This window comes from Actinomadura sp. NBRC 104425 (genome assembly GCF_030269545.1).
GTDB lineage: Bacteria > Actinomycetota > Actinomycetes > Streptosporangiales > Streptosporangiaceae > Spirillospora > Spirillospora keratinilytica.
Genome location: NZ_BSTN01000015.1, coordinates 1 through 56,316 on the forward strand (window position 1 = coordinate 1; position 56,316 = coordinate 56,316).

Genomic DNA, 56,316 nt, shown 5'->3' on the forward strand with positions numbered 1-56,316 from the left:
GCCAGACTGCGCGTCATCGACGGCACCGCACAAGACCCCGAGGACGACAACCGAGAACTCACCGCTTAACCTGCAGCAACAGGATCACGCGGAGGCCGACTCATACACCACTCCGCTGGACGTGACCCGGCGATGTGGACGGCGGCGTGCCGGCGGACGGTGAACTCGTCGAATCAGGCAGCCAGTGCCCGCTGACGTTTCAGCCGGTTGATCCTACATTTCACCGCATTGCGCCCGCGGCAGTCCACCGGATCGACCCCTGGCGGCCTCACTGCGTCCAGCGCGCGACACGCCGCCGCTCATCACAGTTCGAAACCGATCCCTGCCGTTTCACCGGTGACGCATGCAGGCCGATTCGAGCCCGGTAGGGACGTCCCCTCAGAGGCCCGTCGAGCCGGGCCCCTCCTACCATGCCGACGTGCCGGCGCATGAGTTCAGGCGGCAGTGTCCTTGACTGCCCCGGCCGACTCGTGCGAAGCCCAGAGGGGCACACATGTCACGCATAAGGGGACGTCGCTGTGAGCAAAGAGTCCGAATGCACCGTGCGGAAGGCCCGCCCCGAAGACGCGGCGCAGGTGGCGTCGTTGCTGGCCGAGCTGGGATATCCCGACAACGACGTCGACGACGTACGGCGGCGCCTGGCGGCGTGGGCCCGGGAAACGGCCGGTGTCGTCTTCGTCGCCGAGGCCGATGCCCAGGTGGTGGGAGCCGTCGCGGTGGCGGCGTTCCCCTACCTGGAGCGGCGGGGCCGCTGCGGACGCATCGTCGCACTCGTCGTGGCGGCCGATCGGCGTGGGCAGGGAATCGGCCGACGGCTTGTCGAAGCGGCCGAGGAGGCGGCCGGCTCCCTCGGCTGCGTCACCATGGAAGTGACCAGCGCACGAACCCGCACCGAGTCGCACGCCTTCTACCGGAATATCGGTTACCAGGAGTGGAGCGACCGCAGCGCGCGCTACCTCAAGGATCTGCGCTTCGGAGCATGACCGGGCATCCGTGGCTCACCCAAATCCGACGCCACGGCGCCCCCGGTCACGCGCAACCGGCGGACCGGCCCCCGTCGGCGCACCCTCCACGGTCGTGACGGGCCAGGAGCCCGCGGCAGAAACCCCGGCAGCGCACGCACCTGGTGAGCACACGCCTTCGACGGCGCCTTGTCCCGCTGCACCGAGGGGCGACACCCGATGTCACCGGCGGCTTCTGCCACCGAAGGGCAGCCGATCAGGCGGAAAACCACGCAATTCCTCGACGGAAAAGACCTCACCGTGGTCATTGTCGACGATCAAACGCCACCGGCGGGCCGCCGCCTCGATGAGTTCCATGGCAAGGGCGTCACTGCCCTTGGTGCTCGAAATATCCAGCTGCGCCCAGGTCAGCATGGGAGCACCCATCTTCTTCTCGTACACCTCGAGGTCCTCGGGCTCGAAATAGGGGTTGCAGTCCGGAGGCACCGTCACCCAAACGTGCTGCCACCCGCGCGACAGGCGGCCGTTCGCCCAGTGGTCGGGAGTCCGCTCACCCCCGACCTCCTCCACGAGATCGAGAAACTCATCAGGGTGCACGGGATCAGCAAAGATCACAAGTACTCCGCCTGTCACTTGCACTCCTTCACTCAGACGGGCTCACCCAGTCTCCGAAGAGCCTGTTTGAGCTCGTATTCGTTGCGCACCACGGTAGCACCCAGCCGCTCGATCATGGCGCGCTGCTTGCCGGACCACTGCGTGGCGAGCACGATCACCGGTTTTGCCTGCGGATTCTTCTGCCTGTCGCTGAGCAGGCCTTTCACCTGTCCTTCCTTGTCCATGTTCTTACCGGTCGCCACCTCGACGATCGCCCTGTTGGTCTCGATGTCTATTTCACCGTCCCTACCGTTCGGACCGAACTTGCGATTGAAGTCGCGTACGATGTTGCGAATGGATTTCGCGGTGGTCGCCTCAGTCCGCTTGCGCCAATTGCCAGACTGCATCGCCTCGTCGATCTTGGCGTCGACGACCTTCTTTTTGAGCAGGTCCACCTCGCGTTGAGCCTGGGTGGCGGCGTCTCTGTTGGCCTTGGTCGGGTTCCGGCGCGCCACCTCCCATACCTCGTTGACGTTGGCCTGCGCCTGATCGATGAGGAGGTCGGCATCCTCGAACCGTCCATTTTCGAGGGCATCATCGATGTCGTTGGCGATCTTTGCGCGCTCCTTGGCGAGCAGGTCGCAGGCGCGCTTGCCCGGATCGTTGTGGACGAGGAGATCGAGCCCGCCGACCGTCACATAGAAGGTGTGGAACCCCTCCACCGTGAGGTTGTGGACGCGCCGCTCGGCGCTGTACCGGCGCGTCTCGACCACCAGCGCCCGGCGGCCGTCGGGTGCGGCCAGCATGTCGCCGAACACCAGGCGGCCGCCGTCGATCCAGTCGCGTGTGCCCGCCACCCAGAACGGGTGGTTGGCGGTGGCGGTGACCACCGCGGTCGGACCGCCCGGCGACCCGTCGAGGTCGACCACGACGTCCACCAGGTCCTTGGAACCGGCGCCGGCGATGGTCCGGGTGACCCGCCGCGGGCCGTCGCGGCCCGTCTCCGGGTCGGTGGCCCAGACCAGGTCGCCGACGGCGACGCGCTCGATGGGTCTTCGGCTCCCATCGGCCATCAGCACCAAGGTCCCGGGCGGGAAGCTGTTGGGAGCCGCGCCCTGGCAGGCCGCCAGGGCCTTCCTCAGCCGCTCCTGGGCGGCCTTGCGGGCGCCGCGGGCCTTCTCCAGCCGCCGCTTGAGGTCCAGGAAGCGGTCGATCAGCTTGACCACTTTGGGGATCGCCTTCAGCGCCTTGCCGAGCTTGCCCCACGGGATGATCCCGAGCAGACCCCAGATGCAGTCGCTGAGATTCGGCTTCCGGATGCAGTTGATGATGTCGCCGGCCAGCCAGTCGAGCCCGAGTTCGGCGATCTCCTTGAGCAGATTGAAGTTGTTCCACTCGTTCTCGATGGCCCGCGCTTCCTGGTCGGCCCTGGCGGCGGCGTCCTGCGCGGCCCGGTACTCCTGCTCTTCCGGCGACTCCCCGCCGACCGGAGCCGTGACGGGCGCACTGGAGCTCGGCGACGTGCTCGAATTCGGCTTTCCGCCGCGATGGCCGGAGCCGCAGTCCTTGCTGCCGACCACCCGGCAGACCGCGGCACGGACGTCCCGGGTGACCGTGTCCGGAACGGCGACCACCGTGACCGCCGCAGCGACCGCGGCCACGAGCAGAGTGATGGCGATGTAGGAGAGCGCGCCCTCACCCTGGTCCCCCAGCCGTCTGAGCATCTGGCGCCCCCAGGCTTGTGAACCCGTCAAAAACGACGAGTCAATCAACTCCTCCACCGCGCGACAGGGCCCCCAGACCCAACATCAGACCCAAACTCAACGATCTTGAAACTTCCCCTCACCACCGTCCAAGATCGATTCACAAACACCGACGTTCGCCGACAGGACATGGGAGCGACGGCTTACAGCGAGAAGGGGCATTCGCGATCTTGAACTGCACCAGGTGGCGACGCCACCTGAGGTTCTCCGGGGTGCAGCCGCACAACAATGTGCTTCAGGGTTCGTGCCGCCACCCGGCGTACTCGGCCGCCCGTGCGACAGCCTGTCTCGGTCCATATCAAGCAGATCGCAATGGCCACGATCTCGAAATAGCCACAATGCCAGCCGCTAGTACGCAAACCCCATCAATCAGGCGCATTCATTCAGGCACATCGATCGCATGCAGCCCAGTCCCGGCAAAGGGTCTTCGAACACTGAGGCGCAACCGCTCACGTCCCCAGGACCGCGCGCGCCTCCAAGGCCGGCGACAACCGGCTGACGGAGCGGTGGGCGTACGGCGACCGCAAGCTCCCGTCAGGGCGGTTTCAGATCAGGTATCCGGGCCCCGACGGCACCATTCACACGGGAAGCCGCACCTTCGCCACCGAACGCGAGGCCGACCAGCAACTTGCGCTCATCGAAGCAAAGCTGATCTCGGGCGAGTGGACCGACCCCAAGCGCGCCAAGGTCAACCTCAAGGACTACGCAGCGAAGTGGATCGCAGAGCGGCCGAACCTGCGGCCCCGGACGGTCGACATCTACTCGGGGCTGCTGCGGCACCACATCACGCCGTATCTCGGCGATGTGGAGCTGGGGAAGATCGACACGGCGAGCGTCCGGGAGTGGCGCGCGGCGCTGATCGAAGCAGGGGTAGGGGCCTCCGATGCGGCGAAGGCGTACCGGTTCCTGCGTGCGGTCCTCATGACGGCGGCCGACGACCTGATCATCCCGCGCAACCCGTGCCGGATCCGCGGTGCCGGTGAAGAGAAGCCGGACGAACGGCCGGTGCTCACGGTGGCACAGGTCTTCAAGCTGGCCGACCTGATGCCCGAACACTTGCGCGCCGTGGTGCTGCTGGCAACCTTCGCAAGCCTGCGATGGGGCGAGGTTGCGGCCCTTCGCCGGATGGATCTGGACGTTGAGGCCGGTACGGTCTCGGTGCGGCAAGCTCAGGTCGAACTCGACACCGGCGAACTACTCATCGGGCAGCCCAAGTCACGCGCAGGCGTGCGAACCGTGGCACTCCCCCCGGTCCATCCTCCCGGAACTGCGCGAACACCTGGACAAGCACACGGGCCGGAGCAAACCGCGCTGGTCTTCACACGGGCAAGCGGGGCGGCAACCTGCGACGGGCCAACCTCCGGCGAGCGACCAGGTGGGGCGACGCGGTGGCCAAGATCGGCGCGCCCGGCCTGCACTTTCATGACCTTCGGCACACCGGCAACATGCTCGCTGCCGAGACGGGCGCGAGCCTGCGGGACCTCATGGAGCGCATAGGGCATGACAGCGTGCGGGCGGCCATGATCTACCAGCACCAGTCGGCGGGCGGCAACCGCGCCATCGCGAACGCCCTCGACGCCAAGATCAACAACGCCGACCAGGACGGCGACGGGTCGGCCGGAGCACTCGCCCGCACGGGCTAATGGCACACAAATGGCAGCGGGCCCCGTTCCCATGATCGGGAACGGGGCCTTTTCGCTGGTGGGCGCAGCAAGGATCGAACTTGCGACTCCTCGCTTGTAAGTCAAGATCAACCCAAGCTGATCACACCGCTCGTTCTGCACAGACATGCCCTGAGGGCATATGGCGTCCAGTTGTGTCCGCTGCGGTTGTCACCCAGTTAGACACCCATCCCCTACCCTTGCCCTCTGTCCCAGCCGCTTGACGACAACGTCGGCCGAAGCCAACCTCCTGCCTACCCCCGCGCGGTTGCCGACATTTTCGCCTCACGAACTTGAATCAGGGGATGAGGTGAACGCCGTCGTGTTGGCGGATGGGCACTGTGGTATTGTCGGACAAGGCGTCGAGAACGCGGATGGCGAATGCTTCCACAGCAAGGGCCTTTACCTCATCTTCATTGACCCACCGAAAGTCTTTGCTCTCGTCTGAGGGCGTGAGGGTGCCACCTTCAGCAGTGCAGCGGAAGACCAAGGCCACGATGCCGCGTGCCATGTTCTTGTAGACGCCGGTCAGGGCCGTGGGAGTCACATGGAGGCCGGTTTCCTCAAAGACCTCCCTCCTAAGGCCGCTCACGATGTCTTCGTCGCGTTCCAGCACGCCCCCCGGCGCCTCCCAGTGGCCGTTGTCGCGTCGCTGGATGAGCAGGGCCCGGCGGCGGTCGTCGACGACGACGCCGGCGACACTGACCGAGTGGCGGCTGTCTGGCATCACGCAGCTCCTTGACCAGGTGGGTACTAGACTCACGGTAGTACACGTACGTACAAGTTGAGGAGTTGGGTGCCGTGGGTGACCTCAAGCTTCCGAGCCTGGACCCGACCAGTGACCGCCCTGTGTTCAAACAGATTGCGGATCACCTGCGCGCCGCGATTGAGAGCAAGGCTCTGACGCCCGGGGAGAAACTTCCTTCGGAAAGCCAGCTGATCGGGCATTATGAAGTGGCTCGGATGACGGTCCGCCACGCGCTCCAGATACTCCAGAGCGAGGGACTGACGGTCGCGCAGCATGGAAAAGGCGTTTTCGTGCGCCCGCGTCCGCCGGTTCGCCGTCTGGCATCGGACAGGTTTGCACGTCAACATCGTGAGCAGGGCAAGGCGGCATTCATCGCCGAGACCGAAGGCGTGGGAGCCAAGCCCTCTGTAGATTCCATCACCATCAAAGAAGAGAAGCCTTCGCAAGACATCGCGTTGAGGCTCGGCCTGTCCGACGCTGACCGCGTCGTCGTACGCGCCCGACGTTATTTGATCGACGGGCACCCCGTCGAAACGGCGACGTCCTACATACCGGCCTCTATCGCGCGCAACACCCGCATCGCTGAACCAAATAGCGGGCCCGGTGGCATCTATGCGCGGCTGGAAGAGCTCGGACATCGTCTTGATCACTTCACTGAGGAGATCCGCGCTCGCATGCCGCTGCGCGATGAAGCGAGGGCCTTGCGACTTGCGCCGGGGGTCCCCGTGTTCCACCTCGTGCGTACCGCGTATGACCAGGCAGGTAGGGCTGTAGAGGTCTGCGACACGGTCATGTCCAGCGACGCCTACGTGCTGTCGTACGAGCTGCCCGCCCAGTAGGACTTGACTCCTCTAGACGAGTCGTGGCACTGTGCCGGTACGGCTCGTCTAGACGACTAGGTGTCTGCGAGTTGTCGTGGCCACCGTCGATAGGCGGTGGGCGCGTTGACAACCGCATACGACATCGGCGATCGATGCCCTGGCGCGTCTGGGTTGACGATCAGCGAGGTCCCCGGACCGGCGCGGGTCGCGCGATGTCACCACAACATCCGTAGCGCTTTGCGCTGCCTGTCCCGCACAGCAGACGGCCGACACAGGTGTAGTGCCTGGCCGCATCGGTGTGCGGGCCGGGGAAGGCAAAGAACTCACGTTCGATGTGGGAGGACCATCCCTGATGCGTCACAACGGTCGCCCGGTCATCCTCGCTTCGTCACTGCCTCCGAACCTGCTCAGCCTGTCCGCCCGCGGTGGGTGTGCCCTGGTGGAGTGCCCGGACTGCGGCAAGTGGCGGTCGATGAAGCGGGGGATGATCACTGCGCATCGTGGTCCGCACGTGCCCGGGGCGGAGGCGTGGCCGGCGGAGTTCCGCCCGTCCCCGCCGCGGTGCCCGGGGAGCGGCCAGCGTGTCCGAGTTGACGAGTCGTACGCCGAGTGGCGGGCCCGGCTGGACGCGGCCGTGCGGGAAGCCGGACAGCGCCGCGGCACCCGGGTGATACCGCGGCCGAAGCCGCCGGTGCCCCGCGCGGTCACGCAGATGGCCGCCCGCTGACACTCCCGTTCCTGCTCTTCGGCGCCCCGGTCTGACCTTCCCCGTCGGGCCGGGGCGTCGTCGTTCCTTCCCATTCCCTCACGACCTTGGGAGGTTGTTCATGATCGGCATTCCGAAATCGGACCGGACGCGCGCCGGGTACATCGCCGGGCTGCGGATGCTGGCCGACTTGTTGGAGTCCAACCCCGACATCCCCCACGACCGGTCGGGGTTCATCGGCTTCCCCCTGGACTTCCCGGAGGCGGAGGCGTTCGAGATCATCGACCAGGCCGCCGCGGAGTTGACGGCGGAGGGTATCCCGTTCGACTACAACGCCAACGACCACAGCCACTCGATCTACCTCGTGCTGGCCGGGGTCCGCTACGGCTTCTCCCGCGTGCGCGACTCGGCCTGGGCCAAGTACGAGGCGGCCCGGTCCTACACGGAGAACGTGCAGGTCTGAGCACCTACCGAAGCTCCCCACGTCTTCGGACCCGCTGAAGGCGTGGGGTCATCAGGCACGGGTCCGTAAGGCCCGTGCCGCGTTCTGCGCCGCGTGCTGACGCGGTCTGTACACCACCACACCTTCTGACGGTGCGCCCGGGCGCCTTCATCCCGGGGGCGCCTCACGGGCCGCCAGAAGGCGGGCCCCGCATGTGCTGCGAACACATGCGGGGCCCTTGATCACCCACCTGCCACAACCAGGAAGGCGATCCAATGTTCATCATCGCGTACACCGTCGGCGGCCACCAGTGCGGCGGATGTTCGACGTGCGGGGGTGGCGGCACGCTGCCCGGCGGCCGCACGTGCTCGGCGTGTGGCGGCTCCGGCCGCTGCTCCCACGGCGGCGGGCGCCGGTGAGCGGTTCTGCCGCTGCGCTCGGCCGCTCCGCTCTGCGCAGGGGCGGAGCGGCCTTCGGAACGTCAGAGCCGCACCTCGGGAAGGGGGTGTTCGAGAAGGTGTTGCGGATCCGGTTGATCGGCCTGCCGGACGACGTGGCGGCCGGGGTGGAGGCGCTGGGGCAGGTGCTGGATTTGGTGGAGGTGTCCGAGCCGTACCCGTGCCGCGGCCGGTCCCGCAACGTGCGGGTCTACGTCCAGGGCCGCCGCAAGTCCGGTAGCCCGGTCACCGGTACCACCGTCCCCTGATCCTGACCTGCTGTCCGTTCGCAACCGGTCCGCCCCGCGCATGGGGCGGACCGGTTTTCTGTGCTTCCCGCTGCTGAACAGGGATGGTTGCCATGAGCCTCACGCGTGTGCGTCCGCACCCGGTGGCGCCGCGAGCCGGCGCGCTGCGGTGCTGCCCCGACTGCCGTCGGCCGATGGTCCGATCCTCTTCTACTGCTGCGACTGCCGCCGCTACGTGCGCGCCGAGGTCACCGTGGGCGCGCCGTCGGCCACTGCTGGGAGGGCGGCATGAGCGCCCCCGACCGATCCACATCCGCGACCGTCCCGGCCTCGGCCGGGACGGTCGGCTTCTATGTGTCGGTCCGCACCGGCGCCCGCGCGCACGCCGCGCTGGCGCTGGGGCCCTTCCCCGACCGCCGCGTCGCCCGTCTCCAGGTCGAACCGCGGCGTCGGCACGTGGCCGAGCGGTGCCGGTCCGGAGGGTGGTGGCGGTTCGGCACGGTCCGCATCACCGCTCGGCCGGGCCGCCCGCTGCCGGTCGGCACCAACAACCAGCTGTTGGAGGGACGGGTGGAATGACGCGCCGCAGCAGCGCGGCGTTCCACGACCCGCGCGGGGAGCGCTACGGCATCCCCACATTCCCGTGGCGGATGGCGCCGCCACACCTGCTCACCCGCCGCCAGCTGGCCGCGCTGGGTCTGCGGCCTGGCGGGCAGCAGGTGGTGGCGCAGGTGCTGTGGCGCCGCCGCCGCGGGCTGGGCGTCGCCTACCTGTACGACATCCGCTTGGCACTGCCCAAGCGCACCCCGACCGCGGCGCAGCGGGCCGCGCTGGCCAAGGCGCTGGCCGCCCGCCGCACGTGCCCGCGTTGCGGCGTCGATCGCGGCTACGTGCTGCCCCGGCGTATCGGTGCGTGCCTGCAATGCGCCTCCGACTGGGAGCTGGACGCCGCCTGACCGCGGCCCCGCCGCCCCCGCCGGACCTGACGTTGCGTCCGGGCGCTCCCTTCTTGCCTCTGCCTTTGGGGACCGGGGAGCGCCTCACGGAACGGCAGGCCATCTGTGCTGTCCCGCCACAGCGCGCCGCCGTGCGCGCTGGTGATCGCTCTTCCCTTCTTTTGCTGTGAAAGGAGTCTTGATGCCACCTGCCCGCATCAGGCGCCACCGGTCGTCGGCCCCGGCCCCCAACCCCACGGCGCAGGAGCCGCGGTCGGCTCGGCCGGCGGAGTCGGAGCGTGAAACGCCGTCGCCGTGGCTGCTGCCCGAAGACGGGATCGTGGACGAGATCGCGGTGGAGATCGCCGCGTCCGGGATCCGGCAGGTGGCGCTGACGCCCACCGAGCGACGCCTGGCCGTCGCCGAGATCCTGGCCCGGGGCGGCACCCCTAAGGACGTGGCTGCCCGGTTGCACATCTCCGACTCCACCGCCCGCGCTCTGGTGAACCGGGTGCGCGCCCAGGCTCGGCGGGCCGCATCCCGGGCCGCCTGACTCACCAGGCGCGCACCCCGCCTTCCCTTCCCTCCGACATCGGTCGAAAGGAGCCCTGCATGTCCTCCCTGCCCACCTCGCCCCGGGCGCCCTCATCCCTGCCCGCCTCCGTCCAGGCGACCATGCACGACCTGGAACAGCTGCGACAGCAGCAGCGCCGCCACGCCACCGCCCGGGCCGCGATCGGCACCGGCTTCTTCCTGTTGGGTGCCGCCCTCGTCTGGCCGGTCGTGGTGGTGCTGCCGCCTCGCCTGCTGGCCGCCGCCGCCCTGGTTGTGCTGGCGGCGCTCGGGGTGCGTGCCCTGTACGTCGCCGGTCTGGCCTGGCTGCGCGCCCGCTACCAGCTGCTGCTGCCGGACTGGCGTATGTGGCGCTGGCGCCTGGTCCGGCGCTGGTACGCGCCCGGTTCGGTGGTGTGGTTCGCCGACGTCCCCTCATGCTGCGCCGGGCCGCTGGTGGTGCTTGCCTGGGCCGACGACCCGGCCTGCACTACGCCGTGGGTGCTGACCTACGACGGCCGCCCCGCCGGCCGCTCTGGCCGGTCGGGGGCGACGTGGTCCCCGGTGGACTGGCTGAGCCCCGCCCCGGTCGCGCCACGCCCCGGTCACCCCCACATCTGTCGGCACCGCTGACGCCGGAGTTCTGGCGTTGCGTCCGGCCGCTCACCCACCCGGCGTGAGCGGCTCACGGAACGGCAGACCAGCCGCGCCACACACAGGCAAGCCATGACAGGAGGTGACGTCACCATGACGTCGTATACCGACGGCGCCGGGCGGCGCTCGGCCGCCGACCGGGCCGCCCACAGCAGCACGTTCGGTGAGGAGGTGCCGCGATGAACGCCGAGCAGATCACCGGCTCGCTGGCCGGGCTGGCCGCCGCCCCCGTGTACGGCGTGGCCGTCGCCATGGTGCTGCTCACCGTGGCGTTGGTGTGGATGGTGGCACGGCGGTCCCGCACCGCGCGTCCGGCCTCCGCTCCGGATGACCGCAGGGCCGGGCACACCTCGCGTCGGGGTGAGGACCCGCTGACGGTGCTGGCCGCGCTCGTGGCGACCGGCGTGGCCGCGCAGGGCATGTGGCGGTTCTTCCACGACGTGCTGAACCTGTCCGGGGTGCTGGCGGCCATCACGTTCGCGTTCTTGGAACTGGCCATGTTCACCTCGGCGCTGCGGGCGCGCCGCAACGTCGCCGAGTTCGGCTCGGCCGGGATCGACGGCGTGGCGGTGTGGGTGTTCACCTGCCTGTCGGCCACGTTGTCGGCCCTGGACGCCGATTCGGCCCGTGAGGTCCCCGCCCGGCTGGCCGCGCCGCTGGTGGCGGCCTGGCTGTGGGAGCGCGGCATGGCCGTCCAGCGCCGCCGGTCCGAGGGCCGCCGCTGGCACTGGCGCATCACTCCCGAGCGGATCCTGCTGCGGCTGGGCCTGGCCGAGCCGACCGACCGGACCGCGGCCGAGGTCGCCGCGAACCGGCACCTCAATCGCGTCGCCAGGGCCGCCAAGCAGATGCGGCACCTGCAGCGGACCGGCGCCAAACAGAAGAAGCAGCTCAAGGCGCTGGAACAGTTGGAGGCCGCCGTGGAACGCGCGGTGGAGCACGCCGACCTGGCCACCGACCCGGCGCGCCGCCGACAGCTGCTGGCCCGCATCGAAATGCTCTACACCGCTGCGCAGCTGGCCGAGCTGACCCCCGACAGCCCGTGGCACTCCACCCCCTCCGGCATGGCGGCGGTCGCGCTGCCGTCCGAGCCGCTCGCCGCGCTGTCGGCGCTGTCGGACCTGCCCGACACCGGCGGAAGCGGCGCCGAGGGCGGCATGGCGGACGCGGCCGACGGCGACGCGTCGGCCACGACCGAACCGGACGCCGAGGTGGAGGGGGCCGTACCCGGCGACCTCGGCGCCGACCGTACCCGTGCCGCGCGTACCCGCCGTACCCGGCCGGACGGCGTACCCGTACCCGCGTTGACCGTCGTTCCCGACGTACCCGCCCCTGAGGACCGGGACGTGCTCCAGGCACACCAGGCGGGAGAGGATGACGCCGAGGTGCACCCGCTGGGAGATGAGCCCGTGCGGGTGCAGGCGGCCGCCGTGTTCGCTGACGAGCTGAGGGCCGGGCAGGTCCCGTCGATCCGCCGGATCAAGTCGGCGCTGCGGTGCGGTCAGAAGAAGGCGACCCAGGTTCGTGCGTATCTGGCGACCCTGCCCGCCGACGCTGTCGCCGAGCAGAGCGCGCGCTGACGGCGCGGCGTACCCGTACCCGTCGCCCGTCTGCCCGCCGAGGTGTACCCGCCCCGGCATGTACCCGGTTCCGTCTGGCGGATCTCGCCCACACCCGCCACCGTGCCCGCGCGCTGTACCCGCGCGGGTGCGGTGCCTGGGTGTGGGCGGGGTCGGCGGGACGGCCCCGCCGGTCTGTACCCATCCCCGATCACCTGCCCTGTACCTGCCGCTGACAGCGGAAAGGGGGGATCGCCTGGCCCCTGCCCCTCCACACCACGGACACGGCCGGGCCCTGCCCAGAGTCCACAGACGAGCCCGGCGACGAAAGGAGCGATTCACGGTCCGGCTCGTCTGGCCGCCCGGCGTGTCCTCACCGTCCGTCGCACACCGGCCCGACCGCTTGCTCAGCGGTCGGGCCGTCTCAGTGAGAGGAACCGCGATGACCTTGTTGGCCATCTTGACCGGCGTGCTGTTCATGGTGGGCTACAGCCGCCTGGTCTCCACCTTCATGCTCGTCACCTTGCCCGCCTGGGGGCTGCTGGCCGCCGGGACGCCCATCGGGCAGAAGCTGCTGCCGCTGCTGAACGGGCTGTCGGACGCCCTGGACGGGTGGTTGCGGTGACCGCGCGCCCCTCGGGGACCGCCTCCGACGGTCCTGCGCGCACCCCGACCGGCCGCCGCCTGGCGGCCTGCGCCTGGGGCAACCGGCCGTCGCTGGGGGCCTGGGCGCTGCTGCTGGGCATCCCCGGCGGCACCCAAGTGGTGTTCGGCTGGCCGTGGTGGCAGGCCGCCGCCGTGCAGTGGCCGCTGTACGCGGCGCTGTGGGTGGCCGTCACGATCGCCGACGCCCGGCAGCAGGCCCACGACCGGCAGACGGGCCACCAGGTGCCGTCCCACCTGTCGGGAACCGGTGAGGAGTCCCCCTCGTGATCGAACTGCTGTTCTTGGGGACGGCGGCGTTCGCCGGCGGCGCGCACGCGGTGCGCAAGAACCGTGCCCGCCACGCCCCGTCCCGCCGTCCCCCGCGCACCGAGTCGCTGCTGGTCAAGGCCTGGAACGCCGCCGGGGCCCCGTACACCGAGGAGACCATGCTGGCCGACGCGGTCGCCGACCTGGGCGGCCGGGCGGTCGGCCTGGGAGTCCGGCGGGTGTGGCGGCGCGGCCGGCAGGCGCGGCCCTGGGCCGAGGGCCGCTGGCAGCGCCGGGAGGCCGACGGCCGCACCGCCACCTTCATCCGCCGCCGCAACCGCCGACGCTCCAACGCAGGTGCCCCCGCCGACGCCGCCCAGCCCGGAGCCCGGCGGAACCCTGGCGCCGCGCCGCCCCTGCCGCAGGGCCGGAGCGTTCCGCAGCTTCCGCCCGGCGCGCCGGACGGTCGGCACGACCGCGGCAAGAGCGGCGGCGGGGCACCGGCCCGGCCGAGCGGCCCGACCCCGATGCCGCCCGGCTCACCCGCCCCGGGCACCCCGGCCCGCCCGGCCGCGCGCAGTGGGCGTGTGCACGGCCGGGCTGGCGCGCGGCGTACCGGCCGGGCGCCTGCCCGCATGCGCATCACCGGCCCCTTCCACTTGGAGGCCCCGGACACCGATGTGGAGTTCTTGGAGACGTGCCAGGAACTGCAGCAGCTGCTGCGCGGCGTGGGGGTGGCGGTGGAGGAGTGGACCGACGACGTCATCGCGCGCCGGTTGCCGCCGATCATCACCAACCCGCTGACCGGTGTGCACGAAGGCCTGGTGGACGCCGCGGCGTGCACCGCGCTGGCCACGATGCTGTTCGAGTCGTGGTTCGCCGAGGCCCGCGAGGTCGCCGCCGCCGGTATCGAGTTCACCGGCGACGACCCCGTCTGAAAAGGGAGGATGTTGATGCGTCCCCGCCCCCGCCGCTACCTGGTGGAGTTCGAAGCCCCCGACAGCGACGGCGAGTACATCGCCACCTGCCTGGGCATCGGCGAGTTGATGGCGGCGCTGGCCGACCGGATCGACGATTGGGCCGAAACGCTGGCGGCCAAGGGCATGCCGCGGCCGGTCATCGCCCAGTTCGAGCAGGCGGTGGCCGACCTGGACGAGGCCGCCCAGCAGGCGCGCCGGTCGGCCGCCAACTTCGCCGACTACTACGAAGACGCCCGCACCATCGCCGCACGCGGCATCCGGATCATCGGCGCACCGCGCCGCCGAGCCGCCTGACCCCGAGCCTGCCGCGCTTCACCGACCGCGCCGCCCACTCAGCTGGTGGGCGGCGCGGTCGTTTCGTCCGGCCCCGCTTCGCAAAGGAGTTGATCGCATGCTTGGTCGCCCCAGCCGCGGCCAGTTCGGTCGGCCCGGCAACCAGGCCCGCCGGTTCGCAGGCCGGTCGGGTGGCCGCCGCAGCCGACACACCGACGACATGATCGACGCGCTGCTGCCCGACCTCTGGCAGCGCCGGCCGACCCGGCCCTCGCCGGTCGGCCGCTGGGTGCGGGAGGCGGCGCGCACCTACGCCCGCTGGGTGATGCGCGCCCCCGACACGCGCGGCCTGGGCACCGGCCTGGCCGCCTGGTACCCGGTCGGGCAGGTGGCGCACCACTACGCCGCCCACGACACCCTGCGCGACTCCCTGCTGCTGGGCGCGTTCGCGCCGCCGGCGGCGCTGGCCGCCTGGGTCGCCACCTACAAGACCCACGGGTCGCCCCGCTACTCCGGCGCGATCGCCGCGATCGCCGCCGGGGCGCCGCTGTGGCTGGCCACCGCCGCGCACACCGGCATCACCAACCTGCCGACCCTGCTGGGCTACACCGTCACCGCCACCACCGCCTGGTCCGCCTACACCTGGTCCGACGTGCTCAAGCAGCGCCGCCGCACCGCCGCACTCCAGGCCAAGTGGGAGACCATCGCCAACCTGGCCGGGCTGGAAGACTCGCACCTGCTGCACACCAAGGCCACCCGCACCGGCGTGCGGTTCAAGGTGGACGTGGGCGTGCACGGCCCGTCGGCGTCCCGGCTGGAACGCGGCGGCCTGGCCGTCCAGATCGCCCGCTGCTACGGCATCGGCGCCGACCAGGTGCGCGTCACCGGCGACGCCAAGAACGCCCGCATCCTGTGGATCACCGTCCAACTCAAGGACCTGTGGTCCGAGCCGGTTCCGCACCCCGCCGTCGCCGACCCGGCGGCCGCACCCAAGGGACACCGCTCCATCCTGGACGGCCCGTTCGTCATCGGCACCGACCCCGAGACCGGCGACGACCTGGAACTGGTCATCTTCGACGAAGGCGGCGCCCGGCACGTGGAGATCGTCGCCACCAACGGCGGCGGCAAGTCCAACACGCTGTCCAACATCGTCCAGCAGGCCGCCGAGTGCTACGACGTCCTCACCATCGCCATCGACCTCGGCAAGGGCGTCATCCCCAGCCTGTGGGGCGCCCACCTGCACGAAGCGGCCGGGGTCGGCGAGGAAGACAAGGCCCTGCAGCTGCTGGACTGGATCGACACCATCGTCGACGAACGGGCGATCGCGTGCGCGGGCGGCACCCACACCCCCACGCCCCAGGCCCCGGTGATCATCCTGATCATTGATGAGCAGGACACCGCCACCGGCATGGACTCGCCCATCGCGCACCGCGTCAAGCCCGTGCTGGACAAGGTGCACCGGCGCGGCCGGTCCGGCGGCGTGGTCGCCATCACCGCCAAACAGCGCAACGTCGTCCAGCACACCGGCACCAAGGAGGGCAGCGCCAACACCTACACCAAGATCGTCGGCCGGGTCTCCGACACCAAGGAAATGACCAAGGCCGTCCCCGACTGGGAGACCATCGGCTGCCCCGACATGTCCACCTACGGCTCCGGCGCCGAAGGCGTCGTGCTGCTGGTCAAGGCCGGCGGCGTCTGGCAGGCCGGACGCACCCGCGCCCTGTACGACCCCGACACCGTCAAGGCCCTGGCCGCCGCCTACGGCCCCGCCGACGCCACCTTGGAACCCGACATCGCCGCCCACCTGCCCGGCTACACCGACCGGCACCCGATCCCGGCCGCCGCCCACGCCACCACCCGGGCCACCGACAACGGTCCGGCACCGTCGGCCGCTCCCGGCGGCACCGCCCAGACCCGCCCGGACCCCGGCCAGGACCGCCAGGCCGACACCGCGCCCACCGCCGCATCCGGCAACGGCCCCGCCGACACCGGCGGCACGGGCACCGGAGACGGCGACCCGGGCTGGGGTTTCGACCCGACGAACGAGGCAGAGGTGGACAAGGCCGCCAAGGGGTTGGTCGCCAAGCTGGACGAGTTCATCAACGAGACCAGCCCGCCGCCCGATCAGGCCACGACGCTGGACGCCCTCCGCAACGCCCAGCACGCCATCGACAACACCACCGTTCCCGACGACGTCACCCAGGCCGTGGTGCGGTTCCTGGCCGACCGCGGCCCCAAGGGCGCGCGCCGCGACGAACTCACCCAACACCTGGGCATGGCCACCTCCACCGCCGCCCGCCGACTGGGCAAGCTCGTCCACGACAAGATCATCGTGCGGGCGGGCAACGGCAAGGCGGCCCGCTACTACCTGCCCGCCCACGCCCCCGACGATCACAAACAGTGATCACAGGGCGGGCGTGAACTGTCTCGCCGAACCGTCTCACCCCAACCGTCTCACCACCCCACCACGTGCGCGCGCGTGCGGACGCGTCACCGCGGGCGAGACAGTTGAGACGGTTCCGGCGAGACAGTTCCCCCACCTACGTTCCGTGACCGCCACCGCGGATGCGCCCCCTTCCGATTCCCCACACATGGGCGCACCCGGAAACGGAGGACCCACGCATGTTCTTCACCGGCTCCCTCACGCACATCGCCGCGGCGCCGCCCGCCCCCGCCACCGACGGCGGCGGGAACGGCACCGGCCTGTGGCTGCTGCTGGCCCTGGCCGCCCTCGTCTACGGCATCGGCTACGCCATCTCCATCCGTGTGCACCCCTACCGGGCATGCCGCCGCTGCGGTGGCACGGGCAAGCACCGCGGCACCTGGTTCACCGACTCCTTCCGAGCCTGCGACCGGTGCGGCGGCATCGGCCGCGAACACCGCCCCTTCGCCCACCGCCCCTACGCCCAAAACGAGCACAAGCGCCGGGAACGCCGATGACCACCCTCAAAGCCCTGTCCGTGCGCCAGCCATGGGCCCTGGCCATCTGCCACGGCAAAGACACCGAGAACCGCACCCGCCCCACCCGCCACCGCGGCCCGATCGCCATCCACGCACCCAAAGCATGGGACGACGTCGGCCGCTTCACCCTGCTGTGGATCGCCGACATGATCGGCCTCACGCCGTACCAGGCCGCCGAACGCGACCACCGCGGCGCCGTGCTGGCCGTCGCCGAGATCGTCGGCTGTCACCGGCACCGCGACAGCACCCACCCCTGCCACGCCGACGGCGCGCCGATCTGCTCGCCGTGGGCCGCGCGCGGCTACTGGCACTGGCAGCTGGCCAACGTCCGCCCCCTACAGCACCCGGTGCCCGCACGCGGCGCCGCCGGTCTGTGGCCGCTGCCGCCCGACGTCACCGCCGCCGTCCTGGCCCAAACCGAGAACGCCCAAAGCCCCCTGCCGCAGTAGGGGCGCAAAGCGGCCTGCGGCGCCACCACGGCCACCGCTGCTCGTCCCCGACCGCCGAGCCGCAGCTTCCCGCCGGAAGCCGACCCCGCTGCAAAGGCCCCGGGACCGACCGCCGGTCCCGGGGCCTCTCCCTGTTCAAGCCCGCCCTCATCCATTCGGAAGGGAGGCCCTGCCATGAATGCCGAACCGCGTCCGCTGGCCGAGCAATGGCCGCTGCTGACCGCACCTGACTGCCCCACCTGCCAACGCCCCGCCGACGTGGTGTTCATCGGCCCGGCCACCACCTGCGACGGCACCGAGGTCAACGTCTGGCACTGCCGCACCTGCCCCGCCGACTGGGCCATCCCGGTCACGCACTGGCCGGTGCAGGACGGCCCGGACTGCCCGTACTGCCTCACCCCCGCCACGTGCTGGGCCGCGATCGACCCCGACAACGCCGGCGACCTGTGGACCTGCCAGAACGGCCACGAGTTCACCCTCACCCCCGAAGGACTGATCATCCTGCCCGGAGACGCCGCATGACCCGTACCGGCCCGCACCCCGGCGCCGCCGCCCTGGCGTGCGCGCGCCGGGGCTGGCGCGTGTTCCCCCTCACCCCGCGCGGCAAGGCGCCCTTGGCGGGGTTCACCGACTGGGAGGCCAACGCCACCGCCGCCCCCGACCGCATCCGCGCGTTCTGGTCCCGCGGCCGCTACAACGTCGGCATCGCGTGCGGACCGTCCGGGCTGGTGGTGATCGACCTGGACACCCCCAAGCCCGGCGAGAAGCCGCCCGCCGAGTGGGCCATGCCCGGTGTCAACAACGGTGCCGACGTGCTGGCCATGCTGTGCGAGCGGCACGGCCAGCCGTTCCCGTTCGACACCTTCACCGTGACCACCCGCCGCGGCGGGATGCACCTGTACTTCACCGCCCCGCCCGGCACCGCGCTGCGCAACACCTCCGGCCGATACCGCACCGGGTTGGGATGGCTGATCGACACCCGCGCGCACGGCGGGTACGTGGTGGCGCCCGGCAGCTTCGTGGATCTGCCGGACGGCACCGGGCCCTACACCGTGATCAACCCGGCCGAGGCCGCGCCGCTGCCCGGCTGGCTGGCCGGACTGCTCACTCCCGCCCCCTCCTTGGGTGCCCCCGACCGCGACCGGGCGGAGAGGGTGGCGGACCTGCCCGCCTACGTGCAAGCGGCACTCAAGGGGGAAGCGGCCCGCATCACCCAAGCCGTTCCCGGCGGGCGCAACCACGCGCTGAACAAGGCCGCCTACAACCTCGGCCGCCTGACCGGCGCCGGTGTGCTGCCGGAAGACACGGCGTGGGACGCGCTGTGGAACGCCGCCGCGGTCCACTTCTCCACCGGCCCGGCCGCCTTCACGCCCGCAGAGGCGCGCGCCACCATCCGTTCCGCGCTGGCCGCCGGGGCCCGCAACCCGCGCACCATCACCAGGGGGGAAGCCGCGTGACCACGCCCGACGGGGATTGCCCGCTGTCCGGCGCTGCGCTGCTGGACGCGCTCCACCAGGCGCTGACCCGGTACGTGATCCTGCCCAGCGCGCACGCCGCCGACGCGGTGACGCTGTGGATCGCCGCCACGCACGCCCAACCGGCGTGGGCGCACGCGCCGCGGCTCGTGATCCGCGGCCCCGAGAAGCGGTGCGGCAAGTCGCGCCTGTTGGACGTGACCGAGGCGACGTGCCACGACCCGTTCATCACCGTCAATTCGTCCCCGGCGGCGGTCTACCGGTCCATCACCGACGACCCGCCCACCCTGCTGGTGGACGAGGCCGACACCATCTTCGGAGCAAAGGCCGAGGGCAACGAGGATCTGCGCGGTCTGCTGAACGCCGGCCACCAGCGCAACCGGCCCGCCAAGCGCTACGACGCCGCCCTCAACCGTGTGGAGTCCATCCCCACCTTCGCCATGGCGGCGCTCGCCGGCATCGGCGCCATGCCCGACACCATCGAAGACCGCGCCGTCGTGGTGCGCATGCGCCGCCGCGGCCCCGGCGAGACCGTCGCGCCGTTCCGGCACCGCCGCGACCGCCCCGCCCTGCGCCGGCTCGCCGCCGCCCTGAACCGCTGGCTACGCGCCGACCTGCACACCTTGGAGGAAGCCGAACCGCCCATGCCCGTGGAAGACCGCGCCGCCGATACCTGGGAACCCCTCGTGATCGTCGCCGACCACGCCGGCGGGCACTGGCCTGAGCGGGCCCGCGCCGCCGCCGTCGCCATGACCGCCGAAGCCGACGACAACCAACAGCAGTCCCCGCGCCTGCGGCTTCTCGCCGACTGCCGCACCGCATTCGGCGCCGACACCGCCCTGCCCACCGCCGTCCTGCTGGAACGGCTCAAGGCCGACCCGGAAGCGCCCTGGAACGACTACGGGCCCAACGGGCTGACCGCCATGAAGCTCGGCGCGCTGCTACGCGAGTACGACATCCGCTCGGCCAACATCCGCTTCCCCGGTGGACAGGCCAAAGGCTACCGGCGCGCCGACTTCCTGGACGCCTGGGCCCGCTACTGCCCGCCCGACGACACCATCCCCGAACCGGCCGCAGAGGGCACCGTGCTCACTCTGCCGGGGGCAGCCGTCCCGGCCGTCCCAGCCGTCCCAACGCAGGTCAGCCCTGGGACGGCTTGATCTCGCGGGACGGCTCAAGCCGTCCCACCACAAGGCCCCATGGGACGGCTCAAGCCGTCCCACCCGCCAAGCCGTCCCAGCACTGACCAGCGAAAACGACCCTGGGACGGCTGGGACGGCCACCCCTCCCCAACCGAACCCCCAAGCACCCCGACCGGGCGCACCCGCCCCGGTCGGGGCCGGTCCCGGCGCAAGCCCCGGCAGCGCCACCGCCGACTACATCGCCCTCCCTGGAAACGGAACGGAGGCCGTCGTCTGATGACCGATTTCGGTACGAACAGCATGACCGCCGTGAGGCCCGACACGCCCGTCAACCTGGACAAGGCTCTTTACCGCGTCAGCGAGGCAATGGAGTTGCTCTCCCTCAGCCGCAGCGTCGTCTACGAGCTGATCCGCTCCGGCCGTCTGCGGACCGTCAAGGAGGGGCGCTCCCGCCTGGTGCCGGCCAGCGCCATCGCCGAGTACGTGGAACTGCTGGAGCGCGAGGCTCAGGGCGAGGTGGCCTGAAATGGCCGAGACCACGATCGCTACGCCTGAGGAGCCCGACGGCCGAAACGGCGGGCCCAAGGGTGCCAAGAAGGGAAGCACCAAGAGGCGCAGCCGCGGGGAAGGCGGTCTTCACTGGGACAAGACGCGCAAGCGGTGGATCGCCACAGTGACCATCGGCTACACCCCGGCCGGTAAGCGCATCGTCCGCAAGGGAAGCGGACGCACCAAGACGGAAGCCAGGAACAAGCTCAAGCAGAATCTGCGCGACCAAGAGGACGGGTTGACGCCCTCGCCGGGCAACTACACGGTCGCCGACGCCGTCACCTACTGGCTCACCTACGGGCTGAAGGGCCGAGCCGACAGGACGGTGGACATGAACACCACCTTCGCCGAGCACCACGTGATCCCCGCGCTGGGCGCCCGCAAGCTTCGGGACCTGACGGCCGAGGACGTCGACAAGTGGCTGGCGGACAAGTCCGCAGAGCTCAGCACCCGATCGCTCAAGCTGATCCATTCGATCCTGAACCGGTCGGTCAGGCACGCTATGGCACGGGACAAGGTCCGGCGGAACGTCGTGGAACTGTGCGAGGTCCCGGAAGGCCGGGAGGGGCGCCCGTCCAAAGCACTCACGTTCAAGCAGGCCGAGGCGGTTCTGGCGGCCGCTGAGAAGTCCGGTGCGCGCATGCGCGCCTACATCGTCCTCTCGCTGCTCACGGGGGCGCGCACCGAGGAACTGCGCGCCCTCACGTGGCCGCACGTCGTCGCCTTCGATGAACGCCGCCAGGCGTGGCTCGCCGTCGCCGAGGTCGGTTGGGAGCACGAGGGATTCGCGGTGCATGTGTGGAGGTCGGTCCGCAGGAAGGGCGACACCAAGACCAAGAAGTCCCGGCGCACCCTGAAGCTGCCGCGGCGCTGTGTGGAGGCGCTGCGGGCCCTCTGGGAGCACCGGCAGGAGCTGCGCCAACGAGGTGAGGCGGTCGCATCCGACCTGGTGTTCGTGACCAGGAACGGGACCCCGCTCAGCGCGAGCAACGTCCGGCGCGACTTCCGCAAGGTGCTTGACGCGGCCGGACTGGTGGGTGCCGACTGGGCGCCGCGGGAGATGCGGCACAGCTTCGTGTCCCTGCTGTCGGACTCCGGGGTGCCGGTGGAGCACATCTCCCGGTTGGTCGGCCATCGCGGCACGGCGGTCACCGAGACGGTGTACCGCCGGCAGATCCGGCCGGTCATGGAGGAAGGGGCCACGGCGATGGACCGCATCTTCGCCGACGACGCCCCGGGTGAGGAGCCTTAGTCACCCGGTTGGTCACCCAGAGGCGCGAAGGGCCGTGATCACCGAACGGTGATCACGGCCCTGAGCTGGGTGGGCGCAGCAAGGATCGAACTTGCGACTCCTCGCTTGTAAGGCGAGTGCTCTACCACTGAGCTATGCGCCCGGGAGGGATCGAGAAGGATCCCGGTGACCGGGCAAGCGTACCCGGTCGGGGGGTGCGATCGCGAAACGAAAATCAGGGTTGGGAGTCGGGGCCGTCCTGCTCGGCGAGGAAGCGTTCGAACTGGGCGGCGATCTCCTCGGCGGTGGGCATGTCCTGGGACTCGGCGAGCAGGCTTTCGCGGTCGGCGGCGCCGGCGAAGGCGTCGTACTGCTCCTCCAGGGCGCGCACCACCTTCTCGACCTCCTCGTTGCCGGCGATCTGCCGGGAGATCTCGGCGTCGGTCTTGGCGGCGGCCTCGCGCAGGCGGTCGGAGGGCAGGACCAGGCCGGTGGCGGAGACGACGGCCTCCAGGGCGGCGACTGCGGCGGCCGGGTAGGCGGCCTGGGCGAGGTAGTGGGGGACGTGGACGGCGAACCCGACCGCGTCGTGGCCCGCCTCCCCCAGGCGCAGTTCGAGCAGGGCGGCGGCGCTGCCGGGCACCTGGACCTTGTCGAACCAGGAGGTGCGGTTGATCAGCTCCGAGCGGGTGGCGTGCGAGGTCAGGCCGACCGGGCGGGTGTGCGGCACGCCCATGGGGATGCCGTGGAAGCCGACGACCAGGCGGACGCCCAGGCGTTCGACCAGGTGCCGGACGGCGGCGGTGAAGCCCTCCCAGAGCCGGTCGGGCTCGGGCCCGCTGAGCATGAGGAACGGGGTGCCGACCTCGTCGCGCAGCAGGTGGACGACCAGTTCGGGGGCGTCGTAGGAGGCCCAGTGGTCGCGGTCGTAGACCATCATCGGACGACGGGCCCGGTAGTCCAGCAGCGAGTCGACGTCGAAGCGCGCGATCACGCGGTGGTCCAGCGCGTCGAGGAGGTGCTCGCGCAGGAGCTGCCCGGTGGACCCCGCGTCGACGAAGCCGTCGAGGCTGTGCAGCAGCACCGGTCCGGACAACCCCGGCAGGTCGGTGTCCAGCTCGTACAGATCCTCAGGGTTGCGCACCGTCTCCCCCACATTCCTCATGCCGACGCACTCAACACTAGGACATGGCGGGGCGGTCCCCTGACGGGTTCATTCTCGCGCAGAGTGAACGGGGCCGGCGGCGAAGTCCTCGGGACGCAGCGTGATCAGATCGTCGCGTCCGGCGGCGCCGCCGGCGGCGACGAGGCGGGCCGCGTGGCGCAGCCGGGCGCGTTCGATGGCGTTGCGGACGGAGCGGGCGTTGGCGAAGCGGGGCTGGGCGCGGCGGCGCCGGAGGTGGTCGCGGAAGACGGGCACGGCGTCGGGGGACAGGACGTAGCCCTCGCGTTCCAGCATGAGGTGCCCGATCGCCTCCAGTTCCGGGGGCGTGTAGTCGGGGAAGTCGATGTGGTGGGCGATGCGGGAGCTCATGCCGGGGTTGCAGGCGAAGAAGGCGTCCATGCGGTCCTTGTAGCCGGCCAGGACCACCACCAGGTCGTCGCGCCGGTTCTCCATCACCTGGAGGAGGATCTCGATGGCCTCCTGGCCGTAGTCGCGTTCGTTCTCGGCGCGGTAGAGGTAGTAGGCCTCGTCGATGAACAGGACGCCGCCCATGGCGCGTTTGAGCACCTCTTTGGTCTTGGGGGCGGTGTGCCCGACGTATTGGCCGACGAGGTCGTCGCGGGTGACCGCGACGAGGTGGCCGCGGCGGACGTAGCCGAGGCGGTGCAGCAGCTCGGCCAGGCGGGTGGCGACGGTGGTCTTGCCGGTTCCGGGGCTGCCGGTGAAGCACATGTGCAGGTTGGGGCGGCCGGTGCCGATGCCGAAGCGGGCGCGGGCCCGGTCGACCAGCAGCAGCGCGGCGAGCTCCCGGATGCGGCTTTTGACGGGGGCCAGGCCGACCAGGTCGGCGTCGAGGGCGTCCAGCACGTCGTCGACGCGGGAGGCGGCGCGTTCGGCCGCCAGGTCGATGCGGGCGTCCGGCGGCAGCGGCGCGGCCGGAGGCGGCGGCGCGGCCGAAAGCGGCGGCGGTTCCCCGGCGCCCGGCGGCGTTGGTGTCGCCGGGGAACCGTTCTCGGACGGCCGCATGCCGAATCCGAGCCTGCCGCTCAATCCGGCTCCTTCGCGGAGACGCGGCGGGCCCCTCGGGGCCGGTCGAGCGCGTACGGGTGGAGGCGGACGCGGACCTGCCGGTCGCGGGTCTCCTCGCGGTCGATGCGGAAGCCGGGCTCGTCGGCCGGGCGCTGCACGATGAACGACAGCGCGGTGGTCTGCCGCCCGTGACTCGCGTCGTAGGCGTTGAGGCGGATGTAGTGGTCCGGGTAGGCCCTGCGGCACTCGTTGACCTCGTGGACGACCCCGGCGGGGTCGGTGAGGTCGAACATCGGCAGGCCCCACATCTCCCAGTAGGTGTTGCGCGGGTGCGGGTCGTCGGTGAACTCGACCGAGCAGGGCCAGCCGCGTTCCAGGGCGTAGGCGACCTGTGCGGCGATCTCGTCGTCGGTGAGGTCGGGCAGGTAGGAGAAGGTGCCTTGGGTGATGCGCATCAGATGCTCACAGGGGTCTCGACGACGTCGGGGGTGTCGGTGGACTCGTAGGTGAACGTCACATCGCCCCAGGTGGACAGCGCCACGTCCAGCTCGCGGCTGTGCCGGGCGGCGGCGCGCAGGATGTCGGGGCCCTCGGCCAGAAAGTCGCGGCCCTCGTTGCGCGCCTTGATCATCGCCTCCAGGGCGACGCGGTTGGCGGTGGCGCCGGCGGCGATGCCCATGGGGTGGCCGATGGTGCCGCCGCCGAACTGCAGCACGACGTCCTCGCCGAGGTGGTGCAGCAGCTGGTGCATCTGCCCGGCGTGGATGCCGCCGGACGCGACGGGCATGGTGCCCGGCAGCGACGCCCACTCCTGGTCGAAGTACAGGCCCTTGCGCGGGTCGGCCTCGACGCGGTTCAGGCGCAGGGTGTCATAGAAACCGGCGACGCTGCCCGGGTCGCCCTCCAGTTTGCCGACGACGGTGCCGGCGTGGATGTGGTCGACGCCGGCCAGCCGCATCCACTTGGCGAGCACGCGGAAGTTGACGCCGTGCGTCTTCTGCCGCGTGTAGGTGGAGTGCCCGGCGCGGTGCAGGTGCAGCAGGACGCCGTTGCGCCGCGCCCACCTGGCCATCGACTGGATCGCGGTGTACCCGACGGTCAGGTCGATCATGACGATGACGCTGCCGAGGTCGCGGGCGAACTCGGCCCGCTCGTACATGTCCTCCATGGTCGCGGCGGTCACGTTCATGTAGTGGCCCTTGACCTCGCCGGTCGCGGCCTGCGCCCGGTCGACGGCCTCCATGCAGAACAGGAACCGGTCGCGCCAGCGCATGAACGGCTGGGAGTTGATGTTCTCGTCGTCCTTGGTGAAGTCCAGCCCGCCGCGCAGCGCCTCGTACACCACGCGCCCGTAGTTGCGCGCCGACAGGCCCAGTTTCGGTTTGACGGTGGCGCCGAGCAGAGGGCGGCCGAACTTGCCGAGGTACTCGCGCTCCATGACGATGCCGTGCGCGGGCCCCTGGAACGTCTTGACGTAGTGCGGGGGGATGCGCATGTCCTCCAGCCGCAGCGCCCGGAGCGCCTTGAAGCCGAAGACGTTGCCGATGATGGAGCTGGTCAGGTTGGCGATCGAGCCCTCTTCGAACAGGTCGAGGTCGTAGGCGATGTAGGCGATGAACTCGCCCTCGCGTCCGGGCACGGCCTCCACCCGGTAGCACTTGCCCTGGTAGGTGTCGTAGCTGGTGAGCCGGTCGGTCCACACGACGGTCCAGGTGGCGGTGGACGACTCGCCCGCGACGGCGGCGCCCGCCTCCTCCGGCGGCACGCCGCGCTGGGGGGTGATCCGGAACGCCGCCAGCACGTCGGTGTCCTTGGGCTGGTAGTCGGGCCGCCAGTACCCCATCTCGGCGTACGGGATCACGCCCGCCGACCATCTGTCCGCGCTGCTCATCGTCCGCTCCCGTCCGTGGTCCGCATTGGGTGGACGGTTCGAGCCTGCCGCGCCGATACTTGCAATGTCCATCAAGTCTTCTGCAGTGACCATCAATCGATCGCTTGAACCTGCGGGAGGGGCGGGATGACCGAGGCGCGGCTGCGGTCGTTCACGGCGGTCGCCGACACCGGGTCGGTGCGGGCGGCGGCGCAGCGGCTGTACGTCACCGAGTCGGCGGTGTCGGCGGCGGTCGCGGCGCTGGCCCGGGAGGTGGGGGTGCCGCTGGTGGAGCGGGACGGGCGGGGCCTGCGCCTGACCCCGGCCGGCGCCGCCTACGCCTCGTACGCCCGGCGGGTGCTCGGCTTGCTGGAGCAGGGGCGGGCCGCGGCCCGCGGCGCGGCCGACCCGGCCCGCGGCTCGCTGCGGCTGGCCGCCGTGACCACCGCCGCCGACCAGCTGCTGCCGGGGCTGCTGGCCTCGTTCCGCGCGCGCCTGCCCGACGTCGAGGTGGCCGTGGAGGTGGGGCCGAGCCGCCAGGTGTGGGGCAGCCTCGCCGACCACCGGGCCGATCTGGTGCTGGCCGGACGCCCGCCCGCGGGCGTGCCGGCGAGGGTGCTGGCCCGCCGGCCCAACGAGCTGGTGGTCGTGGGCTCCCCCGCGGTGGCGGCGGGGTTCGCTCTGGGCGCCACTGCGTGGGTGATGCGGGAGCCGGGGTCGGGCACGCGGGCGACGGCCGAGGCGTACCTGGCCGACCGCGACGCCGCCCCGCCGCGCCTGGTGCTGGGCTCGAACGGCGCGGTGATCGCCGGGGCGGCCGCGGGGCTGGGGGTGGCGCTGGTGTCGCGGGACGCCGTCGGCGCCGAGCTGGCCGACGGGCGGCTGGTGGTCGTGGACGCCCCCGGCATGCCGCTGCAGCGGCCCTGGCACGCCGTGGCGGGGCCGTCCCTCACCCCGACGGCCCGGCTGTTCGTCCGGCATCTGGTCGACGCGCCGGGCTGGACACCCGCCGAAGGTCCGTGATCGCCGGGCGGCGGCGCGCCAGAATCGGATTCGACTCATGCTCCGCACCGCAACCGACAGCACGGGAAGGGGTCACCATGACCGCCGACCGCCCGTACGACATCGTCCTGTTCGGCGCCACCGGGTTCACCGGCGGGCTGACGGCCGAGTACCTGGCCGAGCACGCCCCGCCGGGCACCCGCTGGGCGCTGGCGGGCCGCGACCGGGGCCGCCTGGAGGCGGTGCGCGACCGCCTCGCCGACCGCGACCCGGCCTGCGCGGACCTGCCGCTGCTGTACGCCGACTCCACCGACGCGGCGTCGCTGCGGGACGTCGCCGCGTCCGCCCGCGTGGTGGCCACCACGGTGGGCCCGTACGCCAGGTACGGGGAGCCGCTGGTGGCCGCGTGCGCCCGCGCGGGCACCGACTATTTGGACCTGACCGGCGAGCCGGCGTTCGTCGACCGCATGTACGTCCGCCACCACGAGGAGGCGGCCGGCAGCGGGGCCCGCCTCGTGCACGCCTGCGGCTTCGACTCGATCCCGCACGACCTGGGCGTCTACTTCACCGTCAAGCAGCTGCCCGAGGGCGTGCCGGTGCGGGTGGAGGAGTTCGTCCGGCTGAAGATCGACCCGTCCGGCGGCACCTGGCACTCGGCGATCGGGGTGTTCGCCGACCTGCCCGGCATGTGGCGCGCCCGGCGCGAGCGCCGCCACGCGCAGGTGTGGCCCGCCGGGCGCCGGGTGCGCGTGTCGCAGCGGCCCGTCCCGCACACCCGCCTCGGCTCGGGCTGGACGCTGCCGATGCCGACTCTCGACCCCGACATCGTGGCCCGGTCGGCCGCCGCGCTGGACCGCTACGGCCCCGACTTCACCTTCGGCATGTACCTGGCGGTGCGGCGGCTGCCGACCGTCCTCGGCATGGCGGCGGGCGCCGCAGCCGCCGCGGCGCTGGCGCAGCTCCCGCCCACTCGCAAACTGCTGCTGAACATGCGGGCCCCCGGCCAGGGTCCGTCCCCGCAGACGCGGGCCCGGAGCTGGTTCCGGCTGACGTTCGTCGGCGAGGGCGGCGGCGAGCGGGTGGTCACCGAGGTGGCGGGCGGCGACCCGGGCTACGACGAGACCGCCAAGATGCTCGCCGAGTCGGCGCTGTGCCTGGCGCATGACGACCTGCCGAAGACGTCGGGGCAGGTCACCACCGCCGCGGCCATGGGCGACGCGCTGCTGGACCGGCTGGTGCGGGCGGGCATCACCTTCCGGATCGTGCGAAAGGGCTGACCGCCTGCGCGGCGCCGCGCCCGTTCTCGGGGCCGCGGCGCCGGGAGGCCGGCACCGGCACGACGGCCTCGACCGTGGTGCCGACGCCCGGGCGGCTGGTCACCGACACCCGGCCGCCGAGCAGCTCGGCGCGTTCGGCCATGCCGCGCAGCCCGTAGGAGCCGGGGCGACGGCCGGGGGCGAACACGTCCCGGACGCGAAAACCCACGCCGTCGTCGGTGACGGCCAGCCGCACCCGGTCGCGGTGGTGCTCCAGCAGCAGGTCCACGCAGGTGGCCGACGCGTGCCGCAGGCAGTTGCCCACCGCCTCCTGGGCGATCCGGTACAGCGCGGTCTGCACGTGGTCGGGCAGGGCGTCGTCGAGCTCCCCGGTGACCGCGACGGTGACGTCCAGGTTCGCGGCGCCCGCCTCGCGCGCCAGCGTGGCCAGCGCCGCGGACAGGCCCAGGTCGTCCAGCACCGGCGGGCGCAGGCCGCCGATCGCGGCGCGGGTCTCGGCGGCGGCCAGCTCGCACAGCCGCCGGGCCAGGGCGATCTGCTCGGCGGCCTCGGGATGGTGGTCGGGCAGCGCCGCCTCGGCCGCCGACAGGTGGAACCCGAGCCCGGCCAGCCGCTGGGCGATGCCGTCGTGGATCTCGCGGCTCAGCCGGGACCGCTCGGCCTCCTGCACCTCCACGGCGCGTTCGGCGAACCGTTCGGCGGCGAGCTCGCGCTGCTCGGCGGCGCGCAGCCGGCGGCACGACGACAGGACGGGCGCGAACAGCCCGGCCAGCGCGGTCGCCAGCGCCACGTCCCGCTCCCGGCAGGGGCCGGCGGACCGCACGTCCAGCACGGCGATCGTGGTCGCGTCGTCGCCGTGCACGGGGATCGCGACACCCCGCCCGTCGGCGTGCCGGCGGGCGCGCCCGTGGGCGGCCACCCAGCCGACGTCGCCGTCGCCCAGCGGCACGCGCGGGCGGCCGGGGGCGTCCAGGGCCCGTTCGTCGTCGTCCAGGACGTACACGTCGCAGAACATCAGCGCCTCGGCCGACCGGACCACCAGCCCGGCCAGCTCCTCGGCCAGCTGCGGCAGCTCCCGGGCCGCGCACGCCACCGCGACCACGCGCAGCAGCAGGTCGGTGCCGCGCGCGGCGAGCAGCTCCAGCGGCGGCGCGGTCACCGGAACAGCCCCTCGCGCAGGGCGACGGCGATCGCGGCCGACCGGTCGGTAACCTCCAGCTTGCGGTAAAGGGCGCGCAGATGGCTCTTGACCGTCTCCTCGCTCAGCACCAGCCGCGCCGCGATCGCCCGGTTGGACAGCCCGCCGACCAGCAGCGCCAGCACCTCGCTCTCACGCTGGGTGAGCCCGCGCCCGGCGCCGGGCCAGAACTCGCCGCGGCCCAGCCGGGCGGCGGTGACCGCCATCCGGCCCGCCAGGGTCGGGTCGACGACCGTCTCGCCCTGCGCCACCTCCTCCAGGCGCTTGACCAGCTCCGGCCCGTCGACCCGTTTGAGCAGGTAGCCGCCGGCGCCGGCGCGCAGCGCCTCGAAGACGTACTGCTCGTCGTCGTACACCGAAAGGAACACCACGCGCGAGCCGGGCGCCTGGCGGGTCAGCGTGCGGCACAGGTCCAGGCCGCTCTCCGGACCGAGCCGCACGTCCAGCAGCACCACGTCCGGGCGCAGCGAGGTGACCAGCCGGATGGCCTCCTTCCCGGCACCCGCCTGCCCGACCACGCGCACGCGCCCGGAGAAGCCGGCCAGCATGGCCTTCAACCCGGCGAGGATCATCTCGTGGTCGTCGACCAGGACGACGCGAATGGGCCCCATTCGGGAAAGATAACAAGCCGTTGCCTACCCGCCAGTAGGAAGGGTTTCACCCCGCGAATCCCCTGCTCGGGGGACGCGGCGGGCGGGAGCGGCGGCCTAGCGTCCCAGAGCACCAACGACCACCGCGGGACGCTGAGGAGGCCAGGTGCCCCATCGGATCGTGCACATGCTGCGGGCGCGCGGCACGGCCCGCCGGCCCGTCATGCTCGCCATCGCCGGGGACAGCGCGGCGGGCAAGACGACCCTCACCCGGGGCCTGGTGCAGTGCCTGGGGGCCGACCGGATGACGGCCGTCTGCGTGGACGACTACCACCGCTACGACCGCGCCGAACGCCGGGGCAAGCCCTTCACCGCCCTGCACCCCGACTGCAACCACATCGACATCATGGAGCAGCATCTGCAGCTGCTGTCGATGGGCGAGCCGATCCTCAAACCGGTGTACGACCACACCACCGGGCGGCTGGTGCGCCCCGAGCTGGTCCGGCCGCGCGAGTTCGTGATCGTCGAGGGGCTGCTCCCCCTGCACACCCGGCTGGCGCGGGCCTGCTTCGACATCACCGTCTACCTCGACCCGCCCGAGCACCTGCGGCACCGCTGGAAGATCGAACGCGACTGCCGCACCCGCGGCTACACCCCCGACCAGGTGCGCCGCGAACTGGACCGGCGGGAGCCGGAGAGCGCCGCCTTCATCCGCCCGCAGCGCCGCTGGGCCGACATCGTGGTGCGGTTCGCGCCCGTCGCGGAGCGCGCCGACCCGCCTGGCACGCCGCTGTCGGCCGAGCTGCTGCTGCGCCCCACCATCGACCACCCCGAGCTGGCCGGGGTGCTCAAGGAGCCGGGGACCGCCATGCACCTGCGGTTGCGCCGCGACACCGACGGCCGTCCGGTGGACGCGCTGCACGTCCACGGCTACGTGTCGCCCGAGGAGTCGCAGGTCGTCAAGAAGGCCATCTGGGAGCGCCTGGGGCCGCGCGCGGGCGACGGCATCGACCGCGACGCCCTGGGCCGCCTGGCCGACGGCACCGCCAGCGACCCCCTGGCGATCACACAGCTGCTGCTGCTCTACCACCTGCTGGAGGCGGGCGAGAGCCAGGCCGCCTGAGGGCGGTCGCCGCGGACGCGCGGGGAGGCCCCGGACGTCCGGGCCGCGCGGCCGCGGCCGCCGGGAGGGCGTTCCTTCTCCTCGGCGCCGGGCGCCCTCCCGGCCTCCCTGCCCGCCCGGCGGGACCCGGCGGCGGCCGTGGGTCAGCGGATGGGGCCGCGCTTGAGGACGCGCGACAGCGCCGCCGCGACCTCCTGCGACAGGTCGGCGTCGACCGGGCCGGCGCCGCCGGAGGGCACCAGGTCACCGGGGCGCTCGTCGTCGCGGACGGCCTCGCGGGTGTGCCCGCAGTCGCGGCACTCCACCTCGCCGAGACGGCAGGTCAGCACGGTGGAGCCGCAGGCGTCGCACTGGTCGAGTTCGGCCGTCCAGTCGTGTTCGGCCTGGCAGCGGGGGCAGATCAGCACCTGGCGGTCCGCCCGGACCCCGCGCTTCCACGGGCTCGCGCCGCGGACGGGGTCGGTCTGCCGCGCCCCGCATCGGAAGCAGGGCATCACACCTCCAGGGGTGCGAAGGGGTGCAAAGAGTACGGACCGGCCCGGCCGGCGTGCGGCCGGGCCAGGCCCGGGACGCCTACAGCGCGGCGAGCGCCTTGCGGTACTCGTCGATGTCGCGCGCGTCCGGGATCGCGTTGACGACCTTCCAGCGGACGACGCCCTCGGTGTCGATGATGAACGTGCCGCGCAGCGCCACGCCGCGCTCCTCGTCGAACACCCCGTAGCTGCGGGCCACCCCGCCGTGCGGCCAGAAGTCCGCCAGCAGCGGGAACTGGTACTTCTCCTGCTCGGACCAGGCCCGCAGCGAGAACATCGAGTCGACCGACACCGCCAGCACCTGGACGTCGTCGCCGCCCAGGGTCGGCAGCTCGTCGCGGATCGTGCACAGCTCGCCCGTGCACACGCCGCTGAACGCCAGGGGATAGAACACCAGGACGACGTTCTTCCGGCCCCGGTAGTCCGACAGCTTCACCGGGGTGCCGTGCTGGTCCTTCAGTTCGAAGTCCGGGGCGCTGTCGCCAACCTCAACCGCCATGCCTCTCCCGCGGATCGCCCCGCTCGCGGCGGGGAACTCCTCGTCCCCGCGGTCGCGGGGACGTGCGCGCACTACGGCGCGTCGCGGCCCAGTCTGCCATCTCCCGCCGCAGGTGCGGCGGCCGCCCGCCCCGCCCGCGCCCGCCGCACGGCGCGGTGGAAGCGGGGCCGCGCGACCGTCGTGCCACGCTCGTCGGGACACGCTCGTCGGGACACGGTCATCATCACACGGTCGCCGTGACACCGGCGCCGCGGCCCGGGCCGTCGCAACCCGGCCCTCGTAGCACGGCCGTCGCGGCGCGAACGTCATGGGCGCCGCGGCCGGGCATGCCGCGCCGGGCGGGGTCGCGTCGGCGCGGCGGCCGCCCGCGGCCGGGCTACTTGCGCGCCTTCGGCGGCACCAGGCGCGTGCCCGACCACTCGGCGGCCGCGCTGACGCTCTTGGTCTGGGTCAGTCCCGCGCTGCGGGCGGCCTCGCCGATGTCGCTGGGCTCCACATGCCCCTCACGGCCCGCCTTGGGCGTGAGCAGCCAGATGTATCCCCCGTCGGTGAGCGGAACCTGCGCGTCGGTGAGGCCGTCGAACAGGTCGCCGTCGTCCTCCCGCCACCACAGCAGCACGACGTCGACCACGTCCCCGTAGTCCTCGTCGACCAGCTCGTTCCCCGTGACCGCCTCGACGGAGGAACGAAGCTCCTCGTCGACGTCGTCGTCGAAACCGATCTCCTGCACCACCTGGTCCGGCTTGAAGCCGAGCCGTTCGGCCAGGCTGCGCTCAGTCTGCGCCTGACCCGCGGTCGCGCTCACGAAAGTCCTCCCATGGTCGATAGCCCGCGCGGTACCTTTCCCGGCCCCCGAGCGGAGGCCCCTGCGCACCGGCCGGGGCGCGGGGGCGCGGCACATTCCACGTGTCCGAGTCTGACACCGCTGCGGTGTTTGCGGGACAGTCCACACAAGTGAGGGGCCCTAGCGCAAGTGTCTTCCCGGCTTTTGGTGGGCCCATTGGCGGGAACGCCGCCGGGACGGTCACTGGACACCCACCGAGCGTAACAATCCATGCTCAGCCCGCAAGGAAGGACAGCCGGACCTGCCGCTCGGGATTGTCGACGTTGAGGTCGACGAGCGCCACCGACTGCCAGGTGCCGAGGGCCAGCCGCCCGCCCACGACGGGGATCGTCGCGTACGGCGGCACGATCGCCGGCAGCACGTGGGACCGCCCGTGGCCGCGCGAGCCGTGCGCGTGCCGCCACCGGTCGTCGGGCGGCAGCAGGTCGCGCAGCGCGGCCAGCAGGTCGTCGTCGCTGCCCGAGCCCAGCTCGATCAGCGCGACCCCCGCGGTGGCGTGCGGGACGAAGACGTGCAGCAGCCCGTCCTCGCCCGTCTCGGCGGCGAACCGCTCGCACTCGGCGGTGATGTCGTGCACGACGTCCCGGTTCCCAGTGGTCACCCGCACCACGACGCTCTTCATGACCCGCTTGTTTACCCCATCCCCCGACCCCGATGCATGATCGCCCGGCCGGGCGCGCCGAGACCGCAACCGGCCGGCGCCCCGCCGGGCCCCTGCTCGGTCACGGCCGGTTCCGGCCGCGCCGCACCGGCGCCCCTCTCGCCGGGGCCCCGGCGGCGCGATGATTGCGACCGCGCACCCCGGTTATGACCACGGGATGCGGAGATCGATCGGCGGACACGCCCGGCGCAGGCTCGCCGCGTCGCGCCACGGCCTGAGGGTACGGGGATGCGGCGTGGGACGCGGCCACCCGAGGAGAACGCGGGCACTGGGGAAAAGACGCCGATGACGACCCCTGAGGGCGCCATCGGCGCCGGTGCGGTCAGCGCTTGGAGGCGGCATTCGCCGGTTCGATCACGGCGTCGGGCCCCGGGAAGCACAGGCCCTCGTGTCCGTCCTCGAAGCGCACGACGTACGGCGGGCCGCCGTCGGGGCCGCGGACCTCGATGATCTCGCCCACCCGGTCCGGCTGCCCCACGAGCTTGGCGTGCACATGCAGTCGATCTCCGACCGATGCCTTCATCACTCCCCCAGGCACATGTGATCTTGCTGGTCGTACGGGTCCTGTCCGGGTGTTCATACCCTGGTTGCGGGTTCATACCTACGTGGGCGCGGCGGCCTGCCGGAAGGCGGCGCGACCGCCTTTACAAGAGGGTACAAATCGCCCAGCCGCAGCGCCTGACACCCGCTGTGACCGGGGAAAATGGTTACTGACTGGTAGAGATGCGATGGCCGCCCCGAGGGGCGACGATGGATCACGAGACCGGCGACGAACAGTCGCAAGACGGTACGGCACAGAGGGGACCCCGTGGCTACCGGACGTCAACGCTTTTCGATCATCAGCGACGGCCTGCCGAGCCAGCTGCCGGACATCAACCCGGACGAGACCCGGGAGTGGCTGGAGTCGCTGGACACGGTCATCAAGACCGAGGGCAAGGGGCGCGCGCGCTATGTGATGCTGCGCCTGCTGGAACGTGCCCGCGAGCAGCAGGTCGGCGTCCCCGGCCTGCGCAGTACCGACTTCATCAACACCATCCCGCCGGAGCGCGAGCCCTGGTTCCCCGGCGACGAGCACATCGAACGGCGCATCCGGGCCTACATCCGGTGGAACGCCGCGATCATGGTGTCCCGGGCCAACCGCCCCGAGCTGGGCGTCGGCGGGCACATCGCCACCTACGCCTCCGCCGCGTCGCTCTACGAGGTCGGGTTCAACCACTTCTTCCGCGGCAAGGACCACGGCGAGTCCGGCGACCAGGTGTTCATCCAGGGGCACGCGGCGCCCGGCATCTACGCCCGCGCCTACCTGGAGGGGCGGCTGACGCAGCACCAGCTGGACGGTTTCCGCCAGGAGATCTCCCACCCGGGCGGCGGGCTGTCGTCGTACCCGCACCCGCGGCTGATGCCCGACTTCTGGGAGTTCCCCACGGTGTCGATGGGCCTGACCGCCATCAACGCCGTCTACCAGGCCCGGTTCAACCGGTACCTGTACAACCGCAAGATCAAGGACACCTCCCGGTCGCACGTGTGGGCGTTCCTCGGCGACGGCGAGATGGGCGAGCCGGAGTCGCTGGGCGCCATCGGCCTGGCCGCCCGCGAGGAGCTGGACAACCTCACCTTCGTCGTCAACTGCAACCTGCAGCAGCTGGACGGCCCGGTGCGCGGCAACGGCAAGATCATCCAGGAGCTGGAGTCGTTCTTCCGCGGCGCGGGCTGGAACGTCATCAAGGTGATCTGGGGCCGCGACTGGGACCCGCTGCTGGCCCAGGACGTCGACGGCGTGCTGGTCAACAAGATGAACACCACTCCGGACGGGCAGTTCCAGACCTACTCGGTCGAGTCCGGCGCCTACATCCGCGAGCACTTCTTCGGCGACGACCCGCGGCTGCGCAAGATGGTCGAGCACCTGTCGGACGACGACCTGCGCCGGCTGTCGCGCGGCGGGCACGACTACCGCAAGGTGTACGCGGCGTTCAAGGCGGCCCGCGAGCACGTCGGCCAGCCCACGGTGATCCTCGCGCACACCATCAAGGGGTGGACGCTCGGCCCCGACTTCGAGGCCCGCAACGCCACCCACCAGATGAAGAAGCTCACCAAGGCCGAGCTCAAGGAGTTCCGCGACCGGCTCTACCTGGACATCCCCGACTCGGCGCTGGAGGCGGACCTGCCGCCGTACTACCACCCGGGCGAGGACTCCGAGGAGATCGAGTACATGCGCGAGCGGCGGGCCGCCCTCGGCGGGTTCCTGCCCAAGCGGGTGGTGCGCGCCAAGCCGCTGAAGCTGCCCGGCGACGCGGTGTACTCGTCGCTGCGCAAGGGCTCGGGCAGGCAGAACGTCGCCACCACCATGGCGTTCGTCCGGCTGCTCAAGGACCTGATCAAGGACGAGAACATCGGCGCCCGGTTCGTCCCGATCGCCCCGGACGAGTACCGCACGTTCGGCATGGACTCGCTGTTCCCCACGTCCAAGATCTACTCGCCGCACGGGCAGACCTACGAGGCCGTCGACCGCAAGCTGCTGCTGTCGTACAAGGAGTCCGAGCAGGGGCAGATGCTGCACGAGGGCATCAGCGAGGCCGGGTCCATGGCCTCGGCGATCGCCGCGGGCACCTCCTACGCCACGCACGGCGAGCACATGATCCCCGTCTACATCTTCTACTCGATGTTCGGGTTCCAGCGGACCGGCGACCAGATGTGGGCGATGGGCGACCAGATGGGCCGCGGCTTCCTGCTGGGCGCCACGGCGGGCCGCACCACCCTCACCGGCGAGGGCCTGCAGCACGCCGACGGGCATTCCCCGCTGCTGGCCGCGTCCAACCCCGCCTGCGTGCACTACGACCCGGCGTGGGCGTTCGAGCTGGCGCACATCGTGCGGGACGGGCTGCGCCGCATGTACGGCTCGTCCGAGGAGCACCCGCGCGGCGAAAACGTCTTCTACTACCTCACCGTCTACAACGAGCCGTACCAGCAGCCCGCCGAGCCGGACGACCTGGACGTCGACGGCCTGCTCAAAGGCCTGTACCGGTACCGCGAGGCGCCGTGGACGGGCCTTCGGGCCGAGGCGCCGCGGGCGCAGATCCTGGCGTCCGGCGTGGGCGGGCGCTGGGCCCTGGAGGCGCAGCGGCTGCTGGCCGAGGACTGGGGCGTGGCCGCCGATGTGTGGTCGGCCACCTCGTGGAACGAGCTGGCCCGCGAGGCCCGCTCCTGCGACGAGTGGAACCTGCTGCACCCCGAGGCCGAGCAGCGCGTCCCGTACGTGACGCGTGCGCTGGAGAACGCGCCCGGACCGATCGTGGCGGTGTCGGACTTCATGCGCGCCGTCCCCGACCAGATCGCGCCGTGGGTGCCCGGCGACTTCCTGTCGCTCGGGACCGACGGGTTCGGCTTCTCCGACACCCGGGCCGCCGCCCGCCGGTTCTTCCACGTCGACGCGGCGTCCATCGTGCTCGCCGTGCTGACCCGGCTGGCCCGGCAGGGCGAGGTCAAGCCGGACACGCTGCAGCAGGCCATCGAGCGCTACCGGCTGAACGACGACGTGGCCTCGGTGTTCGCGGGCGGTGCGCAGACCGCCGAGAGCAGCACCGGGGGCGAGGCCTGACGCGCTGACCGCGTCCTGACCGCATCCGTGCGGGCGGGTGCCGAGATCACGGAGGTGTAGGCCGTGACCCCGCCCCGCCCGCCGCGGCCGGACGCCGCCGGTGTGTGCGCGGCGCGCTACGGGTCCGGCCAGCGCCCCTCGATGCGGCGGCGGACGAGACCGGCGTGCGACAGCGGCCCGGACAGGTCGCCCACGTCGTCATCGGTGCCGTAGTCGAGCAGGACGACATCGCCCCCGGCCGCCATGCGGCCCAGTTCGGCGACCAGATCGGCGGCGCGGCGCTCCAGGACCCCTTTCGGCGGACAGCCTGCCCCACGGCACCGACATTCCCGGCGGACGGCGGTGGCGGCGTCGTCTGACGGCGGGACTCGCGCGCCCCGCGTGCGCCGTCGGCCGGCTCCGGCCGGGAGTCCCCGCGGCTCCCGGCCGGAGCGCACGCGTCAAGGCGAGGGGACGGTGCAGCCGTCGGAGGTGAGTACCGGGTTGCAGCGTGCGGCGGCGAGCCCGGGGAGGGCGGCGAAGTAGTCGGTGCCGAAGCGGTCGGCGAGGCCGGGCACCGGGTAGTCCGTGCTCACCCACTGGGCGCCGCTGGCGAGCGCCGCGTCGCGGACGGAGGTGTCGCCGCTGCGGGCCTGGGCGGTGTCGGCGTCGGCGCGCGTCCGCACGACGTAGCCGCGGCGGACGAGCGACTTGATCTCCTCGGCCGAGGCCACCGCGTCGTTGCGCTTGACGAACGCCGCGTCGGGCTGCCCCGGCTCGGAGCTGGTGAACAGGATCCGGCCTTCCAGGCTGGGGTTGCCCTCGATGTAGCGGTCGCGGTAGGAGCCGGCGTTGTCCATGAGGAACATGACCTTGCCGCGGACCGAGTCCAGCGAGGGCCAGCCGTTGCGCAGGACGGACTCCTCCAGGGTGAGGCCGTCGTCGCGTATGTCGTCCGGGGTGATCAGTTCGTCCGGCGAGAAGACCGAGCGGATCTCCTCTTCCAGGTCGAGCATCCGCGCCCGCGTCCACCGGTACGGCGGGAGCGGGAAGGAGTCGGGCACCGACAGGTCGAGGGTGTCCTTGAACTCCAGCAGGATCGCGATCGGGACGTGCGACGGGTGGGCCCGCGACCAGTCGCGCACCGCGGTCAGGCATTCCACGAAGGACACGCACGTGCTGTGGTAGTCGATGTCGCGGATGTGCAGGACCTTGGTGCCCTTCTCGCTCATGCGCGGGTCGTACTCCACGGGCTGCCCGGTCAGCAGCCGGATCAGCGGCCGGGCGAACCGCCCGCCGTCGGGATCCGCCCAGACGTCGAGTTCGATCTGCCGCACGCTCTGCTCGGCGAACTGGCGGCCGAGCGGGACGTGCGTGTACTGCAGGCCGTCCGCCTGCGTGCCGGCGAAGGCGGAGATCAGCCCGAACTCCTTGGCGTTCGGCTCGACGTGGTAGCTGTTGTGCGTTCCGATGCTCTGGATGCGGTTGAGGGCGAGTTCCTCCGCCTGCTCGGCGGACGCCGGGGTCACCGGGAGCACGGCGGTGAGCGCGGCGGCGGTGGCGAGGGCGGCGGACCGGCGGGCGAGGCGGCGCGCCGCCGGGCGGAGGCGTTCCGGGGGGCGGAGATCATCCATGGACGTGAGAAGAGCTCACATCTGATCGCCCGTCAAGAGGCGGCCGTGGGTGCCCTCCGGCGGCGGGAGCGTGCATGCGGACGGCCCGCCGGCCGCGCGGGCGCCGGTGATTTCGCCGATTCGGGGCCGGCTCCCGGACAGCACACTGTGCTTCCCCCCGTCATCCGCTCAGGGAGGTGCAACCCTCGTGCGCACACCTGTCCGGTTCCCGTGGCGGCGAGCCGCCGCGGCGGCGCTGGGGGCGGCGCTGGCCGCCGCCCTCCTCCTCGGCGTCCCGCCCGCCGCCCCGGCCGCCCGGGCCGCGGCCGCCAACCCGGTGATCACGACTCCGCCCGCCGGCGACCGCGGCTTCCCGTTCCTGGCCGCGGCCGAGGACCTCGGCTCGTTCGGCTACACCGAAAGCGAGTACTTCATCGAGGGCACCGCCACGTCCTACGCCAAGTCCGGCATCTGGACGTCCGACGGGCGGTGGGCCGTCCGCACGTCCGGCCGGGCCGCCTATAAGACGCGGCTGCTCGTCCGGCGGCCCGCCGACCCGGCCAAGTTCAACGGCACCGTCGTGGTGGAGTGGCTCAACGTCAGCGGCCAGCTCGAACTCTCCCCCGACTACTGGTTCGCGCGGGACGAGCTGCTGCGCGGCGGCTACGCGTGGGTGGGCGTCTCGGCGCAGTCGGTCGGCGTCAACGGCGGCCTCGGCCAGATCCGCGGCCTCAAGGGCTGGGACCCGGCGCGGTACGGCAGCCTCGTCCACCCCGGCGACGCCTACTCCTACGACATCTTCTCCCAGGCCGGGCAGGCGCTGCGCACGCCGAACGGGCCCGACCCGCTCGGCGGGCTGCGGATCCGGACGCTGCTCGCCGACGGCGAGTCCCAGTCGGCCGGTTTCATGACGACCTACGTCAACGCCGTGCAGCCGGTGTCCCGGGTCTACGACGGCTTCATGATCCACAGCAACAGCGCGGTCGCCGCACCGATCAGCGGCAGCCTGGCCGACGTGCTGCGGATGCCGAGGCCGTCGCGCATCCGCACCGACCAGCCGGAGCCGGCGTTCGTCGTGCTGACCGAGACCGACATCCCGGGGGCCTCCGCCGCCCGGCAGCCGGACACCGACCGGATCGTGCGCTGGGAGCTGGCGGGAACCGCGCACGGCGACCAGTGGGCCTACGACCTCGGCGACCCGACGCTGCGCAAGTCCGCCGGCTCGGCCGCGCCGCAGCCCGACTGCGCCCCGGGGTCGGCGCCGTTCAACGACGGGCCCGGCCACTACTCGATGAACGCCGCGCTGCGGCATCTGGCGAGCTGGGCGCGGGGCGGTGCGCGTCCGCCGGGCGGCCCGGCGCTGAACACCGACCTGCGCGACCCGAGCACCGGCCTGGCCGCCGGCGGCATCCGGCTGCCGGACGTCGCTGTGCCGACCCGCACGCTCACCGGCATGCGGGACACCAGCGGCAGCGGAATCTTCTGCGGCCTGTACGGCGCCCGGGACCCGTGGAACGGCGACGCCGACCCGTGGGACCGCCATGACGACGGCGACCCGTCCGACCCCTCCTTCCCGCCCACCGCCGAGCCCGTGCTCAGCAGGCTGTACCCGACGCACGACGACTACGTGGCCAAGGTCCGGGCGGCCGCACAGGCGTCGGTGGACGCCGGATACCTCCTGCCCGAGGACGCGGTGACGATCGTCACCGCCGCCCAGAACTCCGACATCGGCGGCTGACACCCGCCACTCCGCAGCAGCAGGAGTGAGCAACCGGGCCGGTCGCGGCCGGTGGTCTTGCAAGCGCCGACCACCGGCCGCGAGCGGTGGTCCCCGTCGGGCTCAGGGCCGGTGCGGGTCCCAGATGTCGAAGATGTTCGGCAGGCCGGCGGCGAAGCGGGCGTCGTCGTTGGCGAAGATGCCCTGGAACACCTCGGGCTGCCACAGGTCGACCAGCTTGGCGGGGGTGCCGCCGACGCCGGACGCCTCGAGGACGGCGTTGGCGGCCTTGCGTCCGGCCTCGTTGGCGCCCTCCATGGTGGCGAGGTTGATGCCGGAGCGGACGTAGTCGGACGCCAGATAGAGGTTGGGCACCTTGGTGGCGGCCTCGGGGCGGTGGTACCAGGAGCCGGGCGAGTTGATCAGCAGGGGTTCGTCGTTGGCGACCTGCGGGGTGCCGTTGCCGGTGATGGCGGGGTCGATGAAGTAGGAGTGGATGTTGGCGTCGGTCAGCCGCAGGCCGCCGAACGGGATGGCGCGGCGGAGCTGGGCGACGACCTCGTTGAAGATCTGCTCGTGGGTGCAGTCGCGGGCGGGCTTGCCGTAGAGGATGCCGGGCTTGTCCCAGGCGGAGATGTCGATGGACAGGCAGTCGTTGACCTCGCCGTTGCCGTAGGTGGTGCCGTACTTGTTGTTCCAGAACTGGGCCTGGTTGATCGAGGTGAGCGCCCAGGGCTGCCCGGCGTAGGCGACGTGGCCCTTGGCCAGGTCGATGGGCCGCCGCAGGTAGATCATGATGCCGTTCATCCAGTCCACCGACAGGTTCCGCAGCGCCTTCAGGTCCGGGTCGATGGCCAGGATGTCGTCGTTGAGCAGGGGGACGGCGCGTTCGAGCGGGACGGCCAGCACGTAGTGGTCGGCCTCGACGTCGGTGGTGGCGCCGGCCGCGCTGGTGACCTGGGCGCCGCTGATCCGCCCGTCGGCGACCGACAGGCGGGTGAGGGTGGCGTCGGCGACGAACTGGACGCCGAGGGAGCGCAGGTAGGCGATCCAGGGGTCGATGAGCGCCTCGTTGGTGGGGCCGTTCAGCAGCCGGTCGGGCGCCTCGTATCCGCCGAGGCCCAGGGTGCTGTACACCCACGCCTCGGCCATGAGGCCCATGGTGCGGGCGTTGGCCTTGTCGGGCTTGGCCGCCACCAGCGTCTGGGTGAACATGTCGACCAGCATTTCCTTGTACGCCTGCGACTTGCCCTCCATGCGGACGAACTCGGCGAAGCTCATGTTCTCCCACTGCTTGAGCCGCCGCTGGGGGCCGCTCGCCACGAACGCGATCATCTTCTGCAGGAAGAACGCGACCTCGTCGGCGGGGACGGTGGTGAAGACCCCGAAGGCGGTCTGCAGGAAGGCCAGGATCGATTCGGGGCTGAGCGTGCCGACGATGCTGCCGGCGGCGGGCAGGGTGTACCTGCGGCCGTTGTAGAACGCCGCGACCTCCTTGCCTGCCGCGAAGTTGTCGTAGGCGGTGCCTCCGCCGGGCAGCGGGATGCGCTTCATCGTGTCCGGAAGGTTCTGGTAGAAGCCGGGGAAGAAGCGGAACCCGTGCTCGGCGGGCAGGTCCCGGCGCCCGCCGGATCCGGTGCCCGGCACCGGCATGCTGCGGCACTTGCCGCCCCAGGCCTTGCGCTCGTACACGGTCACCTGGAAGCCGCGCTCGGCCAGCTCGTGGGCGGTGGTCAGGCCGCCCATGCCGCCGCCGAACACCGCCACCCGGCGGCCCGGCGCCGCCCGCCCGGCCGCCGCCGCGGCCGCCCGGTGCGGGCCGATCGCCCCGGCCACGGTGGCCGCGCCGGCCGCCGCCAGCGTCCCGGTGACGAATCTGCGGCGGCCGATCCCGCCCGGCTCCTCGGTCGTTCCGTGCTGCGACGGTGTCCTGTCGTCCACGGCGCACTCCTCACAGGGGGTGGTAACCGACACTTGTGTCGGTTATCGGGGTGGGACCTCACTATGAGGAAGGCCGCCGGGGGCGTCAAGCCCCGCGGCGGCCGGTTCCGACCCGCGGCCGCGCTCAGCAGGGGTGGCCCAGACCGTTCCACAGCAGCCGCATCGCCCCCTCGACCAGCACCGCGCGGGGCACCTGCGGGTGCCGCTCCCACCACTGCGCCACCCCGTCGAGACCGGCGATGATCAGCTCCACCATCGCCTCGGCGACCGGCTCGCCCGGGTCGGCCCCGACCGACCGGATGTCTCCGGCCAGCAGCGCGGTGACCGTGCGGGTGCGGGACTCGCGGATGCCCTGGCGGACGGTGCGGATCTCCGGATCGTCCTCGTCGGTGCGGTCGAACAGCAGCTTGCGGGCCAGCGGGCGGCTCTCGGCGAAGCTGAAGTAGGCGTCGATCGTGGACCGCATCCGCTCCTGCGGCGACCCCGAGCCGGTGATGCGGGAGCCGACGTACTCCACCAGCTCGGCGTTCTGCTCCTGCATCACCGCCAGCAGCAGCACCCGCTTGGACGGGAAGTGGTCGTACAGCACGGTCCGCGCCACCCCGGCAGCGGCCGCGATCTCGCCGAGCGAGGCGGCGTGGTAGCCCTTGCCCGCGAATATCTTCAGCGCCGCCTCGGTGATCTTCGCCCGGCGGGCCGGGGCGCGCATCCGCGGCTTCGGCGCGGTTTCGCTCATCGCCTTGACTCCCTCCTCCGGTTGGCGCCACTCTAACCGACACGAGTGTCGGAAAATGGTGGGCGCCGGGACGCCACCGCTCACCCGCCCCCGAGGGAGCCGCGCATGGGACGCAGGGACCTGTCGATCGCCGTCGTCGGAGCCGGGTTCAGCGGCATCGGCCTGGCCGCCGGCCTGAAACAGGCCGGCTTCACCGACCTCACCATCTTCGACAAGGCCGACGGCGTCGGAGGCGTCTGGCGCGACAACACCTATCCAGGCGCCGCCTGCGACGCCCCCTCGCACCTGTACTCCTTCTCCTTCGAGCCCAAGCCCGACTGGACGCGCCGGTTCGCCGAGCAACCCGAGATCCTCGACTACCTGCGGCACTGCGCTGCCAAGTACGGCCTGACGCCGCACCTGCGGCTGCGCACCGAGATCACCGACGCCGAGTTCGACGCGGCCCGCGGCCGGTGGCGGGTGCGCACCGGCGACGGCGAGCTCCTGGAGTACGACCTGCTGGTCGCCGCCTGCGGACAGCTGAGCAACCCGGCCGTTCCCCCACTGCCCGGCATGGGCTCGTTCACCGGCGCGATGTTCCACTCGGCGCGGTGGAACCACGGCCACGATTTGGCCGGCACCCGCGTCGCGGTGGTCGGCAACGGCGCCAGCGCCATCCAGTTCGTCCCCCGCATCGCCCCCGGCGCCGAGTCTGTGACCGTCTTCCAGCGCGAGGTCCACTGGATCAGCCGCAAACCCGACCGCGTCTACCCGCGCTGGCGGCACGCCCTCAACCGCCGCGTCCCCGCCGTGCAGAAGCTGGCGCGCCTGGGGTTCTTCCTGTGGTTCGAGCTGGTGCTCAACCCGAGCCTGGTGTCCCCGCGCGGCCGCCGCCTGCTGTCGGCGCCCGTCCGGCTGATGTGCCGCCGCGCCCTCCGCTCCGTGCGGGACCCCGGCCTGCGCGCCCGTCTCACCCCCCGTTACGAGCCCGGCTGCAAACGGATCTTGACGTCCAGCGACTACTACGAGACCCTGAACCGGCCCAACGTCCGCGTCGTCGACAGCCCCATCACCGAGGTCACCCCCGAGGGCGTCCGCACCGCCGACGGCGAGCACCACCTGGTCGACACCATCATCTGGGCCACCGGCTTCCGCTCCCAGGACTTCGTGGCCCCCATGCGCGTCATCGGCGCAGACGGCACCGAGCTCAACGCCGTCTGGAAGGACGGCGCCCGCGCCTACCTGGGCATGGCGGTCTCAGGCTTCCCCAACTTCTTTTTGATGTACGGCCCCAACACCAACGTGGGCTCCGGCTCCATCGTCCATATGCTGGAAAGCCAGATCGCCTACATCGTCCGGGCGGCCCGGCTGCTCGCCTCGGGCGTCATCTCCATGGACGTCCGCCAGGACGTGTTCGACCGCTTCGACGCCGCCGCCCAGCGCCGCCTGTCCACCTCCGTCTGGAACCAGGGCGGCTGCGACAGCTGGTACCTGGACGCCGACCGCCGCAACACCAACAACTGGCCCGGCTTCATGACCGGCTACCGCCGCCGCACCCGCCGCTTGAACCCCCGCGACTACCACCTGCGCACCGACCCCGGCGCCGAGCGGCAGGCCTCCTGAAACCGGCCCTGCCCGCGCCCCGCCTCACCGTCCGCCAAGGAGCGGGCGCACGCGACGCGGTGGAGGCGGGGCGTACGGCCCGCCTTCGGCGCTACAGTGCGCCGAGGAAGTCGATCAGGGCCCGGTTGACCTCGTCGGGCCGTTCCTGCTGGGTCCAGTGGCCGCAGCCGGGCAGCCAGACGGTGTCGCGCAGGTCGGGGACGAACGTCTTCATGCCGGCGACGCTGTCGCGGGCTTTCGGGGCGGCGGCGACGAGGTCGCGGTCCCCGGCGATGAACAGGGCCGGGGGCGTGATCGGGGCGCGGTGCCAGGCGGCGGTCAGCTCCCAGTTGCGGTCCAGGTTGCGGTACCAGTTGAGGGGTCCGGTGAAGCCCGTGTCCTCGTACTCGCGGACGTAAGCGGCGATGTCGTCCTCGGTGAGCCAGGCGGGCAGCTCGGCGGGTTCGGGACACAGGTCGAGGAAGCCGCCGCCGTCCGGGACGATCGGCGCCAGGCCCGGGCCGTCGCCGGACGCGGCGAACAGCAGCCGCCGGAACGCGGCGGTGCGGTCGCGGTCGAACTCGGCCTCGGGAACGTCGGGCTGCTGGAAGTAGACCATGTAGAAGCCCTCGCCCAGCTGCTGGCGCATCTTGGCCACGGGGGGACGCGAGGTGCGGGGCCGGTGCGGCACGGACATGCTGACGACGCCGCGCACCCGGTCGGGGCGCAGCTGCGCGGCGGCCCAGGCGACGGGGGCGCCCCAGTCGTGCCCGACGACGGCGGCCTGCTCCTCGCCGAGCGCGTCGATCAGCCCGACGGCGTCGCCGACCAGGTGCAGGATGGTGTACTCCTCCACACGGGACGGCCCGCCGGTGCGGGCGTAGCCGCGCTGGTCGGGGGCGACCGCGTGGTACCCGGCCTCGGCAAGGGCGACGAGCTGGTGCCGCCAGGAGTACCAGCATTCGGGGAAGCCGTGCAGCAGCAGAACCAGGGGGCCGCTGCCCGCCTCGGCGATGTGCATCCGCAGGCCGCTTGTGGACTGGACGTGGCGATGGGTGATCTCGGTCATGGAACCCCTCACGTTCGTCGGCACAGCCGACCGTAACCGCCGCGCCCCGACGTCACATGACCGGCCCCCGGGCGGCGCGTGCCCGCCCGGGTCAGCCGCGCGCGGCGCGTGAGCGGAGCGATTCCAGCAGCAGGGGCAGGCCGGACTCCCAGCGTTCGTCGAACCGCTGCGCGTGCGCATGGTCCGCGCCGCAAGCGCCTGAAGCCGCCCCTAACCCCGCCGCCCGGCCGTCCAGGCGAGCAGGTCGTCGACGCTCATGGTGTTGACGACCCGCTCGGGTGCGACCCCGCAGCGGACGGCGCGCTCGCACCCGTTGGGCTGCCAGTCGAGCTGGCCGGGGGCGTGCGCGTCGGAGTCGATGGCGAACCGGCAGCCCGCCTCGACCGCCAGCCGCAGCAGCCGCTCGGGCGGGTCCAGCCGCTCCGGCCGCGAGTTGATCTCCACGGCGACGCCGTAGGCGGCGCAGGCGTCGAACACCAGGGCCGCGTCGAACTGCGACTCCGGCCGCACGCCGCCGCGCCGCCCGCCGCCCTTGACGATCCGCCCCGTGCAGTGCCCGAGGACGTCGACCCGCGGATTTTGCACGGCCGCGACCATCCGGTGGGTCATGGCGACGCGGTCCATGCGCAGCTTGGAGTGGACGCTGGCCACCACCACGTCGAGCCGGTCGAGCAGGTCGGGGTCCTGGTCCAGCGAGCCGTCGTCCAGGATGTCCACCTCGATGCCGGTGAGAATGCGGAACGGCGCCAGCTCGGCGTTCAGCTCGGCCACCGCGTCCAGCTGCCGGCACAGCCGCTCGGCCGACAGCCCGTTGGCCACGGTCAGGCGCGGCGAGTGGTCGGTCAGCGCGATGTAGTCGTGGCCGAGGGCGCGGGCGGTCTCGGCCATCTCCCAGATCGGCGAGCCGCCGTCGGACCAGTTGCTGTGGGTGTGCAGGTCGCCCCGCAGCGCCCGCCGCAGTGCCGCGGCCGCCTCGTCCACGTCCGTTCGGGGCGACGGCCCCCGCCCCTCGGCCGTCTCCAGGCGCCGCAGGTAGTCGGGGGTCTCCCCGCGCAGCGCCTCCGCGATGACCAGCGCGGTGACCTTGCCGATGCCGGGCAGCGCGGTCAGCGTGCCGTCGCGCACCCGCTCGGCCAGTTCCTCGCGCGGGGTGCGCTCGACCAGGTCGGCCGCCTTGCGGAAGGCCCGCACCCGATAGGTGGGCTCCTGCGCGCGTTCCAGCAGGAACGCGATCCGGCGCAGCGCCTCCACCGGTTCCACGGTTCCGACAGTACCCACGGGGGCGGGCCGCAGTGTCCTGACGACGCGGTCGGCTCGGCCCGTATGCACCCTCGGTATGACATGGAGGTGGCACCACGGTGTCATTCGCCGCGGGTACGGCGGCCTCTAGCCTGGCGGCATGGACGACGACGCCCCCCGGCAGGGCTTGGCGCAGACGCTGGGGCTGGTGCTGCGGCCCCTGGTCTCCGGCCTCGTCGGGTCCGCCGAGCCGCTCCCGGCCGACCGGCCGTGGCCGCCCCGGCTGCGCGACACCCGGCTGCGCCGGATCCCGTTCTCGGTCGTCATGCAGGTCATCGACCTGATCATCGCGGTGAGCATCGGCTTCGGGACGTATTCGCTGCTGGCCACCGAGACGGCGAAACGCGGCCTGCAGGTGTCGTCCGGAGAGCTGGGCATCGCCGCGTTCCTGCTGGCGCTGCCGATGGCGCTGCGCGAACGCCATCCGGTGGCCGCGTGGCGGCTGCTGTGCGCGGCGATGTTCTACACCGGGATGCAGCACTGGCTGAACGTCCCGTTCCCGCCCGGCGGGTCGGTCGCCGGCGTGCTCGTCCTCTACACGGTGGCGGTGCGCTCCCCGCTCAACCTGACGGTCGGCGCGGGGCTGTGGTCGGTGCTCGGGGTGCTGCTGGTGGACCGGCGGACCGGTGGGGGCGCGGCCGTGTTCGTGGTGGTGCCGCTGCTGGTCGGCGCGTTCGTCCGGCTGCGCCAGAAGACCCGCGACGAGCTGGCCGAGCGGGAGCGGGCCGCCGCCCGCGAGCTGGCCGAGCAGCGCAAGCGGCACCGGGAGGCCGAGGCGGTGCTCAAGGAGCGCCAGCGCATCGCCCGCGAACTGCACGACGTGGTGGCCCACCACATGTCGATGATCGCGATCCAGGCGGAGGCGGCGCCGTACACCGTCCCGGAGGTGCCCGACAAGATCCGCCAGGAGCTGAAGGAGATCCGCGCGACCGCGCTGGACGCGCTCACCGAGATGCGCCGCATCCTGGGCGTGCTGCGCTCGGAGGACGGCGCGGAGACCGCGCCGCAGCCCGGCCTGGACCGGCTGGACGCGCTGGTGTGGGCGGCCCGCGGCGCCGGGCTGACCGTCAACACCAGCGTCATCGGCGACCTGTCCGCCGTGCCGCAGGGCGTCGCGCTGAGCGCCTACCGGATCCTGCAGGAGGCGCTCAGCAACGTGATGCGGCACGCTCCGGGCGCCGTCGTCGACGTCGAGCTGATCCAGCGGGAGGGCATACTCCTGCTCAGCGTGATCAACGGCCCGCCCGCCGAGGGCCGGCGGGCGTCGCCGCTGTCGCCGCCCGGCGAGGGGCACGGCCTGGTGGGCATGCGCGAGCGGGCCGCCATGCTGGGCGGCGGGGTGACCGCCAAGCCCACCCCCGAAGGAGGTTTCGCCGTGACCGCCACGCTGCCGCTGAGGTCGGCGGCATGACGATCCGGGTGGTGATCGTCGACGATCAGGGCATGGTGCGCACCGGGTTCGGCGTGCTGCTGAACGCCCAGCCCGACATCGAGGTGGTCGGGGAGGCCGTCGACGGCGCGCAGGCGCTGTCGGTGGTCGCCGAGCAGCGTCCCGACGTGGTGCTGATGGACGTGCGGATGCCCGTCATGGACGGCCTGGAGGCGACCCGGCGGCTGCTCAAGGGCGGCCGCGACGGGCCCGCCGAGCCCGGCGCCGCCGCCCCGAAGGTGCTCATGCTGACCACCTTCGACCTCGACGACTATGTGTACGAGGCGCTGCGCGCGGGCGCCAGCGGGTTCCTGCTCAAGGACGCCTCGGCCGACGAACTGGCCGAGGCGGTGCGGATCATCGCGGCGGGCGACGCGCTGCTGTCGCCGTCGGTGACCCGGCGGCTGATCGCCGAGTTCGCCCGGCTGGGCGGGCCGCGCGCGCCGTCCCGGGAGCGGCTGGGCGCGCTGACCGAACGGGAGACCGAGGTGCTGGCGCTGGTCGCCCGCGGCTTGTCCAACGCCGAGATCGCCGCCGAGCTGGTGGTGGCCGAGCAGACCGTCAAGACGCACTTCGGCCGCATCCTCACCAAGCTCGGCCTGCGCGACCGGCCGCAGGCCATCGTCTACGCCTACGAGGTCGGCCTGGTCCGCCCCGGCGACTGACCCGCCCGGGGCCGCCCCTGTTCCGCCGGCCCGCGTCATACCGGGGTGTGAGGCGGCAAGACGGCTCCGCGGTGTGATCCGCGCGACGGCCCGCGATTCCTAGCTTCCTGCTCAGGATCAGCCCCTGACCAGGAAGGACGCCCCCGTGCGCAGCCCAGCCCCCCGAAGGTTCCTGGCCGTCGGCGCGGCCCTGGCCGCGGTCGCCGCCCCGACCGCAGGGACGGGCCCCGGCCCGTACGCGCCGCCGCAGGCCCGGCCGCCGCTGTCCTCCGCCGCGCTCGACGCCCGCTACGCCGCCGTGCGCGGCGACATCCGGCGGGCGTACGACACCGCCCGCGCCGTGGGCGACGGCCCCCGCACCGAGGCGCTCAGGGCGTTTTTGGCCCCCGGCCGCCGCTTCCTGGCGTTCGACGCGCGCGGCCACGGCAGGGCCGTCGAGGTCGTCGGCGACCTGGCGCGGGCCGAACGGGTCGCGGTCGTGGTGCCCGGAGCGGACGGGCGGCTCACCAACTTCGACGACCCCAAATGGGCCGGCGGCGGCGCACGCGCCGTCTACCGGCAGGCGCGGCAGGTGGCGCCCGGTGTGCGCCCGGCGGTGGTGGCCTGGCTCGGGTACGACTCGCCCTCCATCACGAGCGCGGCGGTGCTCACCCCGGGACGGGCCGCCGACGGCGCCCGCGAGCTCCAGCGATTCGTGGCCGGGCTGCACGGAATCAACGGGCGCGCCCGGGTGGCGCTGCTGTGCCACAGCTACGGCTCGGTGGTGTGCGTCCAGGCGGCCGGTGCGGTGCGGGCAGAGGACATCGCGCTGTACGGCAGCCCCGGTGTCACCGCCTCCTCGGTCGCCGACATGCACACCGGCGCGCGCGTGTGGGCGGGGCGGGCCGGTGGCGACTGGACCCGGTACGTGCCGAAGCTGCAGGTGGCCGGGCTCGGCTTCGGCCCGGACCCCGTAAGCCCTTCCTTCGGGGCGCTGCGCTTCGCCGCCGGGGCGGGCACGCACAGCGAGTACCTGCGCCCCGGGTCGGTGTCACTGCGCAACCTGACGTTCATCGCGCTCGGCCGCATCTCCGAGGTGACCCATGCGTGACGCGCGGCGGCCGGGCCTTGCATCCCGCATCGAGGCGGCGACACCGCCCGACCGCGACCGCGCCGTCGACGCACTGCGCGCGCTGGCCATCCTGGGCGTGGTGCTGGGGCACTGGTGCGTCACCGCGTTCGTGTCCACGGGGGACGGGCGGCTGCGGGTGACCAGCCCCCTGTCGGCGATGCCGCACCTGGCGCCGGTCTCCTGGGTGCTGCAGACGCTCGCGGTGTTCTTCCTCGTGGGCGGCTACACGGCGGCGAAAGGGCACCGCGCCGGACAGCCGTACCTGCCGTGGGCGCGCCGCCGCCTGGCGCGGCTGGCGCGTCCCGTGCCCGTGCTGCTGCTGGCGTGGGCGGCGGCCATGCCCGCGTTGGCGTGGGCGGGCCTGCCGTCCGGCACGCTGCACGCCCTGTTGAAGCTGGTGCTGAGCCCGCTGTGGTTCCTGGGCGTGTACGGGACGCTCACCGTCCTCACCCCCGTGGTGGTGATGCTGTGGAACCGGCTGGGCATGCGGGGCCTGCTGTTCCCTCTGGCCGCGACCGCGCTCATCGACCTGGGCCGGTTCGGTCTGGACGCGCCCGCCTGGATCGGCTGGGGCACCGTGCTGACCGGTTGGCTCGTGCCGTTCTACCTGGGGGTGGCGTGGGCGCACGGCGCCTTGGCCCCGCTCCGTGCCGGCTGGGTGCTGCTGGCCGGTGGCGCCACGGCTGCGGCCGTGTTGGTGCTGTGGGCGGGATACCCGGCGAGCATGGTGGGGGTGCCGGGCGCCGAGGTGTCCAACTTGAACCCGCCCACCCTGGCGGCGATGGCGTTCGGCATGGCGCAGTGCGGTTTGGCGCTGCTGGCACGCGGGCCGCTCACGCGTCTGACGCGGCGGCCCGGGGTCTGGGCCGCGGTCGCGCTGGCCAACCTGTCCGCCATGACGATCTTCCTGTGGCACCAGACGGCCATGATGTCCGTCACCGTGGCGGCCGCGGCGGCCGGCGGCCCGCTGCCCGGGCTGCACACCGTCCCCGACCGGGCGGCGTGGATCCCCGTCCGGCTGGCGTGGCTTCCGGTCTTCGCGCTCGCCCTGGCCGTGCTGTGGGCCCTGGCGCACCGGTTCGAACGGCCCCGCCCGCACCGAGCCAACCCCGGCGCCGTCCCGTACATCACACAAGAGTGACCCGGGCAGCGGAGCACTGCGGTGAACGCGCGGGGCAGACGGACACGCACGACGACCCCCGGATGCGCGGAGCACCCTCCCCCATCCGGTAGAAAGACGTACCATGCCGCCACGAGCTGCGGAAACGCGACCGTCCCCGCCTGCCGGACGGTCCTGCGAAGCGTCCCCGGACGCGCCGCCGGACGATCCTCCGGCCGCGTCCGGACGCAGTGTCCGGCGGCGCCTGCGCCGGGCCCTCGCCTGCACCGTGACGATCTGCGCCCTGCTGCTCACCAACGCCGGAACCGGCCACGCCGACCCCTACGCCGCCCCCGGCCCCGCCCCCGTGCTCGCCCCGTCCACCCTGGACGCCCGCTACGCCACCGAACGCCGCGCCATCGAGCAGGCCCTCGCAACCGCCCGCGAGGTGGGCGACGACGAACGCGCCAGGGCGCTGGGCGCGTTCCTGCAGCCGGGCAGGCGGTTCCTGTACTTCGACGCGCGCGGCGACGGACGGGCCATCGAGGTAATCGGCGACCTGACACGCGCACGACGCGTGGTGCTCCTGGTCCCGGGAGCCGACACGACGCTGTCGTATTTCGACGACCGGGCCGGCAAGCCGTGGTCCACCCCCGCGGGCGGGGCACGCGCGATATGGCGGCAGGCGCACACGGTGACCTCCGACCCCGGCATCGCGGTCGTGGCATGGCTGGGGTACGCGGCGCCGCGCACGTTCAGCAGCGACGTACTGACCGACGAGCGGGCCGGGCAGGGCGCGGCGTCGCTGCGCCGTTTCCTCCGCCGGCTGCACCGCGTCAACAGTCACGCCCATGTGGCGCTGCTGTGCCACAGCTACGGCTCGGTGGTGTGCGGACGCGCCGCCCTGGCCGGATCCGGCACGGCCGGGGACGCCTGGCGCAGCGTCACCGACATCGCCCTGTACGGCAGCCCCGGCACCACGGCGTGGTCGGCGAAGCGCCTGGGCGGCACCGCGCGCGTGTGGGCGGGACGCGGTTCCGCCGACTGGATGCAGGACGTGCCGCACGTGCGCATCTTCGGCATCGGCCTGGGCCCCGACCCCGTGTCGCCCGAGTTCGGCGCCCGCGTGTTCGACGCGGGCGGCAGCGGCCACAGCGACTACCTCGCCCCGGGCTCGCCGTCGCTGCGCAACCTCACCTACATCGCTCTGGGACGTCCCCAGGACGTCACCCGGGGCTGACCCCCGCGTCCGTTACCGGCCGGTCCAGGCGCCCTCGGAGGGACCGGTGAGCATGGACACCTCCCAGGTGGTGGCACCCTTGGGGAGGTGGACAGCACCAACGAGGCCGCCCTGAGAGAGCAGACCACGCTGCGTTTGGAGAAGGCCATGGGGTCCTTCGGGACCGCCGCACTGGCCAAGATGGAGCAACAGCTTCCGTGGTTCCGGCGCATGCCCCCCGAGCAGCGCTCCTGGATCGGGCTGGTCGCCCAGGCGGGCATCGCCGCGTTCGTGGAGTGGTTCAAAAGCGCCGAACGCACCCGCCCCGCCATCGCCGGCGAGGTGTTCGGCACCGCCCCGCGCGACCTGATGCGGTCGATAAAGCTGCAGCACACCATCGACATGATCCGCGTCATCATCGACGTGGTGGAGACGCGGCTGGACGAGCTGGCCGCGCCCGGCGGCGAGGCGCAGCTGCGCGAGGCGATCCTGCGCTACACCCGCGACGTGGCGTTCGGCGCCGCCCAGGTGTACGCGCGCGCCGCCGAGACGCGCGCCGCCTGGGACGCCCGCCTGGAGGCGCTGGTGGTGAACGCGGTGCTGCGCGGCGAGGTGGACGACGGCATGCACTCCTGGGCGGCCGCCCTCGGGTGGACGTCCAAACCCGTCACCGTCATCGCCGGGTACACCCCCGAGGACGAGGAGCCCGAGGTCACCATCGACCAGATGCAGCTGGCGTCCCGCCGCGCCCGGGTCGACGTGCTGGCCGGCGTGCAGGGCCGCCGCGTCATCGTCATCGTGGGCGGCGCCGCCGACCCGCTGGAGGCGTCCCGCCCCATCGCGGCCAAGTGCGGCCCCGGCCCCGTCGTGGTCGGCCCGCAGGTCGGCGACCTGTACGACGCCACCGTCTCGGCGCGCGCCGCGCTCGCCGGGCTGCGCGCCGCCGCCGGGTGGCCGGACGCGCCGCGCCCCGTCCTGGCCGCCGAGCTGCTGCCCGAACGCGCCCTCGACGGCGACGAGGAGGCCCGCCGGTACCTCGTCGAGCAGGTCTACAACCCGATGTGCGCGGCGGGCGCCCCCTTGCTGGACACCCTCACCACCTACTTGGAGCAGGGCTCGTCGCTGGAGGCCACGGCGCGGCTGCTGTTCGTCCACCCCAACACCGTGCGCTACCGGCTGCGCCGCGTCGCCGAACTCACCGGGCTGACGCCGACGGACGGCCGCAACGCCTTCACGCTGCGGATCGCGCTCGTCCTCGGCCGCTTCAGCCAACGCCCCCCGCGGACCTAGCCCACGCCCTGCACGATGCGCTGCCCGACGTCCTGCCCGATGCGATGCCCGATGCCCTGCCCGATGCGATGCTCGATGCCCTGCCCGATGTGATGCCCGCCCTTTCCCCGGGCATGACGTCTGATTCTCCCGCCTTGTAGGGGTCGTACAAAGGGCCCCGGCGAAAGTTGGTCGCGATCGGCATCGGCACCGCGGAAGGCCAGAGGGAAAGCTGGGGCGTGTGATTCTCCTCGCCTCGCCCGGTCAGGGCGCCCAGACCCCAGGATTTCTGAGTCCGTGGCTTGAGGTACCCGGTGTCGCCGACCGCCTGGCATGGTGGTCCGCGGTCACCGGGCTCGACCTGGTCCGCTATGGGACCGGCGCGGACGCCGAGGAGATCCGCGACACCGCCGTGGCCCAGCCGCTGCTGGTCGCCGCGGCCCTGGCCGCGTTCGAGACGCTGTACCAGGGCGGCGACCGGCCGGACGCGGTGGCCGGGCACAGCGTCGGCGAGCTGGCCGCCGCCGCGATCGCCGGGGTGCTGTCGCCGGAGGCCGCGCTGGTGCTGGTGCGCGAACGCGGCCGCGCGATGGCCGAGGCCGCCGCCGTCACCGAGACCGGCATGACCGCCGTGCTCGGCGGCGACCCCGACGAGGTCCTCGCCGCCATCGAACGGCACGGCCTGACCCCCGCCAACGTCAACGGCGCCGGACAGATCGTGGCCGCCGGGACGGTGGAGCGGCTCGCCGCGCTCAAGGACGACCCGCCGGCCGGGGCGCGGCTGCGCCCGCTGTCGGTGGCGGGCGCGTTCCACACCGAGCACATGGCCCCGGCCGTCGACACGCTGCGCCGCCTGGCGCCCGGTGCGCCGGTCGCCGACCCCGCCGTCGCGCTGCTGTCCAACCGGGACGGCGCGGTGGTGCGCGACGGCCGCGACTACCTCGGCCGCCTCGTCGAGCAGGTCAGCGCCCCCGTCCGCTGGGACCGCTGCATGGCGACCATGCGCGAGCTGGGCGTCACCGCGATCATCGAGCTGCCGCCCGCCGGCACGCTCACCGGCATCGCCCGGCGCGAGCTCAAGGGTGTGGAGCTGCTCGCCCTGAAGACCCCCGGGGACCTCGACAAGGCCCGCGATCTGATCAAGGCGCACACGTCATGACGGCCGCCGAGAGCTTCACGCTGCGCCTGCCCGAGGGCGCGCCCGGCGCCCGCATCGTGGCGTTCGGCGACTACCAGCCCGCCCGGGTCGTCACCAACGACGACCTGGCCCGGATCGTCGACACCAACGACGAGTGGATCCGCACCCGCGTCGGCATCCGCGAACGCCGCATCGCCGCGCCCGACGAGACCGTCGGCGACATGGCCGTGCAGGCCGGCGGCAAGGCGCTGGCCGCCGGCGGCGTGTCCCCCGAGGACATCGACCTGGTGATCGTGGCGACCTGCTCCTACGAGACGCCCATCCCCAACCAGGCCGCCCGCGTCGCGCACCGGCTCGGCATCAAGGCCCCCGGCGCGTTCGACCTGAACGCCGCCTGCGCCGGGTTCTGCTACGCGCTGGAGACCGCCGCCTCGGCCGTGCGCACCGGCACCGCCCGCAACGCGCTGGTGGTCGGCGCCGAGAAGATGTCCAACTGGATCGACTGGAACGACCGTTCGACCTGCATCATCTTCGCCGACGGCGCGGGCGCGGCGGTCGTCACCGCCGCCGACGAGCCGGGCGTGGGCCCGGTGGTGTGGGGCAGCGCCGGCGACCTGGCCGACAAGATCGTCGTGGCGGACCGGCAGTCGTTCATCCGGCAGGAGGGCCAGGCGGTGTTCCGCTGGGCCACCACCGCGGTCGCGCCCGTCGCGCTGGCCGCCTGCGAACGCGCCGGGGTCGCCCCCGAGGAGCTGGCGGCCCTGGTGCCGCACCAGGCCAACCTGCGTATCGTTGACGCGATCGCGCGGCGGCTCAAGGCGGTCAACGCCGTGGTGGCCGACGACATCGTCCACTCCGGCAACACGTCGGCGGCGTCCATCCCCATGGCGCTGTCGCGCATGATCGAACGCGGCGACGTGCCGTCCGGCGCCCCGGCCCTGCTGGTCGGGTTCGGCGCCGGGCTGTCCTACGCCGCCCAAGTCATCCGGATTCCCTGACGTACGCGGGGCC

Annotated in this window: 55 protein-coding genes, 1 tRNA gene and 2 pseudogenes; 37 read left to right on the forward strand and 21 right to left on the reverse strand. The window is 72.4% G+C overall.

The window, feature by feature from the left end:
* Positions 1–518 precede the first annotated feature (518 nt).
* Positions 519–983 carry a GNAT family N-acetyltransferase gene (locus QSK22_RS21655; protein WP_285496107.1) on the forward strand — a complete coding sequence of 155 codons (465 nt, stop codon included), beginning with the start codon at positions 519–521 and terminating at the stop codon, positions 981–983.
* 201 nt (positions 984–1,184) lie between these two features.
* Here QSK22_RS21655 and QSK22_RS21660 read toward each other — a convergent pair whose 3' ends face one another.
* Both QSK22_RS21660 and QSK22_RS21665 read right to left on the reverse strand, forming a co-directional pair.
* Positions 1,185–1,595 (reverse strand): hypothetical protein, encoded by a 411-nt coding sequence (locus tag QSK22_RS21660; protein ID WP_285496108.1) that lies wholly within the window; start codon positions 1,593–1,595, stop codon positions 1,185–1,187.
* Positions 1,596–1,609: 14 nt separating this feature from the next.
* The gene (locus QSK22_RS21665) at positions 1,610–3,337 is read right to left on the reverse strand and encodes a polymorphic toxin-type HINT domain-containing protein (protein WP_285496109.1); all 1,728 of its coding nucleotides are present in this window, start codon (positions 3,335–3,337) and stop codon (positions 1,610–1,612) included.
* Positions 3,338–3,895: 558 nt separating this feature from the next.
* On the opposite strand from QSK22_RS21665, the pseudogene QSK22_RS34035 reads away from it, so the two are divergent.
* A pseudogene (locus tag QSK22_RS34035) lies at positions 3,896–4,117 on the forward strand (site-specific integrase); the annotation flags it as partial.
* A 437-nt stretch (positions 4,118–4,554) separates the two neighbouring features.
* Positions 4,555–4,962: pseudogene (locus QSK22_RS21675) on the forward strand (tyrosine-type recombinase/integrase); the annotation flags it as partial.
* 316 nt (positions 4,963–5,278) lie between these two features.
* On the opposite strand, the gene QSK22_RS21680 reads toward QSK22_RS21675, so the two are convergent.
* Positions 5,279–5,707 (reverse strand): NUDIX hydrolase, encoded by a 429-nt coding sequence (locus QSK22_RS21680; RefSeq protein ID WP_285496111.1) that lies wholly within the window; start codon positions 5,705–5,707, stop codon positions 5,279–5,281.
* Positions 5,708–5,781: 74 nt separating this feature from the next.
* Between QSK22_RS21680 and QSK22_RS21685 the strand changes: the two genes are divergently transcribed.
* From QSK22_RS21685 to QSK22_RS21780, 20 genes are all read left to right on the forward strand, one after another.
* Entirely contained in the window at positions 5,782–6,567 is a 786-nt protein-coding gene (locus tag QSK22_RS21685; protein WP_285496112.1) for a GntR family transcriptional regulator, read from the forward strand.
* An 809-nt stretch (positions 6,568–7,376) separates the two neighbouring features.
* Entirely contained in the window at positions 7,377–7,718 is a 342-nt protein-coding gene (locus QSK22_RS21690; protein ID WP_285496113.1) for a hypothetical protein, read from the forward strand.
* 484 nt (positions 7,719–8,202) lie between these two features.
* A complete protein-coding gene (locus tag QSK22_RS21695; protein WP_285496114.1) occupies positions 8,203–8,403 on the forward strand; it encodes a hypothetical protein in 201 nt (66 codons plus the stop codon).
* 267 nt (positions 8,404–8,670) lie between these two features.
* Entirely contained in the window at positions 8,671–8,961 is a 291-nt protein-coding gene (locus QSK22_RS21700; RefSeq protein WP_285496115.1) for a hypothetical protein, read from the forward strand.
* Complete coding sequence (locus QSK22_RS21705; protein WP_285496116.1) at positions 8,958–9,338, forward strand: RRQRL motif-containing zinc-binding protein; 381 nt, start codon at positions 8,958–8,960, stop codon at positions 9,336–9,338. Before QSK22_RS21700 ends, QSK22_RS21705 begins: the two co-directional genes overlap by 4 nt.
* Positions 9,339–9,519: 181 nt before the next feature.
* A complete protein-coding gene (locus QSK22_RS21710; RefSeq protein ID WP_285496117.1) occupies positions 9,520–9,870 on the forward strand; it encodes a helix-turn-helix domain-containing protein in 351 nt (116 codons plus the stop codon).
* 59 nt (positions 9,871–9,929) lie between these two features.
* Positions 9,930–10,502, forward strand: coding sequence for a hypothetical protein (locus tag QSK22_RS21715; RefSeq protein WP_285496118.1), 573 nt, complete (start codon positions 9,930–9,932; stop codon positions 10,500–10,502).
* 200 nt (positions 10,503–10,702) lie between these two features.
* Positions 10,703–12,103, forward strand: coding sequence for a hypothetical protein (locus QSK22_RS21720; RefSeq protein ID WP_285496119.1), 1,401 nt, complete (start codon positions 10,703–10,705; stop codon positions 12,101–12,103).
* 421 nt (positions 12,104–12,524) lie between these two features.
* Positions 12,525–12,707, forward strand: coding sequence for a hypothetical protein (locus tag QSK22_RS21725; RefSeq protein ID WP_285496120.1), 183 nt, complete (start codon positions 12,525–12,527; stop codon positions 12,705–12,707).
* Entirely contained in the window at positions 12,704–13,015 is a 312-nt protein-coding gene (locus QSK22_RS21730; RefSeq protein WP_285496121.1) for a hypothetical protein, read from the forward strand. The genes QSK22_RS21725 and QSK22_RS21730 overlap by 4 nt, the downstream gene beginning before the upstream one ends.
* On the forward strand, positions 13,012–13,932 hold the full coding sequence (locus tag QSK22_RS21735; RefSeq protein ID WP_285496122.1) for a hypothetical protein: 921 nt from the start codon (positions 13,012–13,014) through the stop codon (positions 13,930–13,932). Before QSK22_RS21730 ends, QSK22_RS21735 begins: the two co-directional genes overlap by 4 nt.
* Positions 13,933–13,947: 15 nt before the next feature.
* The gene (locus tag QSK22_RS21740) at positions 13,948–14,268 is read left to right on the forward strand and encodes a hypothetical protein (RefSeq protein ID WP_285496123.1); all 321 of its coding nucleotides are present in this window, start codon (positions 13,948–13,950) and stop codon (positions 14,266–14,268) included.
* A 97-nt stretch (positions 14,269–14,365) separates the two neighbouring features.
* On the forward strand, positions 14,366–16,651 hold the full coding sequence (locus QSK22_RS21745) for a hypothetical protein (protein ID WP_285496124.1): 2,286 nt from the start codon (positions 14,366–14,368) through the stop codon (positions 16,649–16,651).
* Between the two features lie 218 nt (positions 16,652–16,869).
* Positions 16,870–17,187: a hypothetical protein gene (locus QSK22_RS21750; RefSeq protein WP_285496125.1), complete on the forward strand. Its 318-nt coding sequence runs from the start codon at positions 16,870–16,872 to the stop codon at positions 17,185–17,187.
* Entirely contained in the window at positions 17,184–17,657 is a 474-nt protein-coding gene (locus tag QSK22_RS21755) for an ASCH domain-containing protein (RefSeq protein ID WP_285496126.1), read from the forward strand. The genes QSK22_RS21750 and QSK22_RS21755 overlap by 4 nt, the downstream gene beginning before the upstream one ends.
* Positions 17,658–17,831: 174 nt before the next feature.
* Positions 17,832–18,179, forward strand: a complete 348-nt coding sequence (locus QSK22_RS21760; protein WP_285496127.1) for a hypothetical protein — start codon at positions 17,832–17,834, stop codon at positions 18,177–18,179.
* Positions 18,176–19,114 carry a bifunctional DNA primase/polymerase gene (locus QSK22_RS21765; protein ID WP_285496128.1) on the forward strand — a complete coding sequence of 313 codons (939 nt, stop codon included), beginning with the start codon at positions 18,176–18,178 and terminating at the stop codon, positions 19,112–19,114. Before QSK22_RS21760 ends, QSK22_RS21765 begins: the two co-directional genes overlap by 4 nt.
* On the forward strand, positions 19,111–20,292 hold the full coding sequence (locus tag QSK22_RS21770) for a DUF3631 domain-containing protein (protein ID WP_285496129.1): 1,182 nt from the start codon (positions 19,111–19,113) through the stop codon (positions 20,290–20,292). Before QSK22_RS21765 ends, QSK22_RS21770 begins: the two co-directional genes overlap by 4 nt.
* Positions 20,293–20,574: 282 nt before the next feature.
* Entirely contained in the window at positions 20,575–20,799 is a 225-nt protein-coding gene (locus tag QSK22_RS21775) for a helix-turn-helix domain-containing protein (protein WP_285496130.1), read from the forward strand.
* A gap of 1 nt (position 20,800) precedes the next feature.
* A complete protein-coding gene (locus QSK22_RS21780) occupies positions 20,801–22,075 on the forward strand; it encodes a tyrosine-type recombinase/integrase (RefSeq protein WP_285496131.1) in 1,275 nt (424 codons plus the stop codon).
* 70 nt (positions 22,076–22,145) lie between these two features.
* On the opposite strand, the gene QSK22_RS21785 is transcribed toward QSK22_RS21780, so the two are convergent.
* From QSK22_RS21785 to QSK22_RS21805, 5 genes are all read right to left on the reverse strand, one after another.
* A tRNA-Val gene (locus QSK22_RS21785) sits at positions 22,146–22,217 on the reverse strand.
* Between the two features lie 72 nt (positions 22,218–22,289).
* Positions 22,290–23,198: a proteasome assembly chaperone family protein gene (locus QSK22_RS21790; RefSeq protein ID WP_285496278.1), complete on the reverse strand. Its 909-nt coding sequence runs from the start codon at positions 23,196–23,198 to the stop codon at positions 22,290–22,292.
* A gap of 69 nt (positions 23,199–23,267) precedes the next feature.
* Positions 23,268–24,269 carry a CbbX protein gene (gene cbbX, locus QSK22_RS21795; RefSeq protein ID WP_285496132.1) on the reverse strand — a complete coding sequence of 334 codons (1,002 nt, stop codon included), beginning with the start codon at positions 24,267–24,269 and terminating at the stop codon, positions 23,268–23,270.
* The gene (locus QSK22_RS21800; protein ID WP_285496133.1) at positions 24,266–24,703 is read right to left on the reverse strand and encodes a ribulose bisphosphate carboxylase small subunit; all 438 of its coding nucleotides are present in this window, start codon (positions 24,701–24,703) and stop codon (positions 24,266–24,268) included. The genes cbbX and QSK22_RS21800 overlap by 4 nt, the downstream gene beginning before the upstream one ends.
* Complete coding sequence (locus tag QSK22_RS21805; RefSeq protein WP_285496134.1) at positions 24,703–26,139, reverse strand: form I ribulose bisphosphate carboxylase large subunit; 1,437 nt, start codon at positions 26,137–26,139, stop codon at positions 24,703–24,705. The genes QSK22_RS21800 and QSK22_RS21805 overlap by 1 nt, the downstream gene beginning before the upstream one ends.
* A 126-nt stretch (positions 26,140–26,265) precedes the next feature.
* Between QSK22_RS21805 and QSK22_RS21810 the strand changes: the two genes are divergently transcribed.
* Complete coding sequence (locus QSK22_RS21810) at positions 26,266–27,141, forward strand: LysR substrate-binding domain-containing protein (protein ID WP_285496135.1); 876 nt, start codon at positions 26,266–26,268, stop codon at positions 27,139–27,141.
* Between the two features lie 77 nt (positions 27,142–27,218).
* Positions 27,219–28,397 (forward strand): saccharopine dehydrogenase family protein, encoded by a 1,179-nt coding sequence (locus tag QSK22_RS21815; RefSeq protein ID WP_285496136.1) that lies wholly within the window; start codon positions 27,219–27,221, stop codon positions 28,395–28,397.
* Here QSK22_RS21815 and QSK22_RS21820 read toward each other — a convergent pair.
* Positions 28,369–29,556, reverse strand: coding sequence for a GAF domain-containing sensor histidine kinase (locus QSK22_RS21820; protein ID WP_285496137.1), 1,188 nt, complete (start codon positions 29,554–29,556; stop codon positions 28,369–28,371). The two genes, QSK22_RS21815 and QSK22_RS21820, sit on opposite strands and share 29 nt — an antisense overlap.
* Entirely contained in the window at positions 29,553–30,206 is a 654-nt protein-coding gene (locus tag QSK22_RS21825; RefSeq protein WP_285496138.1) for a response regulator, read from the reverse strand. The genes QSK22_RS21820 and QSK22_RS21825 overlap by 4 nt, the downstream gene beginning before the upstream one ends.
* Before the next feature lie 145 nt (positions 30,207–30,351).
* Here QSK22_RS21825 and QSK22_RS21830 point away from each other — a divergent pair, with 145 nt between their 5' ends.
* Entirely contained in the window at positions 30,352–31,308 is a 957-nt protein-coding gene (locus tag QSK22_RS21830) for a phosphoribulokinase (protein WP_285496139.1), read from the forward strand.
* A gap of 143 nt (positions 31,309–31,451) precedes the next feature.
* Here the strand turns inward: QSK22_RS21830 and QSK22_RS21835 are convergent, their stop codons facing one another.
* The 5 genes from QSK22_RS21835 to QSK22_RS21855 all read right to left on the reverse strand — a co-directional run bounded on the left by QSK22_RS21835 (position 31,452) and on the right by QSK22_RS21855 (position 34,368).
* Entirely contained in the window at positions 31,452–31,802 is a 351-nt protein-coding gene (locus QSK22_RS21835; protein ID WP_285496140.1) for a hypothetical protein, read from the reverse strand.
* A gap of 79 nt (positions 31,803–31,881) precedes the next feature.
* Positions 31,882–32,340, reverse strand: a complete 459-nt coding sequence (locus tag QSK22_RS21840) for a peroxiredoxin (protein WP_285496141.1) — start codon at positions 32,338–32,340, stop codon at positions 31,882–31,884.
* Between the two features lie 376 nt (positions 32,341–32,716).
* Positions 32,717–33,145, reverse strand: coding sequence for a DUF3052 domain-containing protein (locus QSK22_RS21845; RefSeq protein WP_285496142.1), 429 nt, complete (start codon positions 33,143–33,145; stop codon positions 32,717–32,719).
* A gap of 253 nt (positions 33,146–33,398) precedes the next feature.
* Entirely contained in the window at positions 33,399–33,806 is a 408-nt protein-coding gene (locus QSK22_RS21850; RefSeq protein ID WP_285496144.1) for a secondary thiamine-phosphate synthase enzyme YjbQ, read from the reverse strand.
* Positions 33,807–34,167: 361 nt separating this feature from the next.
* Complete coding sequence (locus QSK22_RS21855) at positions 34,168–34,368, reverse strand: DUF1918 domain-containing protein (protein WP_285496146.1); 201 nt, start codon at positions 34,366–34,368, stop codon at positions 34,168–34,170.
* 285 nt (positions 34,369–34,653) lie between these two features.
* Between QSK22_RS21855 and aceE the strand changes: the two genes are divergently transcribed.
* Positions 34,654–37,440, forward strand: coding sequence for a pyruvate dehydrogenase (acetyl-transferring), homodimeric type (gene aceE, locus QSK22_RS21860; protein WP_352231469.1), 2,787 nt, complete (start codon positions 34,654–34,656; stop codon positions 37,438–37,440).
* 116 nt (positions 37,441–37,556) lie between these two features.
* Here aceE and QSK22_RS34040 read toward each other — a convergent pair whose 3' ends face one another.
* Together QSK22_RS34040 and QSK22_RS21870 are read right to left on the reverse strand one after the other, a co-directional pair.
* On the reverse strand, positions 37,557–37,877 hold the full coding sequence (locus tag QSK22_RS34040) for a DUF6939 family protein (protein WP_502872349.1): 321 nt from the start codon (positions 37,875–37,877) through the stop codon (positions 37,557–37,559).
* A gap of 3 nt (positions 37,878–37,880) precedes the next feature.
* Complete coding sequence (locus QSK22_RS21870; protein ID WP_285496148.1) at positions 37,881–39,053, reverse strand: phosphatidylinositol-specific phospholipase C1-like protein; 1,173 nt, start codon at positions 39,051–39,053, stop codon at positions 37,881–37,883.
* 187 nt (positions 39,054–39,240) lie between these two features.
* Here QSK22_RS21870 and QSK22_RS21875 point away from each other — a divergent pair, with 187 nt between their 5' ends.
* On the forward strand, positions 39,241–40,770 hold the full coding sequence (locus QSK22_RS21875) for an alpha/beta hydrolase domain-containing protein (protein ID WP_285496150.1): 1,530 nt from the start codon (positions 39,241–39,243) through the stop codon (positions 40,768–40,770).
* Between the two features lie 102 nt (positions 40,771–40,872).
* Here QSK22_RS21875 and QSK22_RS21880 read toward each other — a convergent pair whose 3' ends face one another.
* Both QSK22_RS21880 and QSK22_RS21885 read right to left on the reverse strand, forming a co-directional pair.
* Positions 40,873–42,690, reverse strand: a complete 1,818-nt coding sequence (locus tag QSK22_RS21880) for a hydroxysqualene dehydroxylase (protein ID WP_285496151.1) — start codon at positions 42,688–42,690, stop codon at positions 40,873–40,875.
* 124 nt (positions 42,691–42,814) lie between these two features.
* Positions 42,815–43,426 carry a TetR/AcrR family transcriptional regulator gene (locus QSK22_RS21885; protein WP_285496153.1) on the reverse strand — a complete coding sequence of 204 codons (612 nt, stop codon included), beginning with the start codon at positions 43,424–43,426 and terminating at the stop codon, positions 42,815–42,817.
* 105 nt (positions 43,427–43,531) lie between these two features.
* On the opposite strand from QSK22_RS21885, the gene QSK22_RS21890 reads away from it, so the two are divergent.
* Positions 43,532–45,028 carry a flavin-containing monooxygenase gene (locus QSK22_RS21890; protein ID WP_285496155.1) on the forward strand — a complete coding sequence of 499 codons (1,497 nt, stop codon included), beginning with the start codon at positions 43,532–43,534 and terminating at the stop codon, positions 45,026–45,028.
* A 91-nt stretch (positions 45,029–45,119) separates the two neighbouring features.
* Here the strand turns inward: QSK22_RS21890 and QSK22_RS21895 are convergent, their stop codons facing one another.
* Positions 45,120–46,076: an alpha/beta fold hydrolase gene (locus tag QSK22_RS21895; RefSeq protein ID WP_285496156.1), complete on the reverse strand. Its 957-nt coding sequence runs from the start codon at positions 46,074–46,076 to the stop codon at positions 45,120–45,122.
* A gap of 210 nt (positions 46,077–46,286) precedes the next feature.
* Complete coding sequence (locus QSK22_RS21900) at positions 46,287–47,336, reverse strand: PHP domain-containing protein (RefSeq protein ID WP_285496157.1); 1,050 nt, start codon at positions 47,334–47,336, stop codon at positions 46,287–46,289.
* Positions 47,337–47,475: 139 nt separating this feature from the next.
* Here QSK22_RS21900 and QSK22_RS21905 point away from each other — a divergent pair, with 139 nt between their 5' ends.
* From QSK22_RS21905 to QSK22_RS21940, 8 genes are all read left to right on the forward strand, one after another.
* The gene (locus tag QSK22_RS21905; RefSeq protein ID WP_285496158.1) at positions 47,476–48,786 is read left to right on the forward strand and encodes a sensor histidine kinase; all 1,311 of its coding nucleotides are present in this window, start codon (positions 47,476–47,478) and stop codon (positions 48,784–48,786) included.
* Entirely contained in the window at positions 48,783–49,469 is a 687-nt protein-coding gene (locus QSK22_RS21910; RefSeq protein WP_285496159.1) for a response regulator, read from the forward strand. The genes QSK22_RS21905 and QSK22_RS21910 overlap by 4 nt, the downstream gene beginning before the upstream one ends.
* Before the next feature lie 145 nt (positions 49,470–49,614).
* Positions 49,615–50,559, forward strand: coding sequence for an alpha/beta hydrolase (locus QSK22_RS21915; protein WP_285496161.1), 945 nt, complete (start codon positions 49,615–49,617; stop codon positions 50,557–50,559).
* Positions 50,552–51,721 (forward strand): acyltransferase family protein, encoded by a 1,170-nt coding sequence (locus tag QSK22_RS21920; protein ID WP_285496162.1) that lies wholly within the window; start codon positions 50,552–50,554, stop codon positions 51,719–51,721. Before QSK22_RS21915 ends, QSK22_RS21920 begins: the two co-directional genes overlap by 8 nt.
* A 247-nt stretch (positions 51,722–51,968) precedes the next feature.
* Positions 51,969–52,919, forward strand: a complete 951-nt coding sequence (locus QSK22_RS21925; protein WP_285496163.1) for an alpha/beta hydrolase — start codon at positions 51,969–51,971, stop codon at positions 52,917–52,919.
* Positions 52,920–53,006: 87 nt separating this feature from the next.
* Positions 53,007–54,188, forward strand: coding sequence for a PucR family transcriptional regulator (locus tag QSK22_RS21930; RefSeq protein WP_285496164.1), 1,182 nt, complete (start codon positions 53,007–53,009; stop codon positions 54,186–54,188).
* A gap of 220 nt (positions 54,189–54,408) precedes the next feature.
* On the forward strand, positions 54,409–55,326 hold the full coding sequence (locus QSK22_RS21935) for an ACP S-malonyltransferase (RefSeq protein ID WP_285496165.1): 918 nt from the start codon (positions 54,409–54,411) through the stop codon (positions 55,324–55,326).
* Positions 55,323–56,303, forward strand: coding sequence for a beta-ketoacyl-ACP synthase III (locus tag QSK22_RS21940; RefSeq protein WP_285496166.1), 981 nt, complete (start codon positions 55,323–55,325; stop codon positions 56,301–56,303). Before QSK22_RS21935 ends, QSK22_RS21940 begins: the two co-directional genes overlap by 4 nt.
* Positions 56,304–56,316: the final 13 nt, after the last annotated feature.

Coding starts and splice junctions, on each gene's coding strand:
- QSK22_RS21690 (WP_285496113.1), top strand. CDS start 7,377: ATGATCGGCATTCCGAAATCGGACCGGACGCGCGCCGGGTACATCGCC.
- QSK22_RS21800 (WP_285496133.1), bottom strand. CDS start 24,703: ATGCGCATCACCCAAGGCACCTTCTCCTACCTGCCCGACCTCACCGAC.
- QSK22_RS21715 (WP_285496118.1), top strand. CDS start 9,930: ATGTCCTCCCTGCCCACCTCGCCCCGGGCGCCCTCATCCCTGCCCGCC.
- QSK22_RS21755 (WP_285496126.1), top strand. CDS start 17,184: ATGACCACCCTCAAAGCCCTGTCCGTGCGCCAGCCATGGGCCCTGGCC.
- QSK22_RS21890 (WP_285496155.1), top strand. CDS start 43,532: ATGGGACGCAGGGACCTGTCGATCGCCGTCGTCGGAGCCGGGTTCAGC.
- QSK22_RS21805 (WP_285496134.1), bottom strand. CDS start 26,139: ATGAGCAGCGCGGACAGATGGTCGGCGGGCGTGATCCCGTACGCCGAG.
- QSK22_RS21750 (WP_285496125.1), top strand. CDS start 16,870: ATGTTCTTCACCGGCTCCCTCACGCACATCGCCGCGGCGCCGCCCGCC.
- QSK22_RS21825 (WP_285496138.1), bottom strand. CDS start 30,206: ATGGGGCCCATTCGCGTCGTCCTGGTCGACGACCACGAGATGATCCTC.
- QSK22_RS21835 (WP_285496140.1), bottom strand. CDS start 31,802: ATGCCCTGCTTCCGATGCGGGGCGCGGCAGACCGACCCCGTCCGCGGC.
- QSK22_RS21920 (WP_285496162.1), top strand. CDS start 50,552: ATGCGTGACGCGCGGCGGCCGGGCCTTGCATCCCGCATCGAGGCGGCG.
- QSK22_RS21840 (WP_285496141.1), bottom strand. CDS start 32,340: ATGGCGGTTGAGGTTGGCGACAGCGCCCCGGACTTCGAACTGAAGGAC.
- QSK22_RS21700 (WP_285496115.1), top strand. CDS start 8,671: ATGAGCGCCCCCGACCGATCCACATCCGCGACCGTCCCGGCCTCGGCC.
- QSK22_RS21775 (WP_285496130.1), top strand. CDS start 20,575: ATGACCGCCGTGAGGCCCGACACGCCCGTCAACCTGGACAAGGCTCTT.
- QSK22_RS21710 (WP_285496117.1), top strand. CDS start 9,520: ATGCCACCTGCCCGCATCAGGCGCCACCGGTCGTCGGCCCCGGCCCCC.
- QSK22_RS21780 (WP_285496131.1), top strand. CDS start 20,801: ATGGCCGAGACCACGATCGCTACGCCTGAGGAGCCCGACGGCCGAAAC.
- QSK22_RS21705 (WP_285496116.1), top strand. CDS start 8,958: ATGACGCGCCGCAGCAGCGCGGCGTTCCACGACCCGCGCGGGGAGCGC.
- QSK22_RS21815 (WP_285496136.1), top strand. CDS start 27,219: ATGACCGCCGACCGCCCGTACGACATCGTCCTGTTCGGCGCCACCGGG.
- QSK22_RS21760 (WP_285496127.1), top strand. CDS start 17,832: ATGAATGCCGAACCGCGTCCGCTGGCCGAGCAATGGCCGCTGCTGACC.
- QSK22_RS21740 (WP_285496123.1), top strand. CDS start 13,948: ATGCGTCCCCGCCCCCGCCGCTACCTGGTGGAGTTCGAAGCCCCCGAC.
- QSK22_RS21895 (WP_285496156.1), bottom strand. CDS start 46,076: ATGACCGAGATCACCCATCGCCACGTCCAGTCCACAAGCGGCCTGCGG.
- QSK22_RS21870 (WP_285496148.1), bottom strand. CDS start 39,053: ATGGATGATCTCCGCCCCCCGGAACGCCTCCGCCCGGCGGCGCGCCGC.
- QSK22_RS21745 (WP_285496124.1), top strand. CDS start 14,366: ATGCTTGGTCGCCCCAGCCGCGGCCAGTTCGGTCGGCCCGGCAACCAG.
- QSK22_RS21765 (WP_285496128.1), top strand. CDS start 18,176: ATGACCCGTACCGGCCCGCACCCCGGCGCCGCCGCCCTGGCGTGCGCG.
- QSK22_RS21850 (WP_285496144.1), bottom strand. CDS start 33,806: ATGAAGAGCGTCGTGGTGCGGGTGACCACTGGGAACCGGGACGTCGTG.
- QSK22_RS21885 (WP_285496153.1), bottom strand. CDS start 43,426: ATGAGCGAAACCGCGCCGAAGCCGCGGATGCGCGCCCCGGCCCGCCGG.
- QSK22_RS21680 (WP_285496111.1), bottom strand. CDS start 5,707: ATGCCAGACAGCCGCCACTCGGTCAGTGTCGCCGGCGTCGTCGTCGAC.
- QSK22_RS21855 (WP_285496146.1), bottom strand. CDS start 34,368: ATGAAGGCATCGGTCGGAGATCGACTGCATGTGCACGCCAAGCTCGTG.
- QSK22_RS21725 (WP_285496120.1), top strand. CDS start 12,525: ATGACCTTGTTGGCCATCTTGACCGGCGTGCTGTTCATGGTGGGCTAC.
- QSK22_RS21810 (WP_285496135.1), top strand. CDS start 26,266: ATGACCGAGGCGCGGCTGCGGTCGTTCACGGCGGTCGCCGACACCGGG.
- QSK22_RS21905 (WP_285496158.1), top strand. CDS start 47,476: ATGGACGACGACGCCCCCCGGCAGGGCTTGGCGCAGACGCTGGGGCTG.
- QSK22_RS21910 (WP_285496159.1), top strand. CDS start 48,783: ATGACGATCCGGGTGGTGATCGTCGACGATCAGGGCATGGTGCGCACC.
- QSK22_RS21940 (WP_285496166.1), top strand. CDS start 55,323: ATGACGGCCGCCGAGAGCTTCACGCTGCGCCTGCCCGAGGGCGCGCCC.
- QSK22_RS21720 (WP_285496119.1), top strand. CDS start 10,703: ATGAACGCCGAGCAGATCACCGGCTCGCTGGCCGGGCTGGCCGCCGCC.